Origin of the sequence: Pseudomonas brassicacearum (genome assembly GCF_003732225.1) — a bacterium.
GTDB lineage: Bacteria > Pseudomonadota > Gammaproteobacteria > Pseudomonadales > Pseudomonadaceae > Aquipseudomonas > Aquipseudomonas brassicacearum_E.
This window is the reverse complement of record NZ_MOBJ01000007.1, coordinates 1-56,721: the sequence shown is the minus strand read 5'-3', so window position 1 is coordinate 56,721 and position 56,721 is coordinate 1. Positions and strand designations below refer to the sequence as shown.

The window sequence follows — 56,721 nt, the reverse complement described above, 5'->3', positions numbered from 1 at the left end:
TTGAAGCAACGTACCTGGCAAAACCCTTTGAACCCCACGGCACTTTCAGTGCTCAACCTAAACGTATACGAAATACTAAAAAGTCATCATCGGAGGCAACATGAGCAAGCACGTTAATTGGAGCGGCGTATTCCCTGCGGTCACTACCCAGTTCAACCCGGACTTTTCCATCGACTACGAAGGCACCCATAAAGTCATCAGCGGGCTGGTACGCGATGGAGTTTCGGGGCTGGTGATCTGCGGCACCGTCGGCGAGAACACCTCGCTGAGCACCGAAGAGAAAATCAGCCTGGTGGAAGTCGCCAAGGACGCCGCGGCGGGTCGGGTGCCGGTGATTTCCGGTGTCGCCGAATTCACCAGCGCCAACGCCAGCAAGGTCGCCAAGGAAATCCAGCGCGTGGGTGCCGACGGCATCATGCTGATGCCGGCACTGGTCTACTCCTCGAAACCCTTCGAGACTGCCGCGCATTTCCGTAGCGTCGCCGCCAGCATCGACCTGCCGGTGATGGTCTACAACAACCCACCGATCTACAAAAACGACGTGACCCCGGACATCCTGATCTCCCTGGCCGACTGCGACAACGTCGTCTGTTTCAAGGATTCCTCGGGCGATACCCGGCGCTTCATCGATGTGCGCAATGAAGTCGGCGACCGCTTTGTACTGTTCGCCGGGCTCGATGACGTGGTGCTCGAAAGCATTGCCGTTGGTGCGGTGGGCTGGGTCTCCGGGATGTCCAACGCGTTCCCGAAAGAAGGCGAGACGCTGTTCCGTCTGGCCCGCGACGGTCGCTTCAAGGAAGCGATGCCGATCTACGAATGGTTCATGCCACTGCTGCACCTCGATGCACGCCCGGACCTGGTGCAGTGCATCAAGCTCTGTGAAGAACTGATGGGCCGCGGCACGGCGCTGACCCGTCCACCTCGCCTGGGCCTGCTTGATCACGAACACAGCGAAGTCGAGGCGCTGGTCAAAGCCGCGCTCGCCAATCGCCCGACTTTGCCGGACGTCGGTCTGTAACCGCCCTTCCCCACTGCCGCGCTCGGTATCGAGCGCGGCCATGCCGAGCATTTTTTATGTCAGCCATTATCGGCCACAACTTTATCGGCTTCGGCCGCAGCGCCGCAGGTGATCAGCTCCTGCACAGCGTCGACGCCCACAGCGGTGAACCTCTGCCCTATGGCTTCAGCCAGGCCAACGCGGAGGAAATCGACAACGCCGCACACTTCGCCGCCAAGGCCTACCCCATTTATCGCAACCTGCCGGCCAGTGTCCGCGCTGGTTTTCTCGAGATTATCGCCGAAGAAATTGACGCCCTGGGCGATGACTTTATCGCCATCGTCTGCCGCGAGACGGCCCTGCCCGCTGCGCGGATTCAGGGCGAACGGGCGCGAACCAGCGGCCAGTTGCGGCTGTTTGCCCGGGTACTGCGCCAGGGCGACTTCCTCGGCGCACGGATCGACCGCGCCCTGCCCGAGCGCCAACCGTTGCCACGACCCGACCTGCGTCAATGGCGTATCGGCCTGGGCCCGGTGGCGGTGTTCGGTGCGAGCAACTTTCCGCTGGCGTTTTCCACCGCCGGTGGCGATACCGCCGCCGCCTTGGCCGCCGGTTGCCCAGTGGTGTTCAAGGCCCACAGCGGGCATATGGCAACCGCCGAACAGGTTGCGGCCGCGATCATTCGCGCGGCACAGCGCAGCGGCATGCCCGAGGGCGTGTTCAACATGATTTATGGCGCTGGTGTTGGCGAGGCGCTGGTCAAACATCCGGCGATCCAGGCGGTGGGGTTCACCGGTTCGCTCAAAGGTGGCCGGGCCCTGTGCGACATGGCTGCCGCCCGACCACAGCCGATACCGGTGTTCGCCGAAATGTCGAGCATCAACCCGGTGCTGCTGCTACCCGCCGCCCTGGCGGCCCGCAGCGAAACCATCGCCAGCGAGTTGAGCGCCTCGATCGTCCTGGGGGGTGGCCAGTTCTGTACCAATCCGGGTTTGATCATCGGCCTGCGCTCGGCGTCGTTCAGCACCTTTATCGAACAACTCACCGCGCAGATGAACGAAAAACCGCCACAGACCCTGCTCAACAGCGGTACCCGACGCAGCTATGAAAGCGGCGTGCAGCGCTTGCTGGACCACCCGCGTGTGACGCGTTTGAGCGGCAACCATGCGTCAGGCAATCAGGTGCAGCCGCAACTGTTCAAGGTTGACGTCAGTCTGCTGCTTGAAGGGGATGAGGTGCTGCAAGAAGAGGTGTTCGGCCCGGCAAGCATTGTGCTGGAAGTGGCCGACGAGCAAGAGCTCAGGCTGGCGCTGCAGGCGTTGCACGGGCAATTGACCACCACGCTGATCGCCGAACCGGCAGACCTTGAGCTGTGCTCGCAATTGCTGCCGATCCTCGAACAGAAAGCCGGGCGCCTGCTGCTCAACGGTTATCCGACGGGTGTCGAAGTGTGTGATGCAATGGTCCACGGCGGACCGTATCCAGCGACGTCGGATGCCCGTGGCACCTCGGTCGGCAGCCTGGCGATCGAGCGCTTCCTGCGGCCGGTGTGTTATCAGAACTGTCCGGACGGGTTACTGCCGGACGCGCTGAAGAACGCCAATCCGCTGGGGCTTTTGCGTCTGGTGGATGGGGTGAATACCCACGAGAAGCTGAATCAAGCGGGCTGACGCCCGCTGTACACCGTCAATCGAACTGCGCACGCATCCAGGCCTGATACTCGGCAACGCCGGGCTCACCTTCGCGGGGTGCCCAATGCGCATGTTCACCCTCGCCCACCGGACGATACGGCCCGGCCTTGCATTCGAACATCACGCTGTCCGCTTCAAGCACGACCAGACCGTGATAAACACCGGCAGGCAGGTCGATCCCCAGCGTATCGCCGCCGCACTCCAGAACTCGTTTGGCAATCACCTGGCCCGCGTCGTCGAAAACCAGCACCCCCAGACGGCCCTTGAGGACCAACAGGGTTTCAGCCTTGTCGTCGCTCAAATGCCGATGTGGCGGAACATAGGTCGATGGCTGCAATCCCACCGCCATGCGGTGGCACGGCTCGTCCATCTGGTGGAAGTTGTGATGCTGCCGACCACGAGGATTGGCCGCAGCCTTCTCGGTCAGGTCGGTAAACAGTGCTTGATCAAGAAAGCTCGGCGTGGTCATGTTTTACATTCCTTTGACGGCATAGATCCCGGCGGCGTTGCGCCAGTAGCCTTTGTAGTCCATGCCGTAACCGAAGATGTAGCGGTCGATGCACGGCAGGCCGACGAAATCGGCCTTCAGGTCTGGGCGAGCCTTGCGGTCGTGATCCTTGTCGATCAGTACGGCGGTGTGCACGGCGCGGGCGCCAGCATGTTTGCAGAAGTCGATGATCGCGCCCAGGGTGTGACCTTCGTCGAGAATGTCGTCGATGATCAGCACATCACGGTCGATGAACGAGACTTCCGGCTTGGCTTTCCAGAACAGCTCGCCGCCGCTGGTTTCGTTGCGATAACGGGTAGCGTGCAGGTAGGACGCTTCCAGCGGGAAATTCAGATGGGTCAGCAGTTTGCCGGAGAAAATCAGGCCGCCGTTCATCACGCAGAACACCACCGGGTTGCTTTCAGCCAACTGATCGTTGATTTGCGCACCGACGCGGGCGATGGCCGCCTCGACTTCAGCTTCGGTGTACAGGCAGTCAGCCTCTCGCATGATTTGACGGATATGCTCGAGATCAGCGGACATGGTGCTCTCCAAGGGGGTGGCGGATTCGGAAAAGCGAGCAAAGGTACGCATCCAGCCGGGTCAGATCAAGCGTTTCTGGACTAACGTACTGTATGTCTATAGGACAACACCCTCGGATAGATTAATCTAGGCCGGTTTTTTTGCCCGCCGCCGGAGCCTTTCCCTATGCCCATCCGTGAGATCCGCCACCCGCTGATCCGACACAAACTTGGCCTTATGCGCCGCGCAGACATTAGCACGAAGAATTTCCGCGAGCTCGCTCAGGAAGTCGGTGCCCTGCTGACCTACGAGGCCACCAAAGACCTGCCCCTTGAAACCTACGATATCGAAGGCTGGTGCGGCACGGTTTCGGTCGAGAAGATCGCCGGCAAGAAAATTACCGTCGTGCCGATCCTCCGTGCCGGCATCGGCATGCTTGAAGGCGTGCTCAGCCTGATCCCGGGCGCCAAAGTCAGCGCCGTGGGCGTGGCCCGCAACGAGGAAACCCTCGAAGCACACACGTACCTGGAAAAACTGGTTCCGGAAATCGACGAACGTCTGGCGATGATCATCGACCCGATGCTCGCCACCGGCGGTTCGATGGTCGCCACCATCGACCTGCTGAAGAAGGCCGGTTGCAAGGACATCCGCGCAATGGTCCTGGTTGCTGCCCCTGAAGGCATCGCCGCAGTAGAAAAAGCTCACCCGGACGTGACCATCTACACCGCTTCCATTGATCAAAAACTGAACGAACACGGCTACATCATTCCTGGTCTGGGCGATGCCGGCGACAAGATCTTCGGCACCAAGCAGAAGGACGCGTGAGCATGCAGGATGAGTTCAACGACCCGCTCTGGCGCACGGTGCTGTCTGGCGCGCAGATGCTGTTCGTGGCGTTTGGCGCGTTGGTGTTGATGCCGCTGATTACCGGCCTCGACCCAAATGTCGCGCTGTTCACGGCGGGCCTCGGGACTCTGCTGTTCCAGGTGGTTACCGGACGGCAAGTGCCGGTGTTCCTGGCGTCGAGTTTTGCCTTCATCACCCCGATCATTCTCGCCAAGGGCCAATTCGGCCTCGCGGCGACCATGGGCGGGGTGATGGCGGCCGGTTTCGTTTATACCTTTCTCGGCGTGGCCGTGAAGATCAAGGGCACCGGTTTCATCGACCGCTTGCTGCCACCCGTGGTGATTGGCCCGGTGATCATCTCGATCGGCCTGGCCATGGCGCCGATTGCCGCAAACATGGCGATGGGCAAGGCCGGCGACGGTAGCGAGCTGATTCATTACCAGACGGCAATGATGATCTCCATGCCGGCGCTGCTGACAACGCTGATCGTGGCGGTGTTCGGCAAAGGCATCTTCCGCCTGGTGCCGATCATCTCCGGCGTACTGGTCGGGTTTGGCATGGCGTTTTTCTTCGGCGTCGTCGACACCGCGAAAATCGCTGCTGCGCCGTGGTTTGCGTTGCCGCACTTCACCGCTCCGGAATTCAACTGGCAGGCGATTCTGTTCATTGTCCCGGTAGCGCTGGCCCCGGCCATCGAACACATCGGCGGCGTGATCGCGGTCGGCAGCGTAACCGGGCGTGATTACCTGAAGAAGCCCGGCCTGCACCGCACGCTGTTTGGCGACGGTATCGCCACCACCGCAGCCGGGCTGCTCGGCGGTCCACCCAACACCACGTACGCTGAAGTGACGGGTGCGGTGATGCTGACCAAGAACTACAACCCGAAAATCATGACCTGGGCGGCAATCTTTGCCATCAGCCTGGCGTTTATCGGCAAGTTCGGTGCGCTGCTGCAAAGCATCCCGGTGCCGGTAATGGGCGGGATTCTCTGCCTGTTGTTCGGTTCGATTGCCGCGGTGGGCATGAACACCATGATCCGCCACAAGATCGATTTGGCTGAAGCGCGCAACCTGGTGATTGTCTCGGTCACGCTGGTGTTCGGGATTGGCGGTATGCTGATCGGCACCGGCACCGGCGCGCAGGACTTCGGTCTCAAGGGCATCGCGCTGTGCGCCGTCGTGGCGATCGCGCTGAACCTGATTCTGCCGGGCAATGACAGCTGGAAGCACAAGAAAGCGGACGAGCCGTTGCTTTAATCAGTTTGAAATCTTTGCTGCCAGTGAGATAGCTATCGCGAGCAGGCTCGCTCCCACACTGGATTTTCTGTGAACACACTATTTGTGAGCACTCAGGATCAAATGTGGGAGCGAGCCTGCTCGCGATGCTTTTAAAGGGCCAACGGCGCTCGCTCGCACAAGGTTTTCAACGCCCGCGCCCAGTGCGGGTCGTCGTTGAGACACGGCACCAGCACCAACTCCTCTCCTCCCGCCTCGCGGAACTGCTCGAGCCCACGGTCACCGATCTCTTCCAGGGTTTCGATGCAGTCGGCCACGAACGCCGGGCACATCACCAGAACCTTCTTCACACCCTGCTTGGCCAACGTGTCGAGACGCGCTTCGGTGTAGGGTTCGATCCATTTGGCGCGGCCCAGCCGTGACTGGAAAGACACCGACCATTTACCGTCCGGCAAGCCCATGCGCTCGGCGAACGCCGCAGCGGTACGCAGGCACTGACCGCGATAACAGGTCGCGACCACTTCCGGCGGCGCGCCGGCACAGCAATCGCCGCCCCCCTCGAAGCTATGGCCAGGGTTGAGCTTCTTCAGGTGCCGCTCCGGCAATCCATGGAAGCTCAGCAGCAGGTGATCGTAATCCTGCTCAAGATACGGCCTGGCGCTGGCAACCAGCGCGTCGAGGTATTCCGGCTGATCGTAAAACGGCTGGAGAATCGAAAACTGCACGTCCAGTTTCTTCTCGCGCACCACACGCCTGGCTTCTTCAATTACCGTGGTCACGGTGCTGTCGGCGAACTGTGGATAAAGCGGTGCGAGCGTGACCTTTTTGATCCCTTGAGCGGCCATGCGGGTCAACACCGACTCAATCGACGGCTCGCCGTAACGCATGGCCAGTTCGACCGGTCCTTGGGTCCACTGTGCGGTCATTGCCTGCTGCAAGCGGCGGCTGAGCACTACCAGCGGCGAGCCCTCGTCCCACCAGATCGAGGCATAGGCGTGAGCCGATTGCTCAGGGCGCTTGATCAGAATCAGCGAGACCAGCAAACGTCGTACCGGCCACGGCAGGTCGATGACGTAAGGGTCCATCAGAAATTGATTGAGGTAGCTGCGCACGTCTGCCACCTGTGTGGAAGCGGGCGAACCCAAATTGACCAGGAGCAACGCGTGATCGGTCATGCAACGTCCTATTTCAAAGGCGGCTGGACACGTCGTCCAGAGCCGCGCGCAAATCAGTGAACCGGAAAGTGAAACCCGCCGCCAGCAAGCGCGTCGGCGTCGCCCGCTGGCCGCCCAGCAGCAACAGCGACAACTCGCCAAGACCGACCCGCAAGGCAAAAGCGGGCATCGGCATGAACGCCGGCCGGTGCAAAATACTGGCGAGGGTCTTGGCAAACTCGCGATTGCGTACCGGTTTTGGTGCGCACGCATTATAAGGACCACTGGCGTTTTTCTGATGCAGAAGAAAATCAATCAGGGCGATTTGATCATTGATGTGGATCCATGACATCCACTGCCGACCATCGCCGAGCGGCCCGCCCAGCCCCATTTTGAACGGCAACAACAGCCGCGACAAAAAGCCGCCCTGCGCCGACAGAACCAACCCGGTACGCACCAGCACCACGCGAATCCCCAACGCCTCGGCGCGCTGCGCGGTCTCCTCCCAGGCGATGCACAGCTGGCTGGCGAAGTCTTCGCTGACCGGCGGTGAGTCCTCAGTCAATTCACGCTCGCCGCCATCGCCGTACCAGCCAAGCGCTGAACCCGAAATCAACACCTGCGGTTTCTGCTCGCGGCTTTCAAGCCACGCCAACAGGGTTTCGGTGAGCCTGATCCGGCTACTCCAGAGCAGCGCCTTGCGTCGATGAGTCCAGAGACGATCGGCAATCGGTGCCCCCGCGAGATTGATCACCGCGTCCACCGGCTGTTGGCCAATGTCTTCCAGATGCCCAACGCCACGTACCTGAGTGCCGCATAATTTGGCCACTTTTTCGGGCCTGCGACTCCACACAGTCAGGCTGTGACCCTGGCTCAACCAGTGTCGGCAGAGTTGACGTCCTATCAAACCAGTACCGCCGGTCAGCAATATGTGCATGACATCTTCCTCGCGTGGCGTTTTACCCCAATCACTAGTCTATTTTTATAAGCAGGGATGTTTCGGATCGGACAGGCTCTGTGCTTAACCATAGGCCAACCTGTCAGAACGAGAACGCTGAAAGTTATACCAGAAAACAATATTGTATAGGTTTAACCCGAAGCGTAGCCTGTACAGAAAGGTAAACGAGGCCCCTATGACTGTACCCATCGCAATCATCGGCACTGGCATCGCCGGACTCTCGGCAGCCCAAGCCCTGCAAGAGGCCGGGTACGTCGTTCAATTGTTCGATAAAAGCCGTGGCAGCGGCGGTCGCATGTCGAGCAAGCGTAGCGACGCCGGCGCATTGGACATGGGCGCACAATATTTCACCGCCCGCGATCGCCGTTTCGTCATTGAAGTCCAGCGCTGGCAAGCCAATGGCTGGGTCGCTGAATGGACACCGCAGCTCTACAATTATCACGGCGGTGTCCTCAGCCCGTCGCCGGACGAACAGACCCGCTGGGTCGGCACCCCGCGCATGAGCGCCATCACCCGCGCGCTGATCGGCGACACAGAAGTGCATTTCGCTTGCCGGATTACCGAGGTCTATCGTGGTGAAGAACATTGGCATTTACAGGATGCCGAAGGCTTCACCCACGGTCCCTTCAGCCATGTCGTCATCGCCACGCCGGCGCCACAGGCCACTGCCCTGCTGGCCGCCGCACCGAAACTCGCCGGGGTCGCCGCCGGAGTAAAAATGGACCCGACCTGGGCCATTGCGCTGGCCTTCGAAAAACCGCTGGAAACGCCAATGGAAGGCTGCTTCGTTCAGGACAGCCCGCTCGACTGGCTGGCTCGCAACCGCAGCAAACCGGGGCGCGACACGACCCTCGATACCTGGGTATTGCACGCCAATAGCAACTGGAGCCGACAACACATCGACCTGCCGAAAGAGGCGGTGATCGAGCAACTGCACGGCGCCTTCGCCGAGTTGCTGCACGATTCCATGCCCGCGCCGATCTTCAGTCTTGCCCATCGCTGGCTCTACGCGCGCCCGTCCAGCAGCCATGAATGGGGCGTATTGGCCGACGCCGACCTGGGCTTGTACGTGTGTGGCGACTGGTGCCTGTCCGGGCGTGTCGAAGGGGCCTGGATGAGCGGTCAGGAAGCGGCTCGCCGCCTGCACGAACACCTGCAATAAAGCGCATCAACCGATGGGTTGGTCGTAGGAGCTGCCGCAGGCTGCGATCTTTTGATCCTGATTGACGGCCTCTGTGGTGCAACCACCAAGAAGATCGCAGCCTGCGGCAGCTCCTACAGGGGTTTTGCCCTCAATAAAAACTTATACAAACAATTTGACTTGTACACCTTTGGTTCTATGATCAAACCGTGTTGTACAGCGCGAACAGCCTGTACAGATATAGATCCCAGGTGCGCCAATGCCCAGCCACTGCGCGAACAAACCAAAACCTGACACTCGTCCTCATGACGAAGACCCCGGTGCCGACTATCAACAGGCCCTGGAGGACGGTTGGCTGCCGATCCGCGAAGTCGCCCGAGTCACCGGCGTCAACGCCGTCACCCTGCGCGCGTGGGAACGCCGTTACGGGCTGATCGTGCCGCAGCGCACGCCCAAGGGACACCGGCTGTTTTCGGCCGAGCATGTGCAGCGAATCCATAACATCCTTACCTGGCTCAATCGCGGCGTCACCGCCAGCCAGGTCAAGCAACTGCTGGACACGCCGCAAGCATTGAGCGAATCCGTCGAGAATGACTGGCACGTCCTGCGCCTGAACCTGATACAGGCGATCAGCCAATTGGTCGAGCGTCAGCTCGATGACACGCTCAATCAGGTCATGTCGCTGTATCCGCCACGCACCTTGTGCGAGCAACTGCTGATGCCGCTGCTGGTCGAACTCGAGCAGCGCTGGCAAGGGCAGTTTGGCGCACAGATGGAGCGGGCGTTCTTTTATTCCTGGTTACGCAGCAAATTCGGCGCAAGGATCTACCATAACAACCGTCAGTTGCGCGGCGCACCATTGCTGCTGATCAATCACTCCGACCTGCCCCTGGAGCCGCATCTGTGGCTCACCGCCTGGCTGATCAGCAGCGCCGACTGCCCCGTGGAAGTGTTCGACTGGCCGCTGCCGGCTGGCGAATTGGCACTGGCGGTCGAGCAGCTGCAAGCGCGTGGTGTGCTGCTGTATTCCAGTAAGGCGATCAATCTCAAACAACTTCCGAAGCTTCTGCACAAAGTCAGTTGCCCAAAACTCGTGGCCGGCCCCGCGGTGCGCATCCACCACACCGAATTGTCCGCAAAAGCCTCTGAGATCGCTGATTTGTCTCTGGCCGTAGATCCGTTGTCGGCCCATCAGGCGCTGGTTCAGCGCGGGCTCATTTAAATGTCACGCAAACGTGCGCTGGCGGCGTTCAAGAATCTGCCTTCACCTCTGGATGTCGGAGCGATACATGGCTGAACAGAAGAATGGGGTGAATCTTACAACTCCACGACGGTATTGGCTGACGGGAGCCGGCAATGGCATTGGTGCTGCATTGGCCGAAGAACTGTTGAAGTCCGGCGTGCACCTGGCAGTCAGCGCACGCGCGGTTGCGCCATTAAAAGTCCTGGCCCAGCGATATCCAGGGCAGGTGCTGGTGGTGCCGGGCGATTTGACCAACAGCCAGACTGTGCGCGAGATCGGTGAGCAGATCCAGCAGGACTGGGGGTCGCTGGACACCGTGATCCTCAATGCTGGCACCTGTGAATATGTCGACGTCAAGCAGTTCGACACTTCGATCATCGAACACGTAGTACGCACCAACTTGCTCGCCAGCAGCTATTGCATCGAAGCCGCATTGCCGTTGCTGCGCGCCGGTATCGCCCCCCATCTGGTGGGTATCGCCAGTTCGGTGACGTACCTGCCCCTACCTCGGGCCGAAGCCTATGGCACCTCGAAAGCCGGGCTGCGCTATCTGTTCGAATCCTCGCGCATCGATCTGGCATCGGAAGGTATTGAAGTCACCGTGGTCAGCCCCGGTTTCGTCGAAAACCCGCTGACCGAGAAAAACGACTTCCCGGTGCCACAGATCTGGCCAGCCGACAAAGCCGCGCGGTATGTCGCCGAAAAACTCAAGCAGCGTCCGCTGGAAATCCCCCTCCCCGCCCTGTTCATGGCCGCACTTTGGCCTCTGTCGAAAATCTCCAACCGAGTAAAGTGGGTGATTGGCAAACGTCTGGTCAGGAGCTCGCCACCGATCATGGATAAGCCGTAAACATTTCATGGCCCAACGCGTATCGGCAACCTCATCCGGTTGAGCGTCCGTCAGGCCTTTCACACAGCGTCGGCGCACTGCCTTACACTGCGCACCTATGAACACGATCCCCCTCAAGACCATTGTCGAACCGGCGGTCACCTGCTCGACCTGCGCAGCCTGTTGTTGCCAGCTCGAAGTCATGCTGATTACGGACACCGGCGTGCCCGAACGTTTTATCGACACCGACGATTGGGGCGGGGAAGTCATGCTGCGCCTGGATGACGGCTGGTGCGCCGCGCTGGATCGCGACAGCATGATGTGCACCATTTACGAAAAACGCCCGCTGATCTGCCGGGAGTTCGAGATGGGCGCGCCGGAGTGCATCGACGAGCGTCAGGGGATTGCGACGGCGTATCGCTGAAGACTGGTTAGCCAATACACCTGTGGGAGCGAGCTTGCTCCCACAAAAGCCCGCACACAATAAAGCAGCAAGTCATTACAGCGGCATCGTGTAATGCAACGCGTAGCTTTCTATACCGTCATTGAATTTGCTGAGACCGGCGTCGGAGTAGTGCGTCGCGCGAATCCCGATTTCATGCCCGCCAGCAAACCGCAGGCCGAACCCCAATCGATCCTCAAATTGAAAAGCCTCGCCCAACCGGCGGTCGTCCACTTTGCCGTGAGCGAACAGCGCAACGCCAATCCCGGCCTCCAGGTAAGGTCTGACGGTTTGCCCGGTAAACTCGTAAACGAACACCGGAGAGAACGACAGGCTGTGATTGTTCGCCGCTTTGCCACCATTCCAATAGGTGTACGCACCGCTCCAGTAGCCCGTCACGCGCCCGACATCACTCTGCCACCAGCTTTTATCCCAATCCCATTGCAGGCCCAGGCGATAAGTCTGGGTCGAATCGGTGGTATGGCCAACCGCAAACTCGACGCCAGCCGCTTGCGCGGTAAAACTGTGCCCCAACAATGCGGCCGCAATCGCGGCTAAACAGAACAGTCGCTTCATGAGAAACATCCTTTTCCGAACGATTATGTTTGGTTTTTTTGGCTCGACAGTCGTGTTATGGAAATCCACGCTTCAACAGAAACTCATCCACTTGAAGCGTTCCCCAAAATGTTTTCTACAGACTGAAGCTTTGCACAACCCCAGCGTTATGCCAGAGCAGCGGCAGGATATTTCTCAGGTGCTCGGGGCTGGCACTGGTCCAGAACTGCGCGTCGCGAGGTGGCCCTTCGGCAAGTAATTCACGTTCAGCCAGCAGGCGTTGGGTCTGCCGGGCAACAGCCGCGCCAGTATCGATCAGGCTGATGTCGGCGGGGATCAGTTGCATGAGCAACGGTTTGAGGAAGGGATAGTGCGTGCAGCCCAGAATGATCGTGTCACACCCGGCCACCAGTAAGGGCTCGAGATATCCAGCCAGCATCAGGCGCAACTCATGGCTGTGCAGATCGCCCGCTTCAATCAGCTCCACCAACCCTGGACACGGCTGGGTGATGACCCGCACATCGGTGGCAAAACGGTCGAGCAAGGCAGCGAACTTGGCGCTCTGCAACGTCCCGGTAGTGGCGAGCACACCGACCACGCCACTGCGAGTGGCCGCGGCGGCTGGCTTGACCGCAGGCTCCATGCCGATGATGGGCCAGTCCGGGTAGTCGCGACGCAAGTCCGCGACACCGGCCACGGTTGCTGTGTTACACGCAACAACCAAAGCCTTGGCACCCTGCTGCTGAAAAAACTCCGCCACCACACTGCAACGCTGACGAATGAACTCAGGGGTTTTCTCGCCATAGGGAATATTCCCGCAATCGCCGACATACAGCAGCGACTCATTGGGCAGCAGATGCTGGATCTCGGCCAGCACCGACAATCCACCGACGCCGGAATCGAACACGCCGATCGGCGCCTCACGCATGTTTGGCCCCGCAAACGCTACAGCCTGGATCACGCTTGACCCGCAACTCACGGAATCGCGTACTCAAGGCATCGATCAACAGCAACCGGCCCACTAACGGCTCGCCGAAACCCACCAACAGTTTCAGCGCCTCAAGCGCTTGCAGGCTGCCGACCAGCCCCACCAGCGGACCGAGCACCCCGGCCTCGCTGCAGGTCAGCTCGGCTTCGCTGCCGTGCCCGTATAAACAGTGGTAGCACGGGCTCTCGGCACGACGTGGATCGAACACCGACAACTGCCCTTCCAGACGAATCGCCGCGCCGCTGACCAAGGGTTTGCGCGCCGCCACACACGCTGCGTTCACCGCTTCACGGGTGGAAAAATTGTCGGAACAGTCGAGTACCACGTCGACCGCCAACACCGCAGCTGCCAATGAATCTTCGTCCATCGCGGTGCGATGGGCGATCAGTTGAATCTCGGGGTTGATCACCGTCAGACGGCGGATGGCCGAATCGACCTTGCTCAGGCCGACGCTGTCCGTGTCGTGAATGATCTGTCGTTGCAGATTGGTCAGGTCGACCGTGTCGAAGTCGGCCAGATGCAGCTCACCGACCCCGGCCGCCGCCAGGTACAGCGCGACCGGCGCACCGAGACCGCCGAGGCCGACGATCAAGACACGGCTTTGCTTGAGTCGCAATTGGCCGTCGATGTCGACGTGTTGCAACAGAATTTGCCGGCTATAGCGCAACAGCTCCTGATCATTCAGCACGGTAGACGCCCCAGACTGATACGTTCGTGGCCACCGAGGTCTGTGCGGCTGTGGACCTCTTCAAAGCCTCGGGTCAGCAGCAAATCGCGCACCGCGTCGGCTTGATCGTAACCGTGTTCGAGCATCAACCAGCCGCCAGTTTCCAGATGGTCCGGCGCCTGGGCGATGATCAAACGCAAATCGTCGAGCCCATCAGTGCCGGCCACCAGCGCGCTGGCGGGTTCGAAACGCACGTCACCCGCCACCAGATGCGGGTCGGCGGACGCAATGTAAGGCGGGTTACTGATGATCAGCGTGTAGCGATGCTCTTTCAGCGCACTGAACCAGTGACTGCCGAGCACGCTGACGTTGTTCAGGTGCAGACGCTGGCGATTGCGCTCGGCCAGGGCCACGGCTTCGAGGATCCGGTCTACCGCAGTGACCTGCCAGGCCGGACGCTCGCTGGCCAGGGCCAAGGCAATTGCGCCACTGCCGGTGCCCAGATCGAGGACCTTGGCGGGCGTAGCAGGCAACAGTTCCAGTGCAGCTTCGACCAGCAACTCGGTGTCCGGGCGCGGGATCAGCGTATGCGGCGCCACTTCCAGATCAAGCTTCCAGAACCCCTGCTGGCCGAGGATGTACGCCACCGGTTCACCGGCCCGGCGACGTTGCAGGTACTCGGCAAAGGTCAGCGCGGCTTCACTGGGAACGATGCGCTCCGGCCAGGTGTGCAGAAAACTGCGGGACTTGCCCAGGGCCGCGGCCAGCAGCAATTCGGCATCCAGACGCGCGGTCGGCGAGTCAGGCAGGTCGGCTGCACGTAACAAACTGGCAATGATGGTCATTTATTCACCTATCGCTGCCAGTTGGTCAGCCTGGAACTCGGCCAGCAACGGCTCGATCACGGCATCGACGCCACCCGCGAGAATTTCGTCGAGGGAATACAGCGTCAGGTTGACCCGGTGGTCGGTGACCCGGCCCTGAGCAAAGTTGTAGGTACGAATTCGTTCCGAGCGGTCGCCCGAGCCCACCAGCAACTTGCGCTCGCTGGCGATGGCGTTCGCCGCGGCGCTGGTTTGTTGGTCATTGAGTTTGGCCGAGAGCCAGGACATCGCCCGCGCCCGGTTCTTGTGTTGGGAACGCTCTTCCTGACACTCGACCACGATGCCCGACGGCAAGTGAGTGATACGGATGGCCGAGTCGGTCTTGTTCACGTGCTGACCGCCCGCGCCAGAAGAGCGATAGGTATCGACCCGCAAATCCGCCGGGTTGATCTCGATCGCTTCCTGTTCGTCCGGCTCAGGCAACACCGCCACGGTGCAGGCCGACGTGTGGATACGGCCCTGGGATTCAGTGGCCGGGACCCGTTGCACGCGGTGCGCGCCGGATTCGAACTTCAGCTTGCCGTAGACGTTATCGCCTTCGACCCGCGCGATGACTTCTTTATAGCCACCGTGTTCGCCGATGTTCTCCGACAGAATCTCGACCCGCCAGCCACGTCGCTCGGCGTAACGCGAATACATGCGGAACAGGTCACCGGAGAAGATCGCCGCTTCGTCACCACCGGTGCCGGCGCGGATTTCCAGGAACACGTTGCGCCCGTCGTTCGGATCCTTCGGCAGCAGCATGCGTTGCAGGCTGGCTTCGAGTTCGATCAGTTGCTCTTTGGCTTCGCGGACCTCTTCGACGGCCATTTCGCGCATGTCCGGATCGCTGTCCTTGAGCAACGCCTGGGCACCTTCGAGGTCACCCTGAACCTTGAGCAGCTGTTTATAGGTGGCGACAATCGGCTCAACTTCCGCGTATTCCTTGGAATAGGTGCGGAACTTGTTCTGATCGGAAATGACTTCGCCATCGCCAAGCAAGGCGGTCAGTTCCTCGAAACGGTCCTGGAGGATGTCCAGCTTATTGAGCAGTGACGCTTTCATTGCGGTTTTTTATCCGAAGAGCTATCCGAAGAGCCCTCACCGAGGGCAAAGAGTTCCTGGGCCATGGCCAACGCATCGAGGCGGCCTTCGGCGGTAAGCTTTTTCAACTGCACGCTGGGGGCATGCAACAGTTTATTGGTCAGGCCACGGGCCAGTTGCACCAACACGTCTTCAGCGCTGCTGCCGTTGGCGAGCATGCGCTGGGCTTTTTGCAATTCTTCATCACGCAGGCGCTCGCTCTGTTGACGATAGGCCTTGAGCACATCCACCGCCGCCAGTTCACGCAGACGGACCATGAAGTCGTCGGCGCCGATGGAAACCATTTCTTCCGCCGCCTGGGCAGCACCCTGACGGCTCTTGAGGTTTTCAGCGACCACTTCGTGAAGGTCGTCGACGCTATAGAGGTAAACGTCGTCCAACTCGCCGACTTCCGGTTCGATATCCCGTGGCACGGCGATATCGACCATGAAGATCGGCTTGTGCTTGCGCAGCTTCAAGGCACTTTCTACCGCGCCCTTGCCAAGAATCGGCAACTGGCTGGCGGTCGAGCTGATGACGATATCACTGCGTACCAGTTCTGCCGGGATGTCCGAGAGCAGCACCGCGTGGGCGCCGAACTGCTCGGCCAGGATGCTGGCGCGCTCCAGGGTCCGGTTGGCGACCACGATCCGCTTCACGCCCAACTCATGCAAATGGCGGGCGACCAGGGTAATGGTCTCGCCGGCGCCGATCAGTAAAGCCTGGCTGCGCTGCAAGTCACTGAAAATCTGTTTCGCCAGGCTGACCGCGGCAAACGCCACGGACACCGGGTTTTCACCGATAGCGGTGTCGGTGCGCACCTGCTTGGCGGCATTGAACGTGGCCTGGAACAAACGCCCAAGCAGCGGACCAATGGTGCCGGCCTCGCGGGCCACGGCGTAGGCCGATTTCATCTGGCCAAGAATCTGCGGCTCGCCCAACACCAGCGAATCGAGCCCGGAGGCGACACGCATCATGTGACGAACTGCCGCATCATCTTCATGCACATAAGCACTCGCGCGCAGCTCATCGAGGCTTAAATGGTGATAATCGGCCAACCAGCGCAGCACGGTGTCCGCCGAAAGATGATCCTGTTCTATATAGAGTTCACTGCGATTGCAGGTGGAGAGGATCGCAGCTTCGCGGCTGTCGGTGAGTCGGCAGAGCTGCTGCAAGGCCTCAACCAACTGCTCTGGAGTAAAAGCCACGCGCTCGCGGACGTCTACGGAAGCAGTCTTGTGGTTAATACCGAGTGCAAGGAAGGCCATTCAAGGTCGCTGATGATGTCGAGAAGCCGACAATTGTCCTACTTCGCCTGACTCAGAACAACCACTCGATATCTATTGCCCCCGCAGGAGCTGCGATCCGCCCTCGTTTACAAGGGCGCCGGGCTCTGCAGGAGCTGGCGAAGGCTGCGATCTTTTGGCGGTCGAAAAGCAAGATCAAAAGATCGCAGCCTTCGGCAGCTCCTACGTGGATTGGCCGCATACGTAAATTGACAGGCCGGTTATGTTTGGCCGAAGGCTTGTGTCATGATGATCCGACCGCAGGTTAGTCGTCCTCTTCCTATATGAATAGATCTTCCGCGTTGCTCCTCGCTTTTGTCTTCCTCAGCGGCTGCCAGGCCTTGGCACCCGTTTCGTCGAACGGTACGCCGCCGGTCGAAGGCAGCACAAAAGCCCCTGAAAAGCCCAAGGTTTACAGCTCGTTCAGCGAAGACACGATCTTCAGCCTGCTGAGCGCGGAACTGGCTGGCCAGCGCAATCGTTTCGACATTGCCCTGGACAACTACGTGACCCAGGCCGTCAACACCCAGGATCCGGGCATTTCCGAGCGAGCCTTTCGCATCGCCGAATACCTGGGCGCCGACCAGGCAGCGCTTGATAGTTCGCTGATCTGGGCGAAAAACGCCCCGAACGACCTCGAAGCGCAACGTGCCGCCGCCGTGCAACTGGCCCGTGCCGGGCGTTATGACGACTCCATGGTCTATATGGAAAAGGTTCTGCTGGGCAAGGGCGATACCCATTTCGACTTCCTCGCCCTGTCTGCGGCCGATACCGACCAGGACACCCGCAACGGCCTGATGAAAAGTTTTGACCGCTTGTTGCTGCGCCACCCGAAGAACGGTCAGCTGATTTTCGGCAAGGCGCTGTTACTGCAACAGGACGGTGACTCCCAGGGCGCACTGACCCTGCTTGAGAAAAATCCTCCGGAAGCCGGTGAAATCGCCCCCATTCTGCTGCGTGCGCGCCTCCTGCAAAGCCTCAACCGTGGCAAGGAAGCGCTGCCGCTGCTGGAAAAAAGCATTCGCAAATACCCGGACGATAAACGCCTGCGCCTGACTTACGCACGCCTGCTGGTCGAACAGGACCGCATGGACGATGCCAAAGAACAGTTCTCAAGCCTGGTTCAGCAATATCCGGAAGACGACGAACTGCGCTACTCCCTGGCACTCGTTTGCCTGGAAGCCAAGGCCTGGGGCGAGGCCAAGGGCTACCTGGAAGACCTCATTGCCCGCGAAAGCCATGTCGACTCGGCCCACCTGAACCTGGGTCGTATCGCCGAAGAACGCAACGACCCGCAAGGCGCCCTGATCGAATACGCATTGGTGGGCCCGGGCAACGACTATCTGCCGGCGCAATTGCGCCAGTCCGATATTCTGATGAACAACGGACGCACCGCCGAAGCCCAAAGCCGTTTGGCCAGAGCCCGCGACGAACAACCGGATTACGTGATCCAGCTGTATCTGATCGAAGCCGAAACCCTGTCCGCCAATAAGCAGGACGATCGCGCCTGGGCAGTCCTCGATAAAGCCTTGAAGCAGTATCCGGACGATCTGAACCTGCTCTATACCCGGGCCATGCTGGCGGAAAAACGCAATGACCTGGCGCAGATGGAAAAAGACCTGCGACTGATCATCAAGCGCGACCCGAACAACGCCATGGCGCTGAACGCCCTGGGCTACACCCTGTCTGACCGCACCACGCGTTACGCCGAAGCCAAGGCGCTGATCGAGCACGCGCACCAGTTGAACCCGGAAGACCCGGCTGTTCTCGACAGCCTCGGCTGGGTGAACTTCCGTCTGGGCAACCTTGATGAAGCCGAGCGTTACCTGCGCCAGGCTCTGGAGCGTTTCCCCGATCAGGAAGTCGCGGCGCATCTGGGTGAAGTCCTGTGGGCCAACGGCAAGCAACGCGAAGCCAAACAAATCTGGGGCAAATTCCTCAAGGAACAGCCCGACAGCCCTACCCTGCGCAGCACCATCAAGCGCCTGACCGGTTCCGAGACTCTTTAAAATCATGTTTTTGCGCCACATCATTGTTTTCAGCTTCATCGCCCTGCTCGCCGGTTGTGCGGGCTTTGGCGCCCGCGAATCCGTCGAGGGTCACGGCAACCCCGCGCAATGGCGCGAACACAAACAGCAATTGACGGGCCTGGATGGCTGGCAAATCAATGGCAAGGTCGGCATCCGGGCCCCGAAAGACTCCGGCAGCGGTACCTTGTTCTGGCTGCAACGACAGGACTATTACGATATTCGCCTGTCCGGCCCGCTGGGTCGCGGCGCAGCACGCTTGACCGGTCGCCCCGGCCAGGTATCGCTGGAAGTCGCCAATCAAGGGCGCTTTGACGCGACAACGCCTGAAGCCCTGCTCGAAGAACAGCTGGGCTGGAAGCTGCCGGTTTCGCATTTGGTCTGGTGGGTTCGCGGCTTGCCCGCACCTGACAGCAAAAGCCGCCTGAACCTGGATGCCGACAGTCGACTGGCCAATCTCGAGCAGGATGGCTGGCAAGTCGAATACCTCAGCTACATCCAACAAAACGGTTACTGGCTGCCCGAGCGGATCAAACTGCACGGCACCGACCTTGATGTCACGTTGGTGATCAAGGACTGGCAACCACGCAAATTGGGGCAATGACATGCCTGCCACTCGCCTGACCCTGCCCTCGCCGGCAAAACTCAATTTGATGCTGCATATTTTGGGTCGCCGTGAAGACGGCTACCACGAGTTGCAGACGCTGTTTCAATTTCTCGATTACGGTGACGAAATCACCTTCGCCGTACGCGATGACGGTGTCATTCGTTTGCACACCGAGTTCGAAGGCGTCCCTCACGACAGCAACCTGATCGTCAAAGCCGCCAAAAAACTTCAGGAGCAATCCGGTTGTTCGCTGGGGATTGATATCTGGATCGAAAAAATCCTGCCCATGGGCGGTGGAATCGGTGGCGGTAGTTCGAATGCGGCCACCACTTTGCTGGGCCTCAATCATCTCTGGCAGCTGGGTTGGGACGAGGATCGACTGGCCGCCTTGGGCCTGACGCTGGGCGCGGACGTTCCGGTTTTCGTGCGTGGGCACGCGGCTTTCGCCGAGGGCGTGGGGGAAAAGCTCACCCCTGTAGACCCCGAAGAACCGTGGTATGTCGTGCTTGTGCCGCAAGTATCTGTAAGTACAGCAGAAATTTTTTCAGATCCGCTGTTGACACGTAACTCTTCTCCCATTAAAGTGCGCCCCGTTCCCAAGGGAAACAGTCGGAATGACTGCTTACCGGTGGTAACAAGGCGTTATCCAGATGTACGTAACGCTTTGAATTTGTTAGGTAAATTTACCGAAGCAAAACTCACCGGAACTGGAAGTTGTGTGTTTGGGGGCTTCCCAAGCAAAGCTGAAGCTGATAAAGTCTCGGCCCTTCTTACAGAGACCCTTACAGGGTTTGTAGCAAAGGGAAGCAACGTTTCGATGTTGCATCGCAAGCTGCAAGGTCTGCTCTAAAAGGAACCGGGTACTGGGTACTCGTTGCAACAGATACAGGGGCGTCGCCAAGCGGTAAGGCAGCAGGTTTTGATCCTGCCATGCGTTGGTTCGAATCCAGCCGCCCCTGCCATTTTCCTATACTCATCCAGGTTACCCTCAGCCTTCAGGTACTGCGCGTGTCCAAGATGATGGTCTTTACGGGGAACGCTAACCCCGATCTGGCTCGGCGTGTCGTACGTCAGCTGCATATCCCTCTCGGTGACATTTCTGTCGGTAAGTTCTCCGACGGCGAGATCACTGCCGAGATCAATGAAAACGTCCGCGGTAAAGACGTCTTCATTATTCAGCCGACTTGCGCTCCGACCAACGATAACCTGATGGAACTCGTCGTGATGGCTGATGCCTTCCGTCGTTCCTCAGCAACTCGAATCACTGCGGTGATCCCCTACTTTGGTTATGCCCGTCAGGATCGCCGTCCGCGTTCCGCACGTGTGGCTATCAGCGCGAAAGTCGTCGCTGACATGCTTACCGTAGTCGGCATCGATCGTGTTCTCACGGTTGATTTGCATGCTGACCAGATCCAGGGTTTCTTCGATATTCCGGTAGATAACATCTACGGCTCCCCAGTACTGGTGGATGACATCGAAGACCAACGCTTCGAAAACCTGATGATCGTGTCCCCGGACATTGGCGGCGTCGTGCGTGCACGTGCTGTTGCCAAATCCCTGGGCGTGGATCTCGGGATCATCGACAAGCGCCGTGAGAAAGCCAATCACTCTGAAGTGATGCATATCATCGGTGATGTCGAAGGGCGTACCTGTATTCTGGTTGACGACATGGTCGATACCGCCGGCACCCTGTGCCATGCGGCTAAAGCCTTGAAAGAGCATGGCGCTGCCAAAGTCTTTGCCTACTGCACACACCCTGTGCTGTCGGGTCGGGCCATCGAGAACATTGAAAATTCCGTGCTGGACGAGCTGGTGGTGACTAACACCATCCCGCTGTCCGCTGCAGCACAAGCCTGTGCACGTATCCGTCAACTGGATATCGCACCGGTAGTTGCCGAAGCGGTTCGCCGCATCAGCAACGAAGAATCGATCAGCGCGATGTTCCGCTAAGGGCCCTGCCCTTCGGATACATCTCGATGACGAAAAGCGCCCCGCCCCGGCATAACCTGTCGGGGCGGGGCTTTTTTGCCCATATCGCCTTTAGCGCTGGTCGCAAACGCTGGGGCGAATGTGGTTATTTTGGAGATACAACATGAACGATTTTACTCTGAATGCTGAAGTGCGTTCCGACCTGGGGAAAGGTGCGAGCCGCCGCCTGCGTCGTCTCGCAAGCCTGGTTCCAGCTGTAGTTTACGGTGGCGAAAAAGCCCCTGAATCCATCAGCATGCTGGCCAAAGAAGTTGCCAAACTGCTCGAAAACGAAGCGGCTTACAGCCACATCATCGAGCTGAACGTTGGCGGCACCAAGCAAAACGTAATCATCAAAGCTCTGCAGCGTCACCCGGCCAAAGGCCACGTGATGCACGCTGACTTCGTACGCGTTGTTGCTGGTCAGAAACTGTCCGCTCACGTTCCTGTGCACTTCGTCAACGAAGCTGCTGCAGTGAAAAAAGGCGGCGAAATTTCGCACGTTGTTGCTGAAGTTGAAGTTTCCTGCCTGCCAAAAGACCTGCCTGAATTCATCGAAGTCGACCTGGCTAACGCCGAAATCGGTTCGATCGTTCACCTGTCCGACATCAAGGCCCCTAAAGGCGTTGAATTTGTTGCTCTGGCTCACGGTAACGACCTGGCTGTTGCCAACGTTCACGCTCCACGTGTTGCTCCAGAAGCTGCAGAAGGCGCTGCAGAGTAATTCACTCTGTACGCCGGAGTGAGCCAGTAACATCGCGGACTGGAACGTAGCGAGAAAGCGGGCGGGAACGCGGAGTTTACATAATGGTAAATGAGCATTTTTCGTCCACTTTCGCCGCACACACCTATTGCAGCGATGTTATCCACCACTCCAAAGAAGGGCCCCTGACGTGACTGCCATAAAACTGATCGTTGGCCTGGGAAATCCAGGCGCCGAATACGAACAGACCCGGCATAACGCAGGGGCCCTTTTTGTTGAGCGCATCGCGCAGGCACAAGGCGTCAACCTTGTGGCCGATCGCAAATATTTCGGCCTGACCGGGCGCTTCTCGCATCAAGGTCAGGATGTTCGTCTGCTGATTCCTACTACCTACATGAACCGTAGCGGCCAGGCCGTGGCGGCTCTTGCCGGTTTTTTCCGCATCAAGCCGGAAGAAATACTCGTAGCGCACGACGAACTCGACTTGCCACCCGGCGTTGCCAAGCTCAAACAGGGCGGCGGGCATGGCGGTCACAACGGGTTGCGCGACATCATCGCGCAACTGGGCAACCAGAATACCTTTCACCGCTTGCGGCTCGGCATTGGCCACCCAGGCGTTGCCAGTATGGTTTCAAACTTTGTCCTGGGTCGTGCGCCTCGCGCCGAACAGGAAAAACTCGATGCCAGCATCGACTTTGCCCTCGGCGTGCTGCCGGATATCTTCGCCGGTGAATGGAACCGCGCGATGAAAAACCTGCACAGCCAGAAGGCCTGACTCTTATCCAAGGGGAAACACCATGGGATTCAATTGCGGCATCGTCGGCCTGCCTAACGTCGGCAAGTCCACCCTGTTCAACGCCCTGACCAAATCCGGTATCGCGGCCGAGAACTTCCCCTTCTGCACCATCGAACCGAATACCGGTATCGTGCCGATGCCGGACAAGCGTCTGGACGCCCTCGCGGCCATCGTCAATCCAAAGCGCATCCTGCCGACCACCATGGAATTCGTCGACATCGCTGGCCTGGTTGCCGGCGCCTCGAAAGGTGAAGGCCTGGGTAACAAATTCCTGGCCAACATCCGCGAAACCGATGCCATCGCTCACGTGGTCCGCTGCTTCGAAGACGAGAACGTGATTCACGTCTCCAACAGCGTCGACCCGAAACGCGACATCGAGATCATCGACCTCGAACTGATCTTCGCCGACCTCGACAGCTGCGAGAAGCAACTGCAGAAAGTCGCTCGCAACGCCAAGGGTGGTGACAAGGACGCAGTGGTCCAGAAAGGCCTGCTGGAGCAGTTGATCGCTCACTTCACCCTCGGCAAGCCAGCGCGCACGCTGATGAAGAACATGGGCGCCGACGACAAAGCGGTGATCCGTGGTTTCCACCTGCTGACCACCAAACCGGTCATGTACATCGCCAACGTTGCTGAAGACGGCTTCGAAAACAACCCGCTGCTGGACATCGTCAAAGCCATCGCCGAAGAAGAAGGCGCAATGGTCGTGCCGGTCTGCAACAAGATCGAAGCCGAAATCGCCGAACTGGAAGACGGCGAAGAGAAAGACATGTTCCTCGAGGCCCTGGGTCTGGAAGAACCTGGCCTGAACCGCGTGATCCGCGCCGGCTACGAAATGCTGCACCTGCAGACCTACTTCACCGCCGGTGTTGAAGAAGTCCGCGCCTGGACCGTCCGCGTCGGTGCCACCGCACCACAAGCCGCTGGCGTGATCCACACCGACTTTGAGAAGGGCTTCATCCGCGCCGAAGTCATCGCCTACAACGACTTCATCCAGTACAAGGGCGAAGCCGGTACCAAAGAAGCCGGTAAATGGCGCCTGGAAGGCAAGGAATACATCGTCAAAGACGGCGACGTGATGCACTTCCGCTTCAACGTGTAAAACACACGCTCAAGAAAAAGCCGCGTTTATACGCGGCTTTTTTTGTACCTGAAATACTCATCCGCCACACCACCGAACAACTGTGGGAGCGAGCTTGCTCGCGATAGCGGTCATTCAATCAACATCATCGTTGAATGTTCAACCGTCATCGCGAGCAAGCTCGCTCCCACAAGGGGATTTGTGGTGAGTCAGATCTTTTTGGTTCTCGGCAGGAAGATCGCCAGCACCCCGAACAACGGCAAGAACGAACACAGCCTGTACACGTATTCAATGCCGTGAATGTCCGCCAGATGCCCCAGCAGCGCCGCGCCAATCCCGCCAAAACCGAACATCAGACCGAAGAACACTCCGGCGATCATGCCGACATTGCCCGGCACCAGTTCCTGCGCGTAGACCACAATGGCCGAGAACGCCGAGGCCAGAATGAAACCAATCACCACGCTCAAGATGCTGGTCCAGAACAGGTCGACGTGAGGCAGGATCAAGGTGAACGGTGCAACACCAAGGATCGAGAACCAGATCACCGCCTTACGGCCGATCTTGTCGCCAATCGGCCCACCGAAGAAGGTCCCCGCCGCTACCGCCCCAAGAAACAGGAACAGGTGCAGTTGCGAACTGGCCACCGACAGGTCGAACTTCTCGATCAGGTAGAAGGTGAAATAACTGGTGAAGCTGGCCATGTAGAAATACTTGGAGAACACCAGCAATCCGAGTACCACCAAGGCACTGATCACCCTGCCCTTCGACAACCCGTGAGTTGCCGCCTGGCCTTGCTTGAGCTTGAACAGGCTCAAGTGGTTGGCGTACCAACGGCTGATGCCATACAGCACCACCAACGCAAACACTGCGAACAAGCCGAACCAGGCGACGTTGCCCTGGCCGAACGGAATGATGATCGCCGCCGCCAGCAACGGCCCGAACGCTGAACCGGCGTTACCACCGACCTGGAAGGTCGACTGCGCCAACCCAAAACGCCCGCCCGAGGCCAACCGCGCGACACGAGAAGCTTCCGGGTGAAAGGTCGAGGAGCCGATGCCGATCAACCCCGCCGCCAACAGAATCAGCGGAAAGCTGCCGACCTGGGACATCATCAGAATGCCGGTCAAGGTGCAGATCATCCCCGCTGGCAGCAGATACGGCTTGGGATGGCGATCGGTGTAGTAACCGACCCACGGCTGCAACAGCGATGCCGTGAGCTGAAAGGTCAAGGTGATCAGGCCAACCTGGGTGAAGGTCAGCCCGTAATTGGCCTTGAGCATCGGATAGATCGACGGCAGCACCGACTGAATCAGGTCGTTGATCAAATGCGCCAGCGCCACCGCGCCGATGATTCGCATGACCAATGGGCTGCTTTGCGAAGTCGCGAGTGCCGGCGATGCGGCAGTTTGAGTGTTACTGGTAGCCATGAGAGTTTCCATACCGCGGATGGGTGCGCACTTGCAGGTGCGTCAATGTGCCATTTTTCAGTGCAGCAACGCCATCCCCTTAGCCTGCTAACGACTTTTAAATTGTCGACGTTTAAGTGATAGCGCAAAGCCATGGTCTGAATCTTGCCTTGCTTATCCGCTTCAACGCGGCCCCTTACAAAGGGGATCGAGAATGGGAAGTTTCACCACAGCGCCGGTCCTATCAGACCTGCCAAAGTGAACTTTCGAGGCCTTTTATGAGGGCACGGGTAGCGGTCACAAGGCCGCGACCGCACGCCAATGGTGCGTGGTGCCCAGAGGAGTAGTCGGGCATGCAGGCTTTTCTGGCACCGGGGATTGGACTGCTTGGGCGTTTCGGTTTCGCCCGCAAGTTTCAGTTGTTGTTTCTGCTGTTTATCCTGCCGCTGGCGGGCAGCCTGTGGATGATTGGCCAGGATTACCGCGACAAGCTCAGCCTGATCGCAGGCGAGCGTGCCGGCGTGCGCCAGTTGATAGCCCTCGATGCGCTGGACAACTTGCTCGCCGCCCAACGTGACCGCGCCGCCCGCTGGCGCGCCACCGAAACCAATCGCCAGCCAACACCGGCCACCGTCGCTGCAATGGCGGCGTTCGATGCAGTGCAGCCTGCGCTGAATCAAGCCGTCAATGATCTGGGCCATTCACTGACAACCGAGGGGGCCGAGGCCGATACCCTCAGTCGCTATCAGACCCTGCAAACCGCGCTCAATGGTCTGGACTCGAAAAGCCTGAGCAGCGTCGGTTGGTGGCCGGATGGCTATGAACGCTTCACTGCGGCCCTCAGTGCGCTGCAAGCACTGCGCGAACAGATTGCCATGGACAACCGCCTGACACTGGCGCCGTGGCTGGAAACGTACTTGCTGACGCAGATCTCGACCCAGCACGCGCCGGACCTGATCGAACGGGTCGGGCGCCTCGCCAGCATCGGCCAGGCGTCGGTGGTGTCCGGACAATTCTCGCTGCAAAGCCGCTTGCAATTGCGCGACCTGCGCGGCCGCATTGGCGACGCTCGCGAGCAACTGATCAAGACTGGCAGCCTGCTCGAAGCACGGCTGCCAAGTGCGTTGCAGGCCTGGGCCGGGCAATACCACGACAGCCTCAAGCATCTGGACGCCGGATTGAAAGGGCTGGATGACGGCATGTTCGGCGCCAGCATCACGCTCAAACCGGAAGACTTCGAGCGCAACCTCGACGCCCTCCTCACTGACCTCGCCTCGCTGCGTCAGCAATCGCTGGTATCACTGGATCAGCGCCTGGACTACTACCACGGCTCAGCCATTCGCCAGTTCATCCTGGTAGCGAGCATCCTCGGTTGCCTGCTGCTGGCCGCGCTGTATTTGTTCATCTGCTTGCAAGCCTCGATCCGCCGCAGCGCCAGCGGCATCACGCTGCTCGCCGAAGCCCTGCGCGATGGCAACCTGAGCCTGCAAGTGCCGGTGCATGGTCGCGATGAGCTGGCGGCGATCAGCACCGCGCTCAACGTTGCGGTGGTGCAACTGCGCACCAGCCTGCTCGGGGTCGATCACGAAACCCTGCAACTGAGTAACGCGGTGCGAGCCCTCAATACTCACGCCAGCGGGGCACTGGGCGAAGTCGAAGCTCAACAGTTGCAGATCAGCCAGATCGCCGCTGCCGCCACGCAACTGGCCGCAACCTCGCAAGGCGTCGCCCAGAGTTGCGAACAGGCCTCAGGCAGCGCTCAGCAGACCCAGCGCATTGCCGCCGAGAGCAGTCGTGACAGCCAACGCACCACTGCGAGCATTCAGCAGCTCAACCAGCGCCTGAACGACACCGCCGCAGCGTTAGGCCGGGTCAGCGAACAAGGGCAGCAGATTCAACTGGTGGTGGACACCATTCGCGGCGTGGCCGAGCAGACCAACCTGCTGGCACTCAATGCCGCTATCGAAGCGGCCCGTGCCGGCGAACAAGGCCGAGGCTTTGCGGTAGTCGCCGATGAAGTGCGCAGCCTGTCGCAGCGCACCCAATCTTCCACCGCGCAGATCGCCGGCACCGTCGACAGCCTGCGCAGCACCGTCAACGAAGCCGTGAGCCTGATGGAAGCCGCCTGCGGCCAGGCACACACCGACGCGCAAGCGGTAACCGGTCTCGGCGAACGCTTGGGGGAAATCGCCAGCGCGGTGCAAAGCGTCACCGATACCCTGGCGCAGATCGCTACTGCGGTAGAAGAGCAAGCCAGCACGGCCGATGAGGTCAGCGGCAACATCCAGCAAGTCGATCAGGCCGCCGTGCGCCTGCTCGAAGGCGCACGGGCGGTGAACCTCGCGGCGGACACCTTGAGTTCGGGCAGCAAGGCTTTGAGCGAGAATACCGGGCGGTTTCAGCTGGGTTGAAGCGGCAAACTCATCCGTTTTTGTGGGTCAGGTCGATAAGCGGTTGAAAGCGTAGAGAAATATTTTAGATTTACGCTTGACACATCATCGTTACGAGCCAATAATGCGCGCCACTTGGCTACATAGCTCAGTTGGTTAGAGCATAGCATTCATAATGCTGGGGTCCGGGGTTCAAGTCCCTGTGTAGCCACCAAGTACTAAAAACGGCTTACCGAAAGGTAGGCCGTTTTTTTATGCCTGAAGAAAAGCCCCCTCCCCACCGACGGCTCACATCGCAATGTGAGCCGCAGCGTTCATCAAGCGCCGAGGCGTTCGACTATATCGTGGGCAATGCCGACAACGCCTTTTCCCATATCTGCCGGGTACGAACCCAGACCATTTCCTGCCAGTCACTGTCGGCGGGATAGAACTGCTCAACAAGATTCAGCTTGATCTCGCGCCCCACGGCATCACTCGGATTGCCGTGCAGGTGCAGCCAGTGATCGTCACGCAGATGAGCATGCACCGCTTCTCCCGGGTAGGTACCGCACTCGATGACAAACGGCATCAGGCGCACCTGCGGCAGCGCATCGAGCAGCGCTTGTGAGGTATAGCCGGTGGCTGTGGCAGCAATCCCGGTTTCGCTCTGGGTCTGCGCGCCGGTCTGTATGGTGTAGAGCCACGGACCGTAAAGGGCCTGTGCCTGTTCCAGTGCCGGGTAGGCCTCCTGGGTAACGGTCAGCAGCATCGGATGGCCGTACTCCCCCGCGCCGGAGTGCAGGTCGAAACACATCGCGACCTCGGCCTGAGAGAGATGCGCCGCAATGATCCGATGCAAGGTCCGGTTCGACCAGCTCGGTGCCAGCCCACCGTAAAACAGACCGTCGGGATGACTGTGCTGGCCGCCCTCGACAATCGACATCACTGCCGGCCAGCCATGCTCGCGTAACTGCGCGGCGAGCAAGGCATCGGCGCGATCACGCTCCAGGCCCTGCAACCGGGAGAAGGCATAAATCTCGTGCAACGCCGCATAGGCCTGATTGTCGGGCAGCGGGCGATCGAAGTTCAGGTGGTTGCGGTTCAGGTCTATGTTGTCTTCGTTGACGCGACGCAGCCACGCCGTACCCCAAGGGTTGATCAAGTGGATCATCACCACCGCGACGTCGGCGGGCAGTGGGCGTTTGCCGAACTCGTTCAGCCAGTTGATCTGGCACTCCGAACCATAGAAGCCCTCAACCCCGTGGGTGCCGCTCAACATCACCAGCAGACGCTTTGCGCCGGGATCGCCGAGCACCGCCACATCAGTGCTCAGGGATTCGCCAAACGGCCCCTTGAGCGGATGCGGGTATTCGGTCAACGTCGCACCGGCTGCGGTTGCAGCCGCCAGGAATTGTTCGCGCTGCGAACGGTAACTTGGCTGCGTTGGGAACTCGGTCTGCATGTCGGCCTCTTGTTGTTATTAACTTGTTATTGACTTGTTATTGGTGAAGATCTCGCCCCCCCGACCCTACAGAAAAACCCTGCGCTGAAGAAGGAAAAAGGCACCCATCCATCGATCAATACGCACAAGACCAGCGTTGCAGCTGACGCCTGCGGCCGATACAGTCCGCTGATCTTTTATCCCACGGACGGAGTGCCCCACGTGTTCCCAGCCTTCCATTTGAATCGCTACCGCCTGACTGCCCTGTCGCTGATAGCCACCGCGCTGACCCTCGCTGCCTGCAACGCCCCGCCCTCTTCGCCGTCCGTCAGCGCTTTGCCGGTGGCCCCGGAAATCGCCTCGGGGTATCGCACCGACCTGCATACCCAATACGCCTCCAAACACATGGCCGCAGCCGCCAACCCGCTGGCAGCCGCAGCAGGACGGGAAATGCTGCGTCAGGGCGGTTCGGCGATCGACGCCGCCATCGCCATGCAAGCCGTGTTGACGCTGGTTGAACCGCAATCCTCGGGGATCGGTGGCGGCGCGTTGATCGTGCTTTGGGACGGCAAGGCTGTGCGCACCTACGACGGCCGTGAAACCGCCCCCGCCGGTGCGACTGAAAAGCTCTTCCTGCAAGCCGACGGTAAACCCATGCCATTCACCGATGCGCAGATTGGTGGTCGGTCGGTTGCCACACCGGGTGTGTTGCGCGCACTGGAACTGGCCCATCGCAAGCACGGCCGCCTGCCATGGGCGAAGTTGTTCGAACCGGCCATTGCCTTGGCGGAAAAGGGCTTTGCGATCTCGCCGCGTCTGCACACGATGATCACCTCCGATCCGTTCCTGCCGCGCTCGCCGGACATGGCTGCGTACTTCCTGAATGCCGATGGCAGCCCGAAAGCCGTAGGTACGCTGCTGAAAAACCCGGCACTGGCCAACGTCCTCAAACGTATTGCCGCAGAAGGACCGAGTGCGCTGTATCAAGGCCCGATTGCGCAGGAAATCGTCGCCAAGGTTCAAGGCCATGCCAACCCCGGCAGCCTGTCGTTGAACGACCTCAAAGGCTACAGCGCCAAAGAGCGTGCTCCGCTGTGCACCGACTACAAGCGCTGGCAAGTGTGCGGCATGCCACCGCCATCATCGGGCGGGATCGCTATTGCGCAGATTCTCGGCACCTTGCAGGCACTCGAAAGCTACGACAGTCGCTTCGCTCTGGCACGACTGAAACCGGCAGGTATCGAACCTGCGCCTGAAGCCGTGCACCTGATCGCCGAGGCCGAGCGCCTGGCATACGCCGACCGCGCACAGTACGTCGCCGACTCAGACTTCGTACCCGTCCCGGTCGCAGGTCTGGTCTCCCCCGCCTACCTGGCCAGCCGCGCAACGTTGATCAGCGATCGCAGCATGGGCAGCGCCAAACCCGGCACGCCACCGGGCATTCAAGTGGCCTACGCTCCTGACCGCTCGCCACTGCGGATCTCCACCTCGCAAGTGGTCGCGATCGACGATCAGGGCGGCGCCGTGTCGATGACCACCACCGTGGAAGCCGCCTTCGGCTCGCACCTGATGGTGCAGGGCTTCATGCTCAACAATCAGATGACCGACTTCTCGTTCATTCCCGAAGAAAACGGCCAACTGGTGGCCAACCGTGTCGAACCCGGCAAACGCCCGCGCTCGTCCATGGCTCCGACGCTGATCTTCGATCGTCAGAGCGGTGAACTGGTCGCGACGGTCGGCTCGCCCGGCGGTTCGCAAATTATCGAGTACGTCGCCAAATCGGTGATCGGCATGCTCGACTGGAACCTCGACCCGCAAGCCGCCATCAGCCTGCCCAACTTCGGCAGCCGCAACGGCCCGACCGAACTGGAACAAGGCCAGTTCAGCCCGGCGCTGATCCAGGCCCTCAAGGACAAAGGGCACGCGGTCAACGAAATCGACATGACCAGCGGCACCCAGGCCATCGTGCGAGTGCGGGATGCGCAGGGCAAAGCCTCATTGGCCGGTGGCGCCGATCCACGGCGTGAAGGAGAAGCGCTGGGGGATTGATCGGAACTGGAAATGACCAAGGGCTTACCGCGAGGCAAGCCCTTTTTATTGTCTGGCGCCAGCGCACTGGATCGGCCGATCCCGCCAGTCGGCCCACGCCTTGTCCAGCCCCTCGGCATGGGACACGCCCGGCAAGACCACCACTTCAAGGCAATCAGCCTGCCCCAGTGCTCGACGATAACTGTCGAGCAGAGCCGGCGGGACGATGGGATCGTCAGCCCCGACCAAATGCCGTTGCCGTACATGAGCCAGACGCGCGGGGTTATCCAAAGGCTCCAGCGAGCCCTTGAGCGGGCTGAGGTGCAGCCGTTCGGTCCACAACCTGGGGCTGAGATTGCCGGCCAGGGTTTGCACCTGAGCAATATCGTCACGGCGAGCCGCCAACAGCAAGGCCAACGCGGCACCGCCGGAATAACCGATCAGTTCAAAGTCCTGATTGCCGTAGCGGCTTTTGATCTGATCCAAAGCCTGATCGAGACTGTCCACCACCTCGGGAGAAAAGCGTCGCTCGGTCCACAGTGCCGGCACGCACCCAGGCGCGCTGACGAACTGACAAGGGCGCGCCAGGTAAAGACTCGGCGTCGGATCACTGAACGCCATTGTGGCCATCAGCAACTGTTGTGGGCTGGGGTCGAGGCTCGGCTGGGAGGCTGTCGCCCAGGCATGGCCGTCACCCTCCAGGTAAAGACGAATCCGGCTGGAATCGGAGCGCTTCAACGGAGTACTCAGCATCAGCGGATAAGCGTGAGTTGCAATGACTTCCACCTGCTGACCCTGCCCTGCCGCCAGCGCTTCAAGAGACTGCCTGGGCGACTGGCAACCACTCAACAAAGCGCCGAGCAACAACGCAATCGTCAAGACACCTGGTTTGCGCTTCATCTGCTCTCTCCGACACGTTCGGCCAGGACAGACACCCGCGCCTGCTGCCACCGAGCGCGCGATTGTAGTCGCAAATGACAGTCTGTTCGTGCCGTTACCCGATAGCGAAGCACAGGTGTGTAAACGGCCACATCCAGCAATGATATTTGCGCCTGACCTATCCAAGGGCTCGGACAGCGGTCGCTATGCTTGAGTGCCGGGGCATTGAGTGACATGGACAGCAAACTCGATCCGCCCGCACATCGCAATTCACCTACATCAACTTGCAACAGTCCCAGCACGGGACTAGGATCGTGCCATGAGAATTATCGCTATCAGTCACATGAAAGGATTCTGGGAGAAATACCCTGACTCAGAGCAGTCATTCCTGGCCTGGATTGACGAAACAAAGGACGCGAACTGGGCAAGCCCTGCGGATATAAAGGCCAACTTTGGTAGTGCCAGCATCCTCAAAAGCCGTAGGGTGGTGTTCAACATCAAGGGCAACGCTTATCGGCTTGTCGTCGCCGTGGCCTATCGCTTCGGGGCCGTATACATAAAGTTTGTCGGCACTCACCAGCAGTACGACGCTATCGATGCCGATACCGTTGAAATGGAGTAACCCATGAATATTCGTCCGATTCATACCGAACAGGACTACCGTGCAGCCCTCAAGGAAGTATCTGTACTATTCGACAACGAACCAGAACCGGGCACACCTGAAGGTGACTACTTCGACGTCATGATTACCCTCATTCAGGCCTACGAAGCGAAGCAGTTCCCGGTTGACCTTCCCAACCCGATAGATGCGATCAAATTTCGCATGGAACAATCGGGCTTATCTGCTGCTGACCTGGCACCAGCCATTGGCCGGACAAACAGAGTGTATGAAGTACTCAACGGCAAACGGGCGTTGACGCTACCCATGATCTGGAAACTCCATGAGTTGTTCGGGATTCCGGCGCAGAGCCTGATCAAGCCCGTCAGAGGCATTTAAGCATTGCGCGTTTCGTTCGAAAAAAGCGAAACACGCAGGCTTGAGCTTTCCTACTCGGCTCCACTGATATCAGGCCGGCACACCCAGAATGATGTGCGAGGCCTTGATCACCGCCGTGGCGCTAACGCCAGGAGCCAGTCCCAGCTCTGCAACCGCTTCGCGAGTGACGATCGAATAGACCTCGGAGCCGCCGTCGAGCCGGATCACCACTTCGGCATTCACCGCGCCATCAGTGACGCTGGTGACTTTACCTTCCAGGCAGTTGCGCGCCGAAAGACGGATATCGCTGGACTCGGTCATCAACATCACCCACGGCGCCTTTACCAGCGCGACCGCTTCCTTACCGACCGCCAGGCCCAGGTTCTTCACGCTTTCCATGGTCACCACGGCGACCAGTTGATTGCCGCCGGACAGTGTCAGGGAAACCTCGGCATTGACCGCACCTTCCTGCAACTGACTGATGGTGCCCTTGAAAACGTTACGCGCACTGACTTTCATGACGTTGTCGCCTCGAATAATAGTTTTTTGTATACAACTTTTCGCATCATTCGGCAAAACTTCAGAACATTCAAGCAGCGTCTAGCCTTGCAGATTCATGCACTCACATAGACCCATGCCTCGATCCCGGACGCCAGCACCACGCTGACCCGTTTGTAATCCGAGACTTCATAGCTGTCAGCAGCCGCCAACTCCGCTGGCGTGATCCGGAACACCGTACCGGGGATTGGCGCATTGTCCGCACCGCCGGGACGCAAAATCGGATGATGAGTCTTGCCGCTGGTGGCCAACACTTCGGGGTCGGTAATTTCGACCCAAGACTGCTCGTAACCGAGCATCTGGTCCGCACTACCGGACAACTCGCGGCCGAAGTTGGCGACAGCCAGCCCGCACCTGAGCTACCGTGTTCGTCACCGAACACCCGGCCACGAAGGCTCCCCATGGGCAAGCAGAAAATCCTCACCGACTGGTTCCAGCGAGCCCCCGATTCGGGCGGGCTGGAGCGTATCGAGGCGTTTTTCTCCGGCCATGGCTACGACCTTCACCGTCACGACACCTACGCTATTGGTCACACGCTGTCCGGTGTGCAAAGTTTTCAGTATCGCGGCAGCTGGCGGCATAGCCTGCCGGGCGGGACCATGGTGCTGCACCCCGACGAAGTCCACGATGGCGAGGCCGGTACCGAGGACGGCTTCAAATACCGGATGCTCTACGTAGAGCCTGCGCTGATCCAGCAGATACTCGGCGGCCAGCCGCTGCCCTTCATCAGGACCGGTATTTCGACGGATCCACGCTTGTTCGCTGCGACTGAGGTCCTGCTGCAGAGTATCGATCGCCCTCTCGATCCACTGGAGCAACAGGACGCATTGTTTGATCTGGCGCACGCCATGAGCGCGGTATCAGGAGCAAACACCCATCGCCAGAGCTTTGATTATCTGGCAGCGGAGCGCGCTCGCGCGTTCATGCACAGCGCCCTCGACCAAACGGTGACCCTGGATCAACTGGCCGAGTACAGCGGGCGCGATCGTTGGAGTCTGTCGCGGGATTTTCGCCTGCTGTTCGGTACCAGCCCCTATCGTTACCTGACCATGCGCCGCCTGGACCTGGTGCGCTCGTTGCTGATTCAGGGTGAGTCCCTGACCAACGCCGCGCTGATCGCAGGATTCAGCGATCAAAGCCACATGACCCGGCAATTTGGCAAAACCTACGGTTTGTCACCCGCCCGCTGGCTGAAAATGCACCGCCCGTAAGCCACGCACAATCGTGCAAGAAGTGCGGGGTCGCGCAGGCTACCGTGGGCTCACAATCACCAATGGGAGCCGTGCCATGCAGCCGTATCAAAGCCTGAGTTTTGCCAACAAGCTTGCGCAGATCAACGAGCACTGGTCGCCGCGGGTCATCGCCGAAATGAACGACTACCAGTTCAAGGTGGTGAAGCTGCTGGGGGATTTCATCTGGCACGATCATCAGGACACAGACGAGACTTTTATCGTCCTCGAAGGCCAATTGCGCATTGATTTTCGCGATGGCCAGGTGCTGGTGTCCCAAGGCGAAATGTACGTGGTACCCAAGGGCATCGAGCACAAGCCGTTTGCCGAACAGGAAGTCAAACTGCTGCTGATCGAACCCAAGGGCGTGCTCAATACCGGGAGCGAAGGTGGCGAGCGTACGGCGCTGAATGATCTGTGGGTCTGAGGAGGCTCAATCGTCGAGGTTTTTGCCGGCCACCGGATCGCCAATTTTCAGGAAGTGCCCACCGGCAACATGGTGCAGCGTGCGCAATGCATCGTGTCCTTCAAAGTGCCAGCGTCCATCGCTGAATACGCGCTCGTCCGCCTGGGCGGCAATCACTTCAGCCAGGAACAGGTCGTACTGCTGATGATTGTGCGGCTCGGGCAGTAGCCGACATTCCAGCCAGGCCACGCACCCTTCGAGCATCGGTGCATCGAGCAGTTCACCAGCAAATGCTTGCAGTCCATAGGCCTGGAATTTATCCCGCTCAAGGCCGGACGTCGAGCCGACAGTTTGTACGATATCGGCCTGGGCCGCGCAGGGAACGTTCAGCACGAAACTGCCCGACGCTTCGAGCAATTGGCGAGTCCAGGTCGACTTGTCGAGCACCACGGCGATTTTCGGCGGTTCGAAATCCAGCGGCATGGCCCAGGCCGCCGCCATGATATTGCGCTTGCCGTCGTGGGCCGCACTGACCAGCACGGTCGGCCCATGGTTGAGCAGACGGTAGGCTTTGGACAGGGGAACCGGACGGCGATGGGAAACGCTCATGGATGTCTGCTCCTGAGAAAAGAGCGAATTGTAGCGGTATCGCCTCGGTCGTAGTGCAGAACCAAACTGAACAGCAGCCTGCACCTCAACGCGAGGGCAGGCTCGTTCAAACCGCGCTTAGGTCGACAGCTGATTGGCGAACTGCCCTACCGCGTTGACCACTTTCTGCGCACCGTCCTGGATCTCGACGATCACCGTGCCCGCCTCGGCGGCCAATGCCAGACCTTGTTCAGCCTGGAGTTTGCCGTCGGTCATCAGCACCACGGCATCGCGCGCCATGTCCTGGTTCTGACGCACCACGCCGACGATTTCGTCGGTGGCTTTGCTGGTGCGCGAAGCCAGTTGTCGAACCTCGTCCGCCACCACCGCAAAACCTCGGCCCTGCTCACCGGCACGGGCCGCTTCGATGGCGGCGTTCAGCGCCAGCAAGTTGGTCTGTTCGGCAATGCCGCTGATGGTTTTGACGATGGTGCCAATCACCAGCGACTGTTCGTTCAGCGCCTCAATCCCTTCGCCGGCCTGCTGCATGTGCTTGGCCAGTTCACGCATCACGTCCACCGCCTGGGTGACCACCGCGGTGCCGCGTTGCGCGCAGCTGTCAGTCTGCAACGAGGTGCTGTAGGCGATATTTGCCGCTTCAGCAACCGCTTGCTCCTGATTGACCTGATCGGTGATCACAGTGGCGAACTTGACCACTTTGTAGAGTTTTTCGTTGGCATCGAGCACCGGGTTATAGGACGCCTCGAGCCAGACCACCCGACCGTGGCTGTCGACACGCTTGAAGCGGTCGGCCACGAACTCACCGGCGTTCAAGCGCCGCCAGAAGTCCTGATATGCAGAACTGTTGTACTCCTCTGGATCACAGAATGTGCGGTGATGTTTGCCTTTGATCTGCGCCAGGCTGTAACCCATACCGTTCAGGAACCGCTCGTTGGCCGTCAACACATTACCGTTGAGGTCGAACTCGATGACTGCCGTCGAACGAATCAGCGCCCCGATCAGGTTCTCGTGCTCACGCGAGGCTTCAATGGTGCGGGTCAGGTCGCTGGAGTAAATCGAAAAGTGTTTGATCCGGCCATCAGAGCTACGAATCGGCTGAGCGATAGAGCGCAACCACGCCTCTTCACCATTGCCTCTGAGCAAGCGCACGGCACCCGCGAAGTGCTCGCCACGGGTCAGAGCATTCTTGAAGCGCTGGTGAAACTCATCGGCTTTGACGTGGGCCGGAACGATATCTTCAATGTGTCGGCCAATCAGCTCATTACCCTTATAGAGCATCTCCTGGGCGAAATTCTGGTTAATCGATTGCACCCGCCCATCCGGGTCCAGGGTGAGCACGAGCATCTCGCTTTCGAGACTTTCCTTCACTTGTTGAAGGCTGGAGAGTTCCTCGCGAAGAGCTGACAGCTCCTGCTTCAAGCGTTTGTTGAACATGGCGATGCACCGATGGGCAGGGTTGAGAGCGTCCTTCAGCCTAACCATCGGCATTACGAAACATTTCTGAAGAGCGTTTCGCGGTTGTCCTACAAAAATACTTGGCACCTGGCCACTATCCACATCGCGACGCCTCAAAACCGGTGTTTTGAAGGGGATTCAACGCGCTATAGTCGGCCCTGCACCACCGCCACCCACAGGAGAATCGACATATGGATCAGTCACGCAAAGCGCTATTCGATGGTATCGCCCAACAGCTGGGACACCGCTTCGACGGTGAAATGCGCATTGGCGGCAACTACGTGCCAGCCGTGCAAAACGGTGATGAGGTGTACATCAGCGGACAGATCCCGCGCATCGACAATACGGTGATGGTGGTTGGGCGTGTCGGTGCCGAGGTTTCCCTGGAGCAAGGCCGGCATGCCGCGCAGATCTGCACGATGCGCGCATTGGCGATCCTCACGCAGCTGCTCGGCGACCTCGAACGCATCAAGAAGATCTTGCGCATTAACGTCTACGTGCAAAGCGCCGCCGACTTCACGCAACAAAGTGAAGTTGCCGACGGTGCGTCAGAAGTGCTTTACCGGATTTTTGCCGAGGCCGGCGTGCACACACGGACCTCGGTGGGCGTGTATCAGTTACCGAAAAACGCCTCGGTGGAAGTCGACATGATCGTCGCGCTCACCCCTGAGCCAGCACCGGTTGGCGAAGACGACTCTTACGATTGAAACATCTCAGGGGAAACAGGTCGCGCCAGCCCCCTGGCCGACCTGCGACAGGCGCGAACCAAAGTACAACGCGCAGCCGATCCCGACCATGCCCATCACCGCGCAGAACATCACGCAAATCCACGGACTCCACGGCATCAGGCCGATCAGCAACAACGGCGTGATACTGGCCCAAATGGCGTAGGCAATGTTGTAGGTGAACGAAATCCCCGAGACGCGAATCCGCGCCGGGAACAGGTTGACCATCACCGACGGCACCGCACCGACCACCCCGCAACTCAGACCGGCAATGGCATAGGCCACGCCAATCCACTGTGCACCGCCAATCAGGCTGGTATAAAGCACGCCAATCCCCAGCGGCAGCAGCAGGCTATAGAGCATCACCGTACGCCAGGCGCCAATACGGTCGACGATCAACCCGGCGATCACGCAACCGATGTTCAAAAACACGATGCCCAGGCTGCTCAGGGCGAAGGTATGGCTGGCGGTCATGCCGAAGGTTTTCTGCATCGTGGTCGGAGTGATAACGACAAAGGTCACCACCGCCGAGGTCAACACGCAGGTGAGGATCACCGCCGGCAGCATCGCCAGCCGATGTTCACGCAACACTGTGCGCAGCGGCAGTTCGACGTGCCGTTCGCGACTCGCCTGCATGGCCATGAACACCGGGGTTTCATTCAGCCAACGGCGCAACCAGACGCCAATCACCCCGAACACTCCACCTAACAGAAACGGGTAGCGCCAGGCGAAATCGAGGATTTCCGTCGGAGTGAAAACCTGCGCCAGCAAGGTCGCCGTCAACGCGCCGATCAGATAACCAAAGGTCAACCCGGCTTGCAGGAAGCCCAAGGCATAACCTCGGTGCCCGGCCGGTGCGTGCTCGGCGACAAACACCCAGGCGCTTGGCACTTCACCGCCTACGGCCGCGCCTTGTAGCACTCGCAGGAGCAATAACAGCAACGGTGCGAAATAGCCGATCTGGGCGTAGGTCGGCATGATCCCGATCAGCAGGCACGGCAGCGCCATCATCAGGATGCTCAGACTGAAGACCTTCTTGCGCCCCAGCCGGTCAGCGAAATGCGCCATCAGAATCCCACCCAGCGGACGCGCCAGGTAGCCGGTGACAAAGATCCCGAAACTTTGCAGCAGACGCAGCCACTCGGGCATTTCCGGTGGAAAGAACAGCTGGCTGAGGGTCAGGGCGAAAAATACGAAGATGATGAAGTCGTAGATTTCCAGTGCCCCGCCGAGCGCCGCCAGGCCCAGGGTCTTGTAGTCAGACCGGGAGAACGGCGCCGGTCGTGCATCAAGGATGGCAGTCATAAAAATGCTCTGAAATAGGCAAAAAAACACGGCGCCCATGGTCTACGCAAAAACGCGTTCGAACAACCCGTTAGACCATAGTCCCAAGTGTGCAAAACAGCACCGCAAAAACATCTTGATTGATTTACTGTTTATGTCTGACCGGCAAGGGCTTGTGCGGCCCTGTCGCATCACAATAAACATAAAAATTCGAGGTACTCCCGTGGCCGCTGCAATCGAAGATAGCCGCTCCGCCCGCTTTGCCCTGCACTGCTCAAACTTTGCCGAACGCTGGTTTCCCGACTCCTGGGTGTTTGCCGCGCTCGCTGTCATCATCGTTGCCGTGGCCACCATGATCATGGGCGCCAAACCCACCGATGCCGCGATGGCGTTCGGAGATGGTTTCTGGAGCCTGATCCCGTTCACCATGCAAATGGCCTTCGTGGTGATCGGCGGCTACGTGGTCGCCAGCTCGCCACCCGCGGTGAAACTGATCGACCGCCTGGCGCGCATCCCGAAAAACGGGCGCTCAGCCGTGGCCTGGGTCGCACTGATTTCCATGGTTGCGTCGTTGCTCAACTGGGGGCTGTCGCTGGTGTTCGGCGGCTTGCTGGTGCGAGCACTGGCGCGTCGTGCCGACTTGCACATGGACTACCGCGCCGCCGGTGCCGCCGCCTACTTGGGGCTCGGCGCAGTCTGGGCGCTGGGGCTGTCTTCGTCGGCGGCGCAATTGCAGGCCAACCCGGCCAGTTTGCCGCCCTCGATCCTGTCGATCACTGGCGTCATCCCGTTCACCCAAACGATTTTCCTCTGGCAGTCCGGCGTGCTGTTGCTGGCACTGATCGTGGTCTCGCTGATCATCGCCTACGCCACCGCCCCCGGCCCGAACTCAGCCCGTGACGCCAAGGCTTGCGGCATCGACCCAAGCTTCAGCATGCCCGCGCCACAGCCGCGCACTCGCCCTGGCGAATGGCTGGAATACAGTCCGATATTGACCATTCTGTTGGTGTTACTGGCGGCCGGATGGTTGTTTCATGAGTTTTCGACCAAACCTGCGATCAGCGCGATCTCTGGCCTGAACACCTACAACTTCCTGTTCCTGATGCTCGGCGCGCTGCTGCACTGGCGCCCACGCAGTTTCCTCGACGCCGTGGCCCGTGCGGTGCCGACTACCACGGGCGTGATGATCCAGTTCCCGCTGTACGGCTCCATCGCCGCGTTGATGACCGTGGTCAAAGGCGCCGACGGCCAGACCCTGGCGCATCACATCTCGACTTTCTTCGTCAGCATCGCCTCCCACGACACCTACGCCCTGCTGATGGGCGTGTACTCGGCGATCCTCGGCTTTTTCATTCCGTCCGGCGGCGGGAAATGGATCATCGAAGCACCGTACGTGATGCAAGTCGCCAACGACCTTAAATACCACCTGGGCTGGGCCGTACAGATCTACAACGCCGCCGAAGCCCTGCCCAACCTGATCAACCCGTTCTACATGCTGCCGCTGCTCGGCGTACTCGGCTTGAAGGCGCGGGACCTGATCGGGTTTTCGTTCGTGCAACTGCTGGTGCACACGCCGCTGGTGCTGTTTCTGCTGTGGGCGCTGGGGACGACGCTTACGTATGTAGCGCCGGTGATGCCGTAGTAAAAAGGCGGCTGAAACCCTCTTGTCACCTCGCCGTCATATCTCGCTGCTAGCGTCCAGCCGAAACATACGGCAACACTTTTCCGCAAAACAGGATTCAGGATGAACGACGATAAAACCGGCAACGATGCACCACCTCCAGCAGACGACAGCCCCACCGACACCAGCCGTCGGCGCTTTCTGGGTGGTGTTGCAGTCCTGGGTGTCGGCGCGACGCTGAGTGCGTGCGGCAACAATGGCGACACGCCGGGTAAGCCGGATGAGCGGCCGCTGTCGCCTGCCGAGCTGGACAAGGCGTTGCACGATCAGGTGAAAACCGTGGTGGTGATCTACGCCGAGAACCGCAGTTTCAATAACCTGTTTGGCGACTTCCCTGGCCTTGAAAAACCGTTGTCGGGGCTCAAGCCTGGGGACTATCAGCAGCGCGACCGTGACGGTAGTCTGCTGGAAACCTTGCCCCCGGCCTGGGGTGGTGTACTGCAGATCGGCCCGCAAACCCTTGATGGCGTGACCTATCCGAACGAAACCCAATTCCAGGAACACTTGCCCAACGCCCCCTTCGCCCTCAAGGGACCGAATGGCGAAGACTTGCCGTTTGGCCTGGTGACGCGGGATCTTTGGCATGTGTTCTATCAGAACCAGATGCAGATCAACGGCGGCAAGAATGACCGTTTTGTCGCCTGGGCCGACTCGGGCGGTTTGACCATGGGGCATTACGCCCAAAGCCGTTATTCCCTGCGCCTGTGGGACGTCGCCCAGGAATTCGTGCTCTGCGATAACTTCTTCCAGGGTACGTTTGGTGGATCGTTTCTCAACCATCAATACCTGATCAGTGCCGCCGTGCCGTTTTACCCGGATGCCGTCAACTCGGTGGCGAAGGCGCAAATTGCTTCCCTGCAAAGCGAGGACCCGCTCGATACGCGTCTCAAGCCGCTGGAGAAATCCCCGGCCAGCGCCATGACCGGTCCACCGCAATTCGGCCCCAGTGCCCTGACTCCGGACGGCTATGCGGTCAACACGATGGCCCCGCCCTATTGGCCGACCTGGATCCGCGACCCGGAACGCCCGGAGTACGCCAAAGCCGATCTGCCCAGTGTGCTGGTGCCGCAAACCCACGAACACATCGGCGACAAGCTGTCGAAGAAGAACATCGACTGGGCCTGGTACGCCGGCGCCTGGCAGGCGACGCTGGAGCAATTCAAGGATTCGGGGGGCATTCCGAAGATCCCTAACTTCCAGTATCACCATCAGCCGTTCAACTATTTCAAGCAACTGGGCCCGGAAAACCCGGCCGAACGCAGCAAACACCTGCGCGATGGCGGTTTGGGTGACGAATCGAGCGGCAACCGGTTTTTTGCCGATGCCGAGGCCGGGAAATTGCCGGCGGTGAGTTTCTACAAACCCCAGGGCAACCTGAACATGCACGCCGGTTACGCCGACGTGGCGTCCGGTGACCGGCATATCGTCCGCGCCCTGAAAGTGCTGCGCGAAAGCCCACAATGGAAAAACATGGTGGTAGTGGTCACGGTCGACGAAAACGGCGGGTGGTGGGACCACGTCGCGCCGCCGCAAGGCGATCGCTGGGGTCCGGGCACACGAGTGCCAGCGTTGGTGGTGTCGCCGTTCGCCCGCAAAGGCACGGTGGATCACACGGTGTACGACACCGCGTCGATCCTGCGGTTGATCACCCGGGTGTTCCAGCTTGAGACGCTCGACGGGATCAAGCAGCGGGACGGTGCAATGATTGCCCGGGGTCAGAAGCCCATGGGCGATTTGAGCAATGCGTTGCATTTTCCCGGCTGATTGCTCTTCTGTCTTGCGATCTTTTCGCGTGGGTACTAGACCTAACGACGCAAGTGGTTTCAGTATGTAACCGCCCTCGCTTCCGAGGACCCACGCTGAAAAGGATCTGAGCATGTTCAAACTCGCAGGATTGAGCCTCACCCTGGCCGCCCTTACCTTGGGTGCTACCGCCCACGCCGATACCGACCTGAAACTGGGCAGTACCGAACGGGTAACGCAGTTGTTTGCCTACCCCAACAACTGCAACGTGATTTGCTATCGCGACTGGACGCTGGAGCAAACGGTCGAGCACTACCTGACCCAAAGCGTTCAGCGGGATGGCTACAGCACCGCAAAAGTCAGCGTGAAAACCGACAACGATCAGCTTTACGCTAACATCAGCGGCGTGCCAAAAGACTACGCAAAACCGTTGAGCGCATTGCTCGATGCCGGGGATCTGGCCCACGCCGGCGCCAACAAACTGAATGCCGACAGCAAATGGGCGTACAACTGGTACCTGTTCCTGCCCTTGGGCATGGCGCTGGAAAACCGCAAAAGCGTCGAGTTGCTGCACTTCCCACCGGACTATTCGTTGACCCAGGCCCAGGATTACCTGGAGTCGAAGACCACCGACCGCTGGGCCACGCTGCTGACCGCCAACGGCATCGCCGCCGAACAAACGCCGGCCTACCAGACCATCATCGATATCGCACCGATTGCCGCCCCATCCACCGCTGGCAAGGACCTTGAAGGCGTCTACGGCTACTTCAAGGACTACCAGACCACCCTGGTCAAGCAATTCAGCCAGACCGCCAGCGGTGTGACCTTGCCGATGGTCGCGTTCGGTGCACCGGTGCGTAACTGGGTCAAGGAGCAGTATGGGCAGACCGTGGCCGTGTTAGGTCTGGCACAAATCATCCCGACCCCGGGCGTGAAGGTGCCGGTGCTGGGTTCTAACCACCCAAGTTACATCTGGTATGCGGCCGACCCGGCGAGCTATGACGGCGATCAGGCCAAGGCCGACGCAGTGGGCTTGAAGGTGATGGGCCAGGACTTGAGTGCGGCTTGCTGGCAAGCGGGTATGGGCAGCAAACCCGGCAGTGACCCGAGCGCACAACTCAACACCTGCACGCAAACCTGGCAAGTAGCCCAGAAAGAGAAAACCTGCGAGCTGTTCTACACCTCGATCCGCAACCTGACGCCCGAGCAAGCTACGGCCAAGTGCTCGACCCCGGACATCAAACCCCAACTGGACCAGTTGAAGGTGCCTGCACCCGCGCTGGCTGCGGCTCACCTGTAATCCTGCGTTGCATGCCTGTTGCGTAAGCATTCGCTTACACAGCAGGCAGCCTCTATCTACTGTCAGATCTGACAGTAGACCCTCGGCTTCATTTACGAGACTCTTTGAGCGTACCCACGTGCTGCAGGGCTGACAGGATCGCCAGCCTTCGGAGGTCGCAGCACCTATCAGACAAGGATCGTTATGAAACCCCAGGCCCAGGATAAGACACGTCCACAGCCCCACGAGTGCATTTACCCGTACGAAGGACTCGGCACTCGCCAGGGCTATCCTTCCAGGACCGACTTCACGGTTATCCAGACTGATGATGGGCGCGGCGCAGCAATCACGGCACAACGCAATTACCTGCGCATCAGCCGAATCTGCCGGGTGTCCGGGCTACTGACCCATGCGCGCCATCTGCATACCCTGCAATTGATACCGGGGGTCCACGTCTACGACCCGTTTTTTTCCGGGCTGCTGCTGCACTCCTGCGACCCGAATGTCTTTCTCGACATGAGTGAGATGTGGTTATGGGCGTTGAAAGACATCAAGCCGGGCAGCCTGCTGTGCATGGACTACGCCAGCACCGAAGACAAACTGATGCGTCAGTTCGCCTGTCAGTGCGGCTCACCCGACTGCCGTGGCTGGATCACCGGCTACGATGATCCGCCAAGCGCCGAAGGCCAGAAGTTCTTGCAACACTGGCATCGACATAGCCTCTGATGAACAGAGGCTCGCTGCTGTTTACAAGGCGCCGACCGGGCGCAAACGGTATTGCGGCGGCAATTGCTCGAAACCGCTGATGGTCGCGTTCAGGCTCTTCCAGCGACCGTCCTTGATGCCATAGATGCAGCCGTGAACAGACAGGCTCTGCCCGCGGTGCCAGGCATTTTGCACAATGCTGGTATGGCCGACGTTGGCCACTTGCTGGATCACGTTGAGTTCGCAGAGACGGTCGACCCGTTCTTCTTCAGTTGGCAATTGACCAAGCTCTTCGCGGTGTTCGTAATAAAGATCACGAATCGAGCGCAACCAGCCGTCGATCAGGCCCAACTGACGGTCCTGCATCGAGGCGCGCACGCCGCCGCAACCGTAGTGGCCGGTGACCAGGATGTGTTTGACCTTGAGCACGTCCACCGCGTACTGAATCACCGACAGGCAGTTAAGGTCGGTGTGCAGCACCACGTTGGCAACGTTACGGTGCACGAACAGGTCGCCGGGCAACATGCCGACAATTTCGTTGGCCGGTACGCGCGCGTCGGAACAACCGATCCACAGGTACTCCGGCGTCTGTTGGCGAGCCAGCTTGGCGAAGAAGTCAGGATCTTCTTTGGTGATCGCGTCGGCCCAGCGCTCGTTGTTATCAATCAGATCTTGTAATTCGTTCATGCTCTGAAGCCTCAAGAATGGTGCGTTGCTTTGACAGACAACCGTCCGTCTGGGTCACGCCGGTGTTACAGGTAGCCGAACGTAAAATGCCTTTGAATCTTTAAGGGTAACGCCTGTCCACCCTATAAGGCCCCACATTATGAGGATTTTCCATGACTGATTCACGACGTCCTTACGGCGCGGTACAACCCGAGCCTATCGACGACAATGAAGACCGCATGGGCTCGATGCGCGAACTGGATTTCGATGAGGAAGAACCCAGCGAAACAATCGGCGGCCTGACTCGCGAGCACGAGCGTGAGCAACGAATGCCCACAGAGCGCGTACGTGAAACGAGTATGACCGGGGACTCGGCCGATGATGACGAGTCCACCGATGACGACATGAGCCCCGGAAACCTGATCCGTGAAGATGGCGCCCGTGACGCCCATGAGGCCGGAGAAGGCGAACAGGCTGATTGGGACTTGAGCATTGTCGATGAGGACGAGATCGGCGGCGGCAACGGGCTGGATGAGGCTGAAATGGCGGAGCGCGATCCGGTTGATGGCAATCGTTGATCATGTGGCGCCTGAGAGACCGTCATCGCGAGCAAGCTCGCTCCCACAGGATTTATGTCGTTCACTGCATGTGTATGTGTGACACAGATCCAATGTGGGAGCGAGCTTGTTCCGGGCGGCGTTCCGACGATGTTTTTAAGGCTCAATCCACCAGCGTGCAGGCCATGACGACTGCATCTTCACGTCCGCCTACCGCCGGATAGTAATCGCGACGGCGACCGACTTCATTGAAACCATAACGCTCATACAGACGGAACGCCGCCTGATTGCTGTCGCGCACTTCCAGAAAACACTCCCGGGCCTGCGCCTTGTAGGCAATCGACATCAGATGCTCAAGCAGCGCCAAACCCAGACCGCGCCCCTGATTTTCCGGTTTGACCGTGATGTTCAGCAGATGCGCCTCATCGAGGATGATCTGCACCACGCCATGGCCAACCTGTTGCTGACCTTCGAACATCAGCCAGATCTGGTACTTGCCCAGACCATCGAGAAAAATCCCACGGGTCCAGGGATGACTGAACGCTGCGTATTCGATTTTCAGTACAGCGTCCAGATCCGCTTCGGTCATTGGGCGGAACGATACAGCGTCACTCATTTGATTCTTTCCAGCGCGCCATCAGCCGACGCATGGCTTGCCAGACATCAGCCTTACGCTGTGGCTCTTCCATTAATAATTCCAGGCCAGGCAGCGCCCAGACCGAACCCAGGCCTTCGACCTGAAGTTCGCGGTTATAGGATTCGGCGTTCGCCTCACCGGCAAAGCGTACCGCCGGCAGGCCGATCAACCACAGGCACACGCAAGGCGCATCTTCCAGGCGAGCCGAAAGGAAGCCTTGAACGAAATCGCGAGCGGCTTCCGGGCCCTGATCCATGGTTCCACGTGCCAGCAGCGGCCAACGAACCGGTTCGCCAACAATTTGCGGGCTGTCCGGCAGACCAGCGGCGCGCAACATGTCCTTGAGCAGCAAGTAGGCTGGATCGCGAGTCTGGAACGCGCCGCCTGTGGGTAACTCCACCAGCAGCAGGCAGCGGCCGGCACGCAGCAATTGCAGGGCAAAACGCGGCGGCGGTACTTGTGGAGCCTTGGTCACGACCGGTGCGTCTTCGACGTCTTCTGCCGGCTTGCTCGCCGGACGCGCGACCGAAGGCGTCGGACGCGGCACTTCGACCTTGACCCGCTCGGCCGGCCTGGCCACAGGCTCTGCGGCAACTTTCGCGACCTGAGCGGGCACAATCGGCGTCTCGACCAACGGCTCTGGCGCTTCCAGCAGCTCGGGCCGCGACGGCGCGGCAAAGGGCAATTCGGTGCGCGGCAGCCAGTTGACCACCTGCATGGCGGTCAAATAGGCGCGGCGACGGGACTCGATAAGCAAAGGTCGGCCACTTGTGGATAACTGAAGTGCAGGGATTCTACCGCCCTTCGCTCAAGATCGCCCGCAGTTGATCGATAGAAAAGCGACTGTCCGTCCCGCCGATCCCTCGAGAGTGATTCCCATCGCACGTGATGCAGTACAATCGCTGCTTTTAATCGCCAACCAGCCGGCCATTCCAATGATCGAACCCAAGCGCGTCTTGCGCGCCCTCGCCGAACACTGGGCACTTCTGGAGCCTTTGTGCGAGCACTTCGACCAAGGCACTCTGAGCCTCAACGAACTGCGTTCGCAGCTGGCCGCCCAGCAACTGGACAGCACGCCACAGGACATCACCAGCCTGCTGGACGTGTGGATCCGCCTCGACATTCTGGTTCCGGTGGCCAAAAGCCCGAACCGTTTTGAACTGAACGCGCAGATTCACGACTTCCTCGCCTATCTGCGCCGTGAGCACCGCCTGGGCCTGTGCCTGGAAATCGAAGCCTACCTGCGCCATCTGGAGCGGCTGGCCGGTTACATTCAGGACGCCTTTGACATCCGGGACGGTAATGATCTGGCGCGCCAACTGCGTTTGCTCGACATGCGCGTGCGCGATGTCCTGAAGAAGCTCGCCAACGACGAACAGGCCCTGGTGGCCGTCGCCGAGCGGGCCAAGACCAGCGACCGGCAGATCCCGTTGCGTCAGCGGTATGCCGAAGTGCTGGCAACCTGGGACGAATACGTCGAGCCGATGATTCAGTTGGTCAACGCCGACGGTGCCTTCGAGCAAGGCGTGCGCAAGGTTGAAAACGTGCTGCTGCGCATGCTCAGCGAACAACAGCGTCTCGGTCACCTGGTCGACGACGACATGCTGTTGCGCACCCATGCGCGCATCCTCGAAATGCAGACCAGCGCCCAGCTGACCTTGCGTCACGCTCGCGAGCTGTTGCTGCCGCTGCGTGAAGAAGCCCGCCGGCACAACGCCGTGACCCGTGGCGCGGCGCTGGCGCTGTCAATGATCCGCCGCAAGGGCATCGACGCGGTGCCACAAGCGGCGATGCCGATGTTCACCCGCCCGCAAAGCACCTTCCTTGGCAGTGCCAGTCAGGTCGAAGCCTATGTTTATGCACTGGCGCGTTTCGAGCCAAAACCGGCGCGTTTCCCCAAGGCCCACAAGACGCAAAAAGGCGAAGCCCCACGGGCACCGCGCACCGTTCGGGAAATGCTCGAACGCTGCGAAGATGCGCTGCCGATGCCGGACTTGATGACCTGGCTGCTGGAGCAGGAACCGGACGGCGCAACCGACGAGTTGCTGTACTGGTTCTCCCGCCTGTCACGGGAAAAACGCTTCAAGCGCGAGCGTCTGGAACGCCGCGACTACCACACTCACGAGCACCAGGTCAGCCTGCGCTCCTTCGCCCTGCTCTCGGCTCGCGACACCGCCGAGGATTCTGCGAGCACCCTCTATGCAAGTACTTCCCATGCAACTTGATCTATCCGAACTGTCTCAACTGGCGCCGATCTTTCGCGAGCTGTTCAAGGGCTACCACGTCAGCCGTCGCGATCCAGAACTGTACGCGCAGCTGTCGAACTTTCAGGACCAGTACCGCACGCTGTTCAAGGCTCTGGGGTTTGAATTGGTCTGCGACACCCGCGGCTTCTACTACTTTGTGCCGGACCTCGCCGCTGCGGCGGTGAACAAGACCGCCCAACGTTTGGCATTGTTCACCTTCATCCTCGTCGAGCATCTGGCTGACCAGGGCCGCGACCCTATCGCCGTGCTCGATGGTGGCAGCCTCGGTCGCGATGAACTGCCTTCGTTACTGGAAAAATACCGCGACCTGTTTATTCAGGCCGAGGTACAAACCCAGGAAGAGCTGGAAGAAAAAATCATGCGCCGCATGACTCAACTGGGTTTCGCTGGCGAAGAGAACGGCATCTACCGTTTCCTGCCGCCGATGCACCGTTTCCTCGACGTTTGCCTGTCGGTCCAGCAAGACCGTGACCTGGCCGCCAGTTTGCACAGCGTACTGCCATTGCCGGCGCCGGTGCTGATCGATGACGACAGCGACGAAAAGCTGCTGCAAACCGATGACCCACTCGACCTTAGTGACTTCGAAGAAGACAGCGAAGACGACGCGCTGGCCCGTGCCATTGCCGAAGAACAGGAGCTCGACGCATGAGCAAGGAACGCTACGGCATTCGCCGCTTTGCCCTTTTGAACACCGCAGGTTACAGCCTCGGCTTGTTCCTGCTGGAAGAGCCACTGTCGGTCTACGGCGCGAACAACCTCGGTAAATCCGCCTCGATCAACGCCTTGCAGTTTCCGATCCTGGCACGCATGTCAGACATGAGCTTCGGCAAGTACAGCCTGGAACAATCGCGGCGTTTCTATTTCGCCACAGACACCAGCTACATCCTGGTCGAAGTCGCCCTGCCCCACGGTCCCCACGTGATTGGCGTGGTCGGACGCGGCCCGGGCGGTGGTTTCGGTCACCAGTTCTTCGCCTACGCCGGCAAGCTGGATCTGGCCCATTACCAGAAAAATGACACCTGCCTGCGTCAGAAAGAGCTGTTCACCAACCTTGAGCGCGAGGGCCTTAAAGCCTACGAACTCAAGCCGGATGAACTGCGTCGCCTGCTGGTCGGTGGTCACACGTCGGTCCCACTGGACCTGACGCTGATCCCGCTGCGCTCCACCAGCGAGCAGAGCCTGAAGACCTTCCGCGCGTTGTTTATCAACCTGCTGCACATGCGCGAAATCACTGCGGCCAAGCTCAAGCAGCTGTTCCTCGATGCCTTCGAACACAGCCTGCGTTCCGGCAGCGTCGATTACATCGCCGCGTGCGAAGAGGCCTTCCGCGACGTGCGCCGCATGGCGCAGGACTACAACTCGCTGGTCACTGCCGGTCCGTTGGTCGAGGCACTGGCTGCCGGCGTTACCCAGCGCAACATTCTGCGCGGCAAGTTGCACCGCATTTCGCCGCTGCTCGACTCGCTGCTCGGCACCTGGTCGGACTACGCCAGTGCGCGCAAGGAAGAGCTGACGATTCAGGCCGAGCACTACCGCAACGAGCAGGACGCGCTGCAAAACGATCAGCGCGGTGGCACTCAAGAGCTGATGCGCCTGGAGCGCGAAATTACCGGCATCCAGCGCTGGCTCGGCGAGTTGTCGGTACTCAAGCATCGCTTCGCCCTGGTCGATGACGTCAAGGTGCTTGAGCAGCAACTGCTCGCCGCCAAGGACGCGCACGATGAACTGGCCGGCGCGCTGGCACAGTCCCGTCAGTTCAGCGCCGAAGACCTCGAAGAGCGTCTGCGGGATCTGGAAAAGCGCCTGAAGTCGGTCAAGCAGCAACTCGATCACGCCGACAACAACAGCTACGCCCGCTTGCGCGAAGAGTTCTCGCAACAGGACGTCGAACGCCTGATGCGTCTGTTCAACAGTGCGTTGTTCAGCTTGCCGCTGGGCGAACATGGCATTGCCCTGGACGAAGATGGCCAGTGGGTTAAATCCATGGAACTGATCCTCGACAGCTTCAAAGGCGAGCGTTTCGAAGCGCCGGGCCTGTCCATCGACCTATCGCACATTGAACCGCCAGCCTTGCAAGCCCTGGCCGACCGCGCCGCGCTACGCGATCAGAAAGAGCGTCTGGACAAAGAACTCAAGCAACTGAAAACTCAAGCCGCCGTCGCGGCGGACCGCGCGGCCAGCAAAACCCAGACCGAAGCGCTGTACCAGCAAGTGCTGGATGCGCAAAAAGCCCTGGAAGACTTCCGTCGCTCGCAAACCCTGAGCGCCGAAGAGGGCGACAAACTGGAGCAACTGGCGCAGATGGAAGCCGCGCAGGACGAGTTGAAGCGTTCCAGCGACGCCTTCACCGAACGCGTCCAGCAACTGTCGGCCAAGCTGCAACTGGTCGGCCGGCAGATCGGCGACATGGAAGCCAAGCAACGCACCCTCGACGACGCCCTGCGCCGCCGTCAGCTGTTGCCGGCGGACCTGCCGTTCGGTACGCCGTTCATGGACCCGATCGACGATTCCATGGACAACCTGCTGCCGCTGCTCAATGACTATCAGGACAGCTGGCAAGGTTTGCTGCGGGTTGACGGGCAGATCGAAGCGCTTTACGCCCAGGTTCGCCTCAAGGGTGTGGCCAAGTTCGACAGCGAAGACGATGTCGAGCGTCGTCTGCAATTGCTGATCAATGCTTACGCGCACCGCACCGACGAAGCCCTGACTCTCGGCAAGGCGCGCCGTGCAGCGGTCACCGACATCGCTCGGACCCTGCGCAACATTCGCAGCGACTACGATAGCCTCGAACACCAACTGGCGCTGTTCAACCGCGAGATCAACAAGCGCCAGGTCTCCAACCTGCAAAGCTTCCGCATCGTGCTGGCGCCGAACAAGGAAGCCCTCAAGCATATCGACCAGATCATCCACAGCGCGGGTCAGTATGAGGAAGGCGAAACCCTGTCGGTGTTCGACCTGAGCCAAAGCGCCGATCAGGACAACAAGAACGAAGAAGCCAAGGAATACCTGGCGCGGCTGGTGGCGGCAAACCACAACCAGCTCGGCCTGAAGGATCTATTCGAGCTGGCGTTCGAAATCACCAAGGTCAACGGTCAGCCGGTGATTCACACCGACATCGATGGCGCCGCGTCCAACGGCACCACCATGACCATCAAGGCGCTGACCAACATGTACTTGTTGCTGCACTTGATGGACCGTGATCAAGCCGGGCGCGTACGTTTGCCGTACTACCTCGACGAGGCGGCAGACATCGACGAGAAGAACCAGGCAGCCTTGCTCGAAACCAGCTTGCAGCTGGGTTTTGTGCCGATCCTCGCCAGTGTGAAGCCGCAGGTCTGCGCCAGTGTTGCCATCGACCTGGAAGGTGGCAGCGGGCCGCATGGTATCTACATCGACGAGGCGGACTGGAAGTACATTCGCCGGCATGACGAGGTGAAAGCGGCGGTCAAGATTGAAGCGGACGAGCCGGAGTTGGATGCGGTCTGACGTTAATCGCTGGAAATGAAAAAGGCCGCGATCCATTGGATCGCGGCCTTTTTTGTGTGCATTCGTTAGCTTTTCCTGGCGACTTTGAGGACCCCTTCGCGAGCAAGCTCGCTCCCACATTAGGTCGGTATCGGGTGCATCCAGTGTGGGAGCGAGCTTGCTCGCGATGACGACAGTTCAGACGCCAAAAGACTACTTGCCGAGTGAAATCTTCGGTGCCCAGACTAGCCACTCGTCCTCAAACTTATCGAACAGCGGGAACGTTTGCTCAGGTCGTGCAGGGCTACCCATACGGTCACCTTCCGGTGTGGCGAACGCAATACCGCCCTGAATCAGCGTCTCCAGCGACTCGGTCCGCACCGTTGCGCCTTTGAACAGGCCAAAGTCCAGGCCAAAGCCGCTGGTGTTCCAGAAGCGCGTTCCACTGCGTACCAACGGCGCGTACTTCGGCTCGATCAGGATATGGACCAACACGCGATCCGCAGTTTGACCCAGTTCATAGCCGGTCACCTTGCCGACGGTGATTTCACGATAAGTCACCGGCACTCCGGTTTTCAGCGAACCACGGCGAGCCGCGCTCAACACCAGACTCAACCCGGCCTCTTCCTTGGCAGACTCCGGAGGATTGGCCAGCGCCACGAAGTTCTTCTGTGGCCCAAGGTTTTTCGCAGCGGGCTGAACCTCAATGTATTGCCCAGTGACCAGGGTTTCCAGGTTGGACGTTTTGATCAGGCCCAGCTCCGGCTTGACCACCCAGAACTGGCTGCCAACTCGGGCAATGCGCTCCGGCACTTCGGTGATGCGTGCAGTGAGCAGCACCGATTGCAAGTCATCACTGAGGTCGACGTTTTCTACCTTGCCGACGTCCAGACCTTTGAAGCGAATCGGCGTGCCGTTGCGCAAACCATCCGCACGATCAACCTTGATCGTGACCACGGCGCCCTTCTGGCTCGCCTCTTCATGGTTGGCGAACAGGCGGAAACGTGGAATCCGCTTCTGCAACGGCGCCGTGGCTTGCGGTGTTTCGAACGCAATACCACCGGCCATCAGGCTTTGCAGGGATTCGCTTTTGACCTGAATCCCGCCGGTGAGACCACCGGTGAGGGTAATCCCGCTGGCATTCCAGAATCGCGTCGAGGCGTTGACCAGTCCTTCGTACTCTTTCTCGATGTGCACACCGATGACCAACTGCTTTTTGGTCCGCGAGAACTGATAGCTCTGCACCGAACCGACTTTGACCTGTTTGTAGAGAATCGGGCTACCGACCTCCAGCGAACCGAGGTTTTCAGTGAACAGCACCAAGTGCAGACCTGGGGAGCGCAGATCCAGAGGCGGCGCCTTCGGCCTGGCTTCGAATTCGCGTTGCGGCGCGCCACCCTTGTCGCCAGGGCGCACGGCGATGTAGTTACCTTTTACCAAGGCTTCCAACCCGGTGATCCCCGCCAGCGAGATCGACGGTTTGACCACCCAGAACTGAGTCCCGGTGACCAGATAATCCTCGGCCAGTGGATCAAGGGTCAGCTCGGCCGTTGCACTGGACAGGTCCGGGTCGATCTTGAGCGCTTTCAGATTACCGACCTGAATGCCTTTGTACATCACGGGCGTGCGGCCGGCTTGCAGGCCTTCGAAATCGCTGAGTTTCACTTTGACGCGAATGCCGGCCTGAGCAGCATCGAAGTCTTCGTAGAGACGAAACGGCAAGCTCGGGTCGGTGGGCGGGCTGTCTTTGCGGTTGTCCGGCGTGGCGAAGGCGATACCGCCCGCGACGATACTGGCCAGCGACTCGCTGCGCACTTTCACCCCTGACAGGTTGGCGTCAATGCTGATCCCGCTGGCATTCCAGAAACGCGTATGTTTGCGCACCAGGTTGGCGTAAGTGGGTTCGATGAAGACTTTGATCTCGACGGTGTTCTGGTCTTCAGACAGCTGATAACTTTTCACCTGACCGACCTGAATCTGCTTATAGAACACCGGACTGCCACGGTTCAAGGAGCCCAGACGATCAGCCTTGATGGTCAAGTGCAAGCCTGGCTTGAAGTCAGACAGCGGTGGCTCTTTGGTCAAGGCGGTGAACTTGCGGCTTGGCTCACCTTCACCCGGACTGATTGCCACATAGTTTCCGGAGACCAGCGTTTCCAGACCAGTAATCCCGGCCAGGGTGACGCTCGGCTTCACCAGCCAGAAGCGCGTACTGGTCTTGAGGTATTGCTCGACATCCTTGTTCATCTCGATGGTGGCGATAACCCCGCGGGTTTTCCCCTCATCATCCAGCGTCAGGCTTTTTACCTTGCCGACCGGCATACCTTTGTAGACAACCTCGGTCTTTTTGGCCTGAATACCTTCGCCACTTTCAAAGCGAACCTGAACCTCAATACCGGTCTCATTGTAGGCACGCCAGCCCAGCCATCCGCCAATCATCAAGGCGATCAAAGGCAAAACCCAAATGGCCGACCAGTTCGAAGCCGGTCGAGTTTTCGCTTTAGGTAAATCAGTCATGGTCGTCGTCCGACTCCGTGTTATCCCAAATCAGTCGGGGATCGAAAGTTACTGCAGCAAGCATTGTCAAAATCACCACGCTGGCGAAGGCCACCGCACCGAGATTCGCTTCGATACTGGCAAGCCGACCAAAGTTCACCACCGCTACCAGAATGGCGATCACGAAAATATCCAGCATTGACCATCGGCCAATGAACTCGATAAACCGATACATCACGATGCGTTGTCGTGCGGACAACGGCTGACGGCGCTGCACCGAAAACAACAGCAAAGCGATACCCACCAATTTGAAGGTCGGCACCAGAATACTGGCGACAAACACCACAGCAGCAATCGGAAACATCCCGTGCTGAACCAGGGTGATCACGCCGGACATGATGGTATCTCCTTCACCCTGTCCTAACGTGCTGACGGTCATGATCGGCAACACATTGGCGGGTATATAGAGAATCGCCGCAGTAATCAGCAATGCCCATGTACGCATCAGACTATTGGGACGCCGTGCATGAACCAGTGCTCCACAGCGGGTGCATGTCTGCTCGTCGGTGTCCGGTTCCTGCTTGTTCAGCTCATGGCATTCGATACAAATCAGAATGCCTGCATCAATCGCCCGCATGAACATCCTCTCCTGACAACGCCTGCCAGATTTGATGAGGTGACATCACTACCTCTAGCCAGACCTGGACCAATAGCAAACTGATAAAGCACGCCAAGCCCAAGCCAACCGTTATCGAGGCAAGGTCAGCCAGTTTGACGATAGCCACCAGCACGCCCATCAAATAGACCTCGAGCATTCCCCAATCGCGTAGATGGTGATAAATGCGATAGAGCAGCAAGCCATAGCTGCGTCCAACATCAAAACGAACGCTCAGCAATACCAGCAACTGACAGAGCAACTTGAGCAGGGGGATCCCCATGCTGCACAGGAACACCACCACTGCTACGCCTTGCATTCCAGTGTCGAACAGGCCAACGACGCCACTCCAGACAGTGTCGTGCGACGACTGTCCGAGTAGATGAAGCTGCATGATGGGTAAAAAGTTCGCGGGCACGTACAACAGCAGTGCGGCGATCACTAGTGCGAGGCTACGCTCCACGACATTGTGCCGGTGAGCGTAGAGCTCATAACCACAGCGCGGACATAGGGCTTTCTCACCATGAGCGAGTTGCGGCTTGCGCATCAGCAAGTCGCATTCATGACACGCCACCAAGTCGTCCAGCGGTAAATCTGACAGCCCTGGGGCGTCAACCGGATCTGGCATAAAGGGCTCAGGTTCTGAAAATAAGGGCTCTATTTTAGTGTTCTGACCGAAAAATAACTGCGCATTTTTGTTTCAATCCTGAAATGAAACTTTCTCGCAGGCAAAACAAAACCCCTACCTGCGGTCGCAGATAGGGGTTTCGGAATTTAATCTTGACGATGACCTACTCTCACATGGGGAAACCCCACACTACCATCGGCGATGCATCGTTTCACTGCTGAGTTCGGGATGGGATCAGGTGGTTCCAATGCTCTATGGTCGTCAAGAAATTCGGGTACTGAGTCGTCGCCGGTTGGCTTCGCTTCAGCAAATTGGGTAGGTGATAGATTTGTGTGTTTTTTCCGAACTTTCGGTGTACTTCGTCTTCACACACCGCAATCTGGCGCTCTGTCGAGTCACTAAATTGCT

The 56,721-nt window shown here is 59.4% G+C and carries 54 protein-coding genes, 2 tRNA genes, 1 rRNA gene and 2 pseudogenes (1 of these 59 only partly in view); 33 read left to right on the top strand and 26 right to left on the bottom strand.

All coding sequences use genetic code 11. The features are described 5' to 3' along the window. From BK659_RS10240 to BK659_RS10230, 3 genes are all read left to right on the top strand, one after another. Positions 1-4, top strand: the 3' end of a protein-coding gene (locus BK659_RS10240) for a trans-3-hydroxy-L-proline dehydratase (protein ID WP_123424965.1). It extends 1,034 nt beyond the left edge of the window; 4 of the gene's 1,038 nt are visible here — the last part of the coding sequence; its start codon lies off the left edge, out of view; its stop codon occupies positions 2-4. Between the two features lie 96 nt (positions 5-100). Next, positions 101-1,018, top strand: coding sequence for a dihydrodipicolinate synthase family protein (locus tag BK659_RS10235; RefSeq protein WP_123424964.1), 918 nt, complete (start codon positions 101-103; stop codon positions 1,016-1,018). Positions 1,019-1,074: 56 nt separating this feature from the next. Beyond that, positions 1,075-2,667 (top strand): aldehyde dehydrogenase (NADP(+)), encoded by a 1,593-nt coding sequence (locus tag BK659_RS10230; protein ID WP_123424963.1) that lies wholly within the window; start codon positions 1,075-1,077, stop codon positions 2,665-2,667. A 16-nt stretch (positions 2,668-2,683) separates the two neighbouring features. Here BK659_RS10230 and BK659_RS10225 read toward each other — a convergent pair whose 3' ends face one another. Together BK659_RS10225 and BK659_RS10220 are read right to left on the bottom strand one after the other, a co-directional pair. Further along, on the bottom strand, positions 2,684-3,157 hold the full coding sequence (locus BK659_RS10225; RefSeq protein ID WP_123424962.1) for a WbuC family cupin fold metalloprotein: 474 nt from the start codon (positions 3,155-3,157) through the stop codon (positions 2,684-2,686). Between the two features lie 3 nt (positions 3,158-3,160). After that, entirely contained in the window at positions 3,161-3,718 is a 558-nt protein-coding gene (locus BK659_RS10220; protein ID WP_019693614.1) for a hypoxanthine-guanine phosphoribosyltransferase, read from the bottom strand. Between the two features lie 165 nt (positions 3,719-3,883). Here BK659_RS10220 and upp point away from each other — a divergent pair, with 165 nt between their 5' ends. Together upp and BK659_RS10210 are read left to right on the top strand one after the other, a co-directional pair. Then, the gene (gene upp, locus BK659_RS10215) at positions 3,884-4,522 is read left to right on the top strand and encodes a uracil phosphoribosyltransferase (protein ID WP_019693615.1); all 639 of its coding nucleotides are present in this window, start codon (positions 3,884-3,886) and stop codon (positions 4,520-4,522) included. 2 nt (positions 4,523-4,524) lie between these two features. Continuing rightward, on the top strand, positions 4,525-5,799 hold the full coding sequence (locus BK659_RS10210; protein WP_123424961.1) for a uracil-xanthine permease family protein: 1,275 nt from the start codon (positions 4,525-4,527) through the stop codon (positions 5,797-5,799). Positions 5,800-5,930: 131 nt separating this feature from the next. On the opposite strand, the gene hemH is transcribed toward BK659_RS10210, so the two are convergent. Continuing rightward, positions 5,931-6,953 carry a ferrochelatase gene (hemH, locus tag BK659_RS10205; protein WP_123424960.1) on the bottom strand — a complete coding sequence of 341 codons (1,023 nt, stop codon included), beginning with the start codon at positions 6,951-6,953 and terminating at the stop codon, positions 5,931-5,933. A gap of 13 nt (positions 6,954-6,966) precedes the next feature. Further along, a complete protein-coding gene (locus BK659_RS10200; RefSeq protein ID WP_123424959.1) occupies positions 6,967-7,869 on the bottom strand; it encodes a TIGR01777 family oxidoreductase in 903 nt (300 codons plus the stop codon). 196 nt (positions 7,870-8,065) lie between these two features. On the opposite strand from BK659_RS10200, the gene BK659_RS10195 reads away from it, so the two are divergent. From BK659_RS10195 to BK659_RS10180, 4 genes are all read left to right on the top strand, one after another. Further along, positions 8,066-9,052: an NAD(P)/FAD-dependent oxidoreductase gene (locus tag BK659_RS10195; RefSeq protein ID WP_123424958.1), complete on the top strand. Its 987-nt coding sequence runs from the start codon at positions 8,066-8,068 to the stop codon at positions 9,050-9,052. Positions 9,053-9,290: 238 nt separating this feature from the next. Further along, a complete protein-coding gene (locus BK659_RS10190) occupies positions 9,291-10,253 on the top strand; it encodes a MerR family transcriptional regulator (protein WP_123424957.1) in 963 nt (320 codons plus the stop codon). An 88-nt stretch (positions 10,254-10,341) separates the two neighbouring features. Next, positions 10,342-11,124: an SDR family NAD(P)-dependent oxidoreductase gene (locus BK659_RS10185; protein WP_123425282.1), complete on the top strand. Its 783-nt coding sequence runs from the start codon at positions 10,342-10,344 to the stop codon at positions 11,122-11,124. A 97-nt stretch (positions 11,125-11,221) separates the two neighbouring features. Further along, positions 11,222-11,527 (top strand): YkgJ family cysteine cluster protein, encoded by a 306-nt coding sequence (locus BK659_RS10180; protein ID WP_123424956.1) that lies wholly within the window; start codon positions 11,222-11,224, stop codon positions 11,525-11,527. Positions 11,528-11,602: 75 nt separating this feature from the next. Here the strand turns inward: BK659_RS10180 and BK659_RS10175 are convergent, their stop codons facing one another. The 6 genes from BK659_RS10175 to hemA all read right to left on the bottom strand — a co-directional run bounded on the left by BK659_RS10175 (position 11,603) and on the right by hemA (position 16,969). Next, positions 11,603-12,121: an acyloxyacyl hydrolase gene (locus tag BK659_RS10175; RefSeq protein ID WP_123424955.1), complete on the bottom strand. Its 519-nt coding sequence runs from the start codon at positions 12,119-12,121 to the stop codon at positions 11,603-11,605. 115 nt (positions 12,122-12,236) lie between these two features. Continuing rightward, the gene (gene murI, locus BK659_RS10170; protein ID WP_123424954.1) at positions 12,237-13,028 is read right to left on the bottom strand and encodes a glutamate racemase; all 792 of its coding nucleotides are present in this window, start codon (positions 13,026-13,028) and stop codon (positions 12,237-12,239) included. Continuing rightward, positions 13,021-13,776 carry a molybdopterin-synthase adenylyltransferase MoeB gene (locus tag BK659_RS10165; protein WP_123424953.1) on the bottom strand — a complete coding sequence of 252 codons (756 nt, stop codon included), beginning with the start codon at positions 13,774-13,776 and terminating at the stop codon, positions 13,021-13,023. The genes murI and BK659_RS10165 overlap by 8 nt, the downstream gene beginning before the upstream one ends. Beyond that, positions 13,770-14,600 carry a peptide chain release factor N(5)-glutamine methyltransferase gene (prmC, locus tag BK659_RS10160; protein ID WP_123424952.1) on the bottom strand — a complete coding sequence of 277 codons (831 nt, stop codon included), beginning with the start codon at positions 14,598-14,600 and terminating at the stop codon, positions 13,770-13,772. The genes BK659_RS10165 and prmC overlap by 7 nt, the downstream gene beginning before the upstream one ends. Further along, positions 14,601-15,683 (bottom strand): peptide chain release factor 1, encoded by a 1,083-nt coding sequence (prfA, locus tag BK659_RS10155; RefSeq protein ID WP_123424951.1) that lies wholly within the window; start codon positions 15,681-15,683, stop codon positions 14,601-14,603. After that, positions 15,680-16,969, bottom strand: a complete 1,290-nt coding sequence (gene hemA, locus BK659_RS10150) for a glutamyl-tRNA reductase (protein WP_123424950.1) — start codon at positions 16,967-16,969, stop codon at positions 15,680-15,682. Before hemA ends, prfA begins: the two co-directional genes overlap by 4 nt. Before the next feature lie 302 nt (positions 16,970-17,271). On the opposite strand from hemA, the gene BK659_RS10145 reads away from it, so the two are divergent. The 8 genes from BK659_RS10145 to ychF all read left to right on the top strand — a co-directional run bounded on the left by BK659_RS10145 (position 17,272) and on the right by ychF (position 24,190). Next, positions 17,272-18,996, top strand: a complete 1,725-nt coding sequence (locus tag BK659_RS10145) for a tetratricopeptide repeat protein (RefSeq protein ID WP_123424949.1) — start codon at positions 17,272-17,274, stop codon at positions 18,994-18,996. Positions 18,997-19,000: 4 nt separating this feature from the next. Continuing rightward, complete coding sequence (gene lolB / locus BK659_RS10140; protein WP_123424948.1) at positions 19,001-19,618, top strand: lipoprotein insertase outer membrane protein LolB; 618 nt, start codon at positions 19,001-19,003, stop codon at positions 19,616-19,618. Between the two features lies 1 nt (position 19,619). Next, entirely contained in the window at positions 19,620-20,471 is an 852-nt protein-coding gene (gene ispE / locus BK659_RS10135) for a 4-(cytidine 5'-diphospho)-2-C-methyl-D-erythritol kinase (RefSeq protein WP_123424947.1), read from the top strand. 37 nt (positions 20,472-20,508) lie between these two features. Then, positions 20,509-20,583, top strand: a tRNA-Gln gene (locus BK659_RS10130). A gap of 46 nt (positions 20,584-20,629) precedes the next feature. Next, positions 20,630-21,571, top strand: coding sequence for a ribose-phosphate pyrophosphokinase (locus BK659_RS10125; protein WP_003171603.1), 942 nt, complete (start codon positions 20,630-20,632; stop codon positions 21,569-21,571). Positions 21,572-21,713: 142 nt separating this feature from the next. Beyond that, positions 21,714-22,313: a 50S ribosomal protein L25/general stress protein Ctc gene (locus tag BK659_RS10120; protein WP_123424946.1), complete on the top strand. Its 600-nt coding sequence runs from the start codon at positions 21,714-21,716 to the stop codon at positions 22,311-22,313. A gap of 169 nt (positions 22,314-22,482) precedes the next feature. Continuing rightward, positions 22,483-23,067 carry an aminoacyl-tRNA hydrolase gene (gene pth, locus BK659_RS10115; RefSeq protein WP_071553333.1) on the top strand — a complete coding sequence of 195 codons (585 nt, stop codon included), beginning with the start codon at positions 22,483-22,485 and terminating at the stop codon, positions 23,065-23,067. A 22-nt stretch (positions 23,068-23,089) separates the two neighbouring features. Beyond that, on the top strand, positions 23,090-24,190 hold the full coding sequence (gene ychF / locus BK659_RS10110) for a redox-regulated ATPase YchF (protein WP_123424945.1): 1,101 nt from the start codon (positions 23,090-23,092) through the stop codon (positions 24,188-24,190). A gap of 188 nt (positions 24,191-24,378) precedes the next feature. On the opposite strand, the gene BK659_RS10105 is transcribed toward ychF, so the two are convergent. After that, on the bottom strand, positions 24,379-25,596 hold the full coding sequence (locus BK659_RS10105; protein WP_123424944.1) for an MFS transporter: 1,218 nt from the start codon (positions 25,594-25,596) through the stop codon (positions 24,379-24,381). Positions 25,597-25,928: 332 nt separating this feature from the next. Here BK659_RS10105 and BK659_RS10100 point away from each other — a divergent pair, with 332 nt between their 5' ends. Then, positions 25,929-27,986, top strand: a complete 2,058-nt coding sequence (locus tag BK659_RS10100; RefSeq protein ID WP_123424943.1) for a methyl-accepting chemotaxis protein — start codon at positions 25,929-25,931, stop codon at positions 27,984-27,986. Positions 27,987-28,102: 116 nt separating this feature from the next. Further along, positions 28,103-28,179: transfer RNA gene (locus BK659_RS10095), tRNA-Met, on the top strand. Positions 28,180-28,302: 123 nt separating this feature from the next. Here the strand turns inward: BK659_RS10095 and BK659_RS10090 are convergent. Further along, positions 28,303-29,406: a DUF2817 domain-containing protein gene (locus BK659_RS10090; protein WP_123424942.1), complete on the bottom strand. Its 1,104-nt coding sequence runs from the start codon at positions 29,404-29,406 to the stop codon at positions 28,303-28,305. 201 nt (positions 29,407-29,607) lie between these two features. On the opposite strand from BK659_RS10090, the gene ggt reads away from it, so the two are divergent. Further along, the gene (gene ggt / locus BK659_RS10085; RefSeq protein ID WP_123424941.1) at positions 29,608-31,434 is read left to right on the top strand and encodes a gamma-glutamyltransferase; all 1,827 of its coding nucleotides are present in this window, start codon (positions 29,608-29,610) and stop codon (positions 31,432-31,434) included. Between the two features lie 45 nt (positions 31,435-31,479). On the opposite strand, the gene BK659_RS10080 is transcribed toward ggt, so the two are convergent. Next, positions 31,480-32,313 (bottom strand): alpha/beta hydrolase, encoded by an 834-nt coding sequence (locus tag BK659_RS10080; RefSeq protein WP_123424940.1) that lies wholly within the window; start codon positions 32,311-32,313, stop codon positions 31,480-31,482. Between the two features lie 298 nt (positions 32,314-32,611). Between BK659_RS10080 and BK659_RS10075 the strand changes: the two genes are divergently transcribed. Then, positions 32,612-32,914 carry a type II toxin-antitoxin system HigB family toxin gene (locus BK659_RS10075; protein ID WP_054595600.1) on the top strand — a complete coding sequence of 101 codons (303 nt, stop codon included), beginning with the start codon at positions 32,612-32,614 and terminating at the stop codon, positions 32,912-32,914. 3 nt (positions 32,915-32,917) lie between these two features. Next, on the top strand, positions 32,918-33,289 hold the full coding sequence (locus tag BK659_RS10070) for a helix-turn-helix domain-containing protein (protein WP_123424939.1): 372 nt from the start codon (positions 32,918-32,920) through the stop codon (positions 33,287-33,289). Between the two features lie 69 nt (positions 33,290-33,358). Here BK659_RS10070 and BK659_RS10065 read toward each other — a convergent pair whose 3' ends face one another. Together BK659_RS10065 and BK659_RS10060 are read right to left on the bottom strand one after the other, a co-directional pair. After that, positions 33,359-33,787: a TOBE domain-containing protein gene (locus tag BK659_RS10065; protein WP_123424938.1), complete on the bottom strand. Its 429-nt coding sequence runs from the start codon at positions 33,785-33,787 to the stop codon at positions 33,359-33,361. Positions 33,788-33,882: 95 nt separating this feature from the next. Then, positions 33,883-34,173: a gamma-glutamylcyclotransferase gene (locus BK659_RS10060; RefSeq protein ID WP_259740248.1), complete on the bottom strand. Its 291-nt coding sequence runs from the start codon at positions 34,171-34,173 to the stop codon at positions 33,883-33,885. A 54-nt stretch (positions 34,174-34,227) separates the two neighbouring features. Here BK659_RS10060 and BK659_RS10055 point away from each other — a divergent pair, with 54 nt between their 5' ends. Together BK659_RS10055 and BK659_RS10050 are read left to right on the top strand one after the other, a co-directional pair. Then, the gene (locus BK659_RS10055; protein WP_123424936.1) at positions 34,228-35,037 is read left to right on the top strand and encodes an AraC family transcriptional regulator; all 810 of its coding nucleotides are present in this window, start codon (positions 34,228-34,230) and stop codon (positions 35,035-35,037) included. Positions 35,038-35,113: 76 nt separating this feature from the next. After that, a complete protein-coding gene (locus BK659_RS10050) occupies positions 35,114-35,482 on the top strand; it encodes a cupin domain-containing protein (protein ID WP_071553324.1) in 369 nt (122 codons plus the stop codon). Positions 35,483-35,488: 6 nt separating this feature from the next. Here the strand turns inward: BK659_RS10050 and BK659_RS10045 are convergent, their stop codons facing one another. From BK659_RS10045 to BK659_RS28280, 3 genes and pseudogenes are all read right to left on the bottom strand, one after another. Next, positions 35,489-36,070: a flavin reductase family protein gene (locus BK659_RS10045; RefSeq protein ID WP_123424935.1), complete on the bottom strand. Its 582-nt coding sequence runs from the start codon at positions 36,068-36,070 to the stop codon at positions 35,489-35,491. 117 nt (positions 36,071-36,187) lie between these two features. Further along, a pseudogene (locus BK659_RS28285) lies at positions 36,188-36,616 on the bottom strand (methyl-accepting chemotaxis protein); the annotation flags it as partial. A gap of 111 nt (positions 36,617-36,727) precedes the next feature. Then, positions 36,728-37,414 (bottom strand): annotated as a pseudogene (locus BK659_RS28280) (PAS domain-containing protein); the annotation flags it as partial. 302 nt (positions 37,415-37,716) lie between these two features. Between BK659_RS28280 and BK659_RS10035 the strand changes: the two are divergent. Beyond that, positions 37,717-38,232 (top strand): RidA family protein, encoded by a 516-nt coding sequence (locus BK659_RS10035; RefSeq protein ID WP_123424933.1) that lies wholly within the window; start codon positions 37,717-37,719, stop codon positions 38,230-38,232. Positions 38,233-38,238: 6 nt separating this feature from the next. Here BK659_RS10035 and BK659_RS10030 read toward each other — a convergent pair whose 3' ends face one another. Further along, on the bottom strand, positions 38,239-39,555 hold the full coding sequence (locus BK659_RS10030) for an MFS transporter (protein WP_123424932.1): 1,317 nt from the start codon (positions 39,553-39,555) through the stop codon (positions 38,239-38,241). A gap of 202 nt (positions 39,556-39,757) precedes the next feature. On the opposite strand from BK659_RS10030, the gene BK659_RS10025 reads away from it, so the two are divergent. The 4 genes from BK659_RS10025 to BK659_RS10010 all read left to right on the top strand — a co-directional run bounded on the left by BK659_RS10025 (position 39,758) and on the right by BK659_RS10010 (position 44,963). Then, complete coding sequence (locus BK659_RS10025) at positions 39,758-41,176, top strand: short-chain fatty acid transporter (protein WP_123424931.1); 1,419 nt, start codon at positions 39,758-39,760, stop codon at positions 41,174-41,176. Between the two features lie 102 nt (positions 41,177-41,278). Continuing rightward, complete coding sequence (locus BK659_RS10020; RefSeq protein ID WP_123424930.1) at positions 41,279-42,979, top strand: acid phosphatase; 1,701 nt, start codon at positions 41,279-41,281, stop codon at positions 42,977-42,979. 112 nt (positions 42,980-43,091) lie between these two features. Further along, the gene (locus tag BK659_RS10015) at positions 43,092-44,258 is read left to right on the top strand and encodes a hypothetical protein (RefSeq protein ID WP_123424929.1); all 1,167 of its coding nucleotides are present in this window, start codon (positions 43,092-43,094) and stop codon (positions 44,256-44,258) included. 183 nt (positions 44,259-44,441) lie between these two features. Then, complete coding sequence (locus BK659_RS10010) at positions 44,442-44,963, top strand: SET domain-containing protein-lysine N-methyltransferase (RefSeq protein ID WP_123424928.1); 522 nt, start codon at positions 44,442-44,444, stop codon at positions 44,961-44,963. A 21-nt stretch (positions 44,964-44,984) separates the two neighbouring features. On the opposite strand, the gene can is transcribed toward BK659_RS10010, so the two are convergent. Then, positions 44,985-45,629: a carbonate dehydratase gene (can, locus tag BK659_RS10005; protein WP_123424927.1), complete on the bottom strand. Its 645-nt coding sequence runs from the start codon at positions 45,627-45,629 to the stop codon at positions 44,985-44,987. A 152-nt stretch (positions 45,630-45,781) separates the two neighbouring features. Here can and BK659_RS10000 point away from each other — a divergent pair, with 152 nt between their 5' ends. Next, positions 45,782-46,186: a serine kinase/phosphatase gene (locus tag BK659_RS10000; RefSeq protein WP_123424926.1), complete on the top strand. Its 405-nt coding sequence runs from the start codon at positions 45,782-45,784 to the stop codon at positions 46,184-46,186. A 142-nt stretch (positions 46,187-46,328) separates the two neighbouring features. Here BK659_RS10000 and rimI read toward each other — a convergent pair whose 3' ends face one another. Next, positions 46,329-46,781 carry a ribosomal protein S18-alanine N-acetyltransferase gene (gene rimI, locus BK659_RS09995; protein WP_123424925.1) on the bottom strand — a complete coding sequence of 151 codons (453 nt, stop codon included), beginning with the start codon at positions 46,779-46,781 and terminating at the stop codon, positions 46,329-46,331. Further along, on the bottom strand, positions 46,774-47,520 hold the full coding sequence (locus tag BK659_RS09990; protein ID WP_123424924.1) for an energy transducer TonB: 747 nt from the start codon (positions 47,518-47,520) through the stop codon (positions 46,774-46,776). The genes rimI and BK659_RS09990 overlap by 8 nt, the downstream gene beginning before the upstream one ends. A gap of 217 nt (positions 47,521-47,737) precedes the next feature. Here BK659_RS09990 and mksB point away from each other — a divergent pair, with 217 nt between their 5' ends. The 3 genes from mksB to mksF are packed head-to-tail and all read left to right on the top strand — an operon-like array spanning position 47,738 to position 52,555. Further along, positions 47,738-49,027, top strand: a complete 1,290-nt coding sequence (gene mksB, locus BK659_RS09985) for an Mks condensin complex protein MksB (RefSeq protein WP_185015318.1) — start codon at positions 47,738-47,740, stop codon at positions 49,025-49,027. Then, positions 49,017-49,718, top strand: coding sequence for an Mks condensin complex protein MksE (mksE, locus tag BK659_RS09980; RefSeq protein WP_123424922.1), 702 nt, complete (start codon positions 49,017-49,019; stop codon positions 49,716-49,718). Before mksB ends, mksE begins: the two co-directional genes overlap by 11 nt. Continuing rightward, on the top strand, positions 49,715-52,555 hold the full coding sequence (gene mksF, locus BK659_RS09975) for an Mks condensin complex protein MksF (protein ID WP_123424921.1): 2,841 nt from the start codon (positions 49,715-49,717) through the stop codon (positions 52,553-52,555). Before mksE ends, mksF begins: the two co-directional genes overlap by 4 nt. A gap of 192 nt (positions 52,556-52,747) precedes the next feature. Here the strand turns inward: mksF and BK659_RS09970 are convergent, their stop codons facing one another. The 4 genes from BK659_RS09970 to rrf all read right to left on the bottom strand — a co-directional run bounded on the left by BK659_RS09970 (position 52,748) and on the right by rrf (position 56,579). Next, positions 52,748-55,051, bottom strand: coding sequence for a PqiB family protein (locus BK659_RS09970; protein WP_123424920.1), 2,304 nt, complete (start codon positions 55,049-55,051; stop codon positions 52,748-52,750). Then, positions 55,044-55,667, bottom strand: a complete 624-nt coding sequence (locus tag BK659_RS09965) for a paraquat-inducible protein A (RefSeq protein ID WP_019693707.1) — start codon at positions 55,665-55,667, stop codon at positions 55,044-55,046. Before BK659_RS09965 ends, BK659_RS09970 begins: the two co-directional genes overlap by 8 nt. Continuing rightward, on the bottom strand, positions 55,654-56,313 hold the full coding sequence (locus BK659_RS09960) for a paraquat-inducible protein A (RefSeq protein ID WP_123424919.1): 660 nt from the start codon (positions 56,311-56,313) through the stop codon (positions 55,654-55,656). Before BK659_RS09960 ends, BK659_RS09965 begins: the two co-directional genes overlap by 14 nt. A 150-nt stretch (positions 56,314-56,463) precedes the next feature. Then, positions 56,464-56,579, bottom strand: a 5S ribosomal RNA gene (rrf, locus tag BK659_RS09955). Positions 56,580-56,721: the final 142 nt, after the last annotated feature.

Coding starts and splice junctions, on each gene's coding strand:
- prmC (WP_123424952.1), bottom strand. CDS start 14,600: ATGACCATCATTGCCAGTTTGTTACGTGCAGCCGACCTGCCTGACTCG.
- BK659_RS10190 (WP_123424957.1), top strand. CDS start 9,291: ATGCCCAGCCACTGCGCGAACAAACCAAAACCTGACACTCGTCCTCAT.
- ispE (WP_123424947.1), top strand. CDS start 19,620: ATGCCTGCCACTCGCCTGACCCTGCCCTCGCCGGCAAAACTCAATTTG.
- BK659_RS10075 (WP_054595600.1), top strand. CDS start 32,612: ATGAGAATTATCGCTATCAGTCACATGAAAGGATTCTGGGAGAAATAC.
- upp (WP_019693615.1), top strand. CDS start 3,884: ATGCCCATCCGTGAGATCCGCCACCCGCTGATCCGACACAAACTTGGC.
- BK659_RS09990 (WP_123424924.1), bottom strand. CDS start 47,520: ATGCAGGTGGTCAACTGGCTGCCGCGCACCGAATTGCCCTTTGCCGCG.
- BK659_RS10195 (WP_123424958.1), top strand. CDS start 8,066: ATGACTGTACCCATCGCAATCATCGGCACTGGCATCGCCGGACTCTCG.
- BK659_RS10100 (WP_123424943.1), top strand. CDS start 25,929: ATGCAGGCTTTTCTGGCACCGGGGATTGGACTGCTTGGGCGTTTCGGT.
- mksF (WP_123424921.1), top strand. CDS start 49,715: ATGAGCAAGGAACGCTACGGCATTCGCCGCTTTGCCCTTTTGAACACC.
- lolB (WP_123424948.1), top strand. CDS start 19,001: ATGTTTTTGCGCCACATCATTGTTTTCAGCTTCATCGCCCTGCTCGCC.
- mksE (WP_123424922.1), top strand. CDS start 49,017: ATGCAACTTGATCTATCCGAACTGTCTCAACTGGCGCCGATCTTTCGC.
- BK659_RS10020 (WP_123424930.1), top strand. CDS start 41,279: ATGAACGACGATAAAACCGGCAACGATGCACCACCTCCAGCAGACGAC.
- BK659_RS10015 (WP_123424929.1), top strand. CDS start 43,092: ATGTTCAAACTCGCAGGATTGAGCCTCACCCTGGCCGCCCTTACCTTG.
- BK659_RS10210 (WP_123424961.1), top strand. CDS start 4,525: ATGCAGGATGAGTTCAACGACCCGCTCTGGCGCACGGTGCTGTCTGGC.
- rimI (WP_123424925.1), bottom strand. CDS start 46,781: ATGAGTGACGCTGTATCGTTCCGCCCAATGACCGAAGCGGATCTGGAC.
- BK659_RS10230 (WP_123424963.1), top strand. CDS start 1,075: ATGTCAGCCATTATCGGCCACAACTTTATCGGCTTCGGCCGCAGCGCC.
- BK659_RS10145 (WP_123424949.1), top strand. CDS start 17,272: ATGAATAGATCTTCCGCGTTGCTCCTCGCTTTTGTCTTCCTCAGCGGC.
- BK659_RS10175 (WP_123424955.1), bottom strand. CDS start 12,121: ATGAAGCGACTGTTCTGTTTAGCCGCGATTGCGGCCGCATTGTTGGGG.
- BK659_RS10200 (WP_123424959.1), bottom strand. CDS start 7,869: ATGCACATATTGCTGACCGGCGGTACTGGTTTGATAGGACGTCAACTC.
- BK659_RS10030 (WP_123424932.1), bottom strand. CDS start 39,555: ATGACTGCCATCCTTGATGCACGACCGGCGCCGTTCTCCCGGTCTGAC.
- BK659_RS10055 (WP_123424936.1), top strand. CDS start 34,228: ATGGGCAAGCAGAAAATCCTCACCGACTGGTTCCAGCGAGCCCCCGAT.
- BK659_RS10220 (WP_019693614.1), bottom strand. CDS start 3,718: ATGTCCGCTGATCTCGAGCATATCCGTCAAATCATGCGAGAGGCTGAC.
- BK659_RS10045 (WP_123424935.1), bottom strand. CDS start 36,070: ATGAGCGTTTCCCATCGCCGTCCGGTTCCCCTGTCCAAAGCCTACCGT.
- BK659_RS10180 (WP_123424956.1), top strand. CDS start 11,222: ATGAACACGATCCCCCTCAAGACCATTGTCGAACCGGCGGTCACCTGC.
- BK659_RS10065 (WP_123424938.1), bottom strand. CDS start 33,787: ATGAAAGTCAGTGCGCGTAACGTTTTCAAGGGCACCATCAGTCAGTTG.
- murI (WP_123424954.1), bottom strand. CDS start 13,028: ATGCGTGAGGCGCCGATCGGCGTGTTCGATTCCGGCGTCGGTGGATTG.
- can (WP_123424927.1), bottom strand. CDS start 45,629: ATGAACGAATTACAAGATCTGATTGATAACAACGAGCGCTGGGCCGAC.
- BK659_RS10080 (WP_123424940.1), bottom strand. CDS start 32,313: ATGAAGCGCAAACCAGGTGTCTTGACGATTGCGTTGTTGCTCGGCGCT.
- BK659_RS09965 (WP_019693707.1), bottom strand. CDS start 55,667: ATGCGGGCGATTGATGCAGGCATTCTGATTTGTATCGAATGCCATGAG.
- mksB (WP_185015318.1), top strand. CDS start 47,738: ATGATCGAACCCAAGCGCGTCTTGCGCGCCCTCGCCGAACACTGGGCA.
- BK659_RS10235 (WP_123424964.1), top strand. CDS start 101: ATGAGCAAGCACGTTAATTGGAGCGGCGTATTCCCTGCGGTCACTACC.
- BK659_RS10105 (WP_123424944.1), bottom strand. CDS start 25,596: ATGGCTACCAGTAACACTCAAACTGCCGCATCGCCGGCACTCGCGACT.
- BK659_RS09970 (WP_123424920.1), bottom strand. CDS start 55,051: ATGACTGATTTACCTAAAGCGAAAACTCGACCGGCTTCGAACTGGTCG.
- BK659_RS10070 (WP_123424939.1), top strand. CDS start 32,918: ATGAATATTCGTCCGATTCATACCGAACAGGACTACCGTGCAGCCCTC.
- BK659_RS10035 (WP_123424933.1), top strand. CDS start 37,717: ATGGATCAGTCACGCAAAGCGCTATTCGATGGTATCGCCCAACAGCTG.
- hemA (WP_123424950.1), bottom strand. CDS start 16,969: ATGGCCTTCCTTGCACTCGGTATTAACCACAAGACTGCTTCCGTAGAC.
- ychF (WP_123424945.1), top strand. CDS start 23,090: ATGGGATTCAATTGCGGCATCGTCGGCCTGCCTAACGTCGGCAAGTCC.
- BK659_RS10225 (WP_123424962.1), bottom strand. CDS start 3,157: ATGACCACGCCGAGCTTTCTTGATCAAGCACTGTTTACCGACCTGACC.
- BK659_RS10000 (WP_123424926.1), top strand. CDS start 45,782: ATGACTGATTCACGACGTCCTTACGGCGCGGTACAACCCGAGCCTATC.
- BK659_RS10090 (WP_123424942.1), bottom strand. CDS start 29,406: ATGCAGACCGAGTTCCCAACGCAGCCAAGTTACCGTTCGCAGCGCGAA.
- BK659_RS10050 (WP_071553324.1), top strand. CDS start 35,114: ATGCAGCCGTATCAAAGCCTGAGTTTTGCCAACAAGCTTGCGCAGATC.
- BK659_RS09960 (WP_123424919.1), bottom strand. CDS start 56,313: ATGCCAGATCCGGTTGACGCCCCAGGGCTGTCAGATTTACCGCTGGAC.
- prfA (WP_123424951.1), bottom strand. CDS start 15,683: ATGAAAGCGTCACTGCTCAATAAGCTGGACATCCTCCAGGACCGTTTC.
- hemH (WP_123424960.1), bottom strand. CDS start 6,953: ATGACCGATCACGCGTTGCTCCTGGTCAATTTGGGTTCGCCCGCTTCC.
- BK659_RS10010 (WP_123424928.1), top strand. CDS start 44,442: ATGAAACCCCAGGCCCAGGATAAGACACGTCCACAGCCCCACGAGTGC.
- BK659_RS10120 (WP_123424946.1), top strand. CDS start 21,714: ATGAACGATTTTACTCTGAATGCTGAAGTGCGTTCCGACCTGGGGAAA.